Annotated in this window: 51 protein-coding genes (1 of these 51 cut by a window edge); 23 read left to right on the forward strand and 28 right to left on the reverse strand. The window is 63.7% G+C overall.

What is annotated here, in order from left to right; translation table 11 throughout:
• The first annotated feature begins 237 nt into the window (after positions 1 to 237).
• Positions 238 to 1467, forward strand: a complete 1230-nt coding sequence (locus tag QCE88_RS28940; RefSeq protein WP_309908344.1) for a porin — start codon at positions 238 to 240, stop codon at positions 1465 to 1467.
• A gap of 58 nt (positions 1468 to 1525) precedes the next feature.
• Here the strand turns inward: QCE88_RS28940 and QCE88_RS28945 are convergent, their stop codons facing one another.
• From QCE88_RS28945 to QCE88_RS28970, 6 genes are all read right to left on the reverse strand, one after another.
• Positions 1526 to 2308, reverse strand: coding sequence for a FadR/GntR family transcriptional regulator (locus QCE88_RS28945; RefSeq protein ID WP_309908346.1), 783 nt, complete (start codon positions 2306 to 2308; stop codon positions 1526 to 1528).
• A 71-nt stretch (positions 2309 to 2379) separates the two neighbouring features.
• Positions 2380 to 2823: an OB-fold domain-containing protein gene (locus QCE88_RS28950; protein WP_309908347.1), complete on the reverse strand. Its 444-nt coding sequence runs from the start codon at positions 2821 to 2823 to the stop codon at positions 2380 to 2382.
• On the reverse strand, positions 2820 to 4004 hold the full coding sequence (locus QCE88_RS28955) for a thiolase C-terminal domain-containing protein (protein WP_309908349.1): 1185 nt from the start codon (positions 4002 to 4004) through the stop codon (positions 2820 to 2822). The genes QCE88_RS28950 and QCE88_RS28955 overlap by 4 nt, the downstream gene beginning before the upstream one ends.
• On the reverse strand, positions 4001 to 5317 hold the full coding sequence (locus tag QCE88_RS28960; protein WP_309908350.1) for a CoA transferase: 1317 nt from the start codon (positions 5315 to 5317) through the stop codon (positions 4001 to 4003). The genes QCE88_RS28955 and QCE88_RS28960 overlap by 4 nt, the downstream gene beginning before the upstream one ends.
• A 59-nt stretch (positions 5318 to 5376) precedes the next feature.
• Complete coding sequence (locus QCE88_RS28965) at positions 5377 to 6339, reverse strand: PDR/VanB family oxidoreductase (protein WP_309908351.1); 963 nt, start codon at positions 6337 to 6339, stop codon at positions 5377 to 5379.
• Positions 6340 to 6366: 27 nt separating this feature from the next.
• Positions 6367 to 7689: a Rieske 2Fe-2S domain-containing protein gene (locus QCE88_RS28970; protein ID WP_309908352.1), complete on the reverse strand. Its 1323-nt coding sequence runs from the start codon at positions 7687 to 7689 to the stop codon at positions 6367 to 6369.
• A gap of 304 nt (positions 7690 to 7993) precedes the next feature.
• Here QCE88_RS28970 and QCE88_RS28975 point away from each other — a divergent pair, with 304 nt between their 5' ends.
• Positions 7994 to 9349 carry an MFS transporter gene (locus QCE88_RS28975; protein WP_309908353.1) on the forward strand — a complete coding sequence of 452 codons (1356 nt, stop codon included), beginning with the start codon at positions 7994 to 7996 and terminating at the stop codon, positions 9347 to 9349.
• Positions 9346 to 10437: a CaiB/BaiF CoA-transferase family protein gene (locus tag QCE88_RS28980; RefSeq protein ID WP_309908355.1), complete on the forward strand. Its 1092-nt coding sequence runs from the start codon at positions 9346 to 9348 to the stop codon at positions 10435 to 10437. Before QCE88_RS28975 ends, QCE88_RS28980 begins: the two co-directional genes overlap by 4 nt.
• A gap of 8 nt (positions 10438 to 10445) precedes the next feature.
• Here the strand turns inward: QCE88_RS28980 and QCE88_RS28985 are convergent, their stop codons facing one another.
• The 5 genes from QCE88_RS28985 to QCE88_RS29005 all read right to left on the reverse strand — a co-directional run bounded on the left by QCE88_RS28985 (position 10446) and on the right by QCE88_RS29005 (position 17709).
• Positions 10446 to 11576 carry a formylglycine-generating enzyme family protein gene (locus QCE88_RS28985; protein ID WP_309908356.1) on the reverse strand — a complete coding sequence of 377 codons (1131 nt, stop codon included), beginning with the start codon at positions 11574 to 11576 and terminating at the stop codon, positions 10446 to 10448.
• Positions 11577 to 11610: 34 nt separating this feature from the next.
• The gene (locus QCE88_RS28990; RefSeq protein ID WP_309908357.1) at positions 11611 to 13980 is read right to left on the reverse strand and encodes an arylsulfatase; all 2370 of its coding nucleotides are present in this window, start codon (positions 13978 to 13980) and stop codon (positions 11611 to 11613) included.
• A 472-nt stretch (positions 13981 to 14452) separates the two neighbouring features.
• The gene (locus QCE88_RS28995; protein ID WP_309908358.1) at positions 14453 to 15439 is read right to left on the reverse strand and encodes a LacI family DNA-binding transcriptional regulator; all 987 of its coding nucleotides are present in this window, start codon (positions 15437 to 15439) and stop codon (positions 14453 to 14455) included.
• A gap of 91 nt (positions 15440 to 15530) precedes the next feature.
• Positions 15531 to 16694: a hypothetical protein gene (locus QCE88_RS29000; RefSeq protein ID WP_309908360.1), complete on the reverse strand. Its 1164-nt coding sequence runs from the start codon at positions 16692 to 16694 to the stop codon at positions 15531 to 15533.
• Positions 16695 to 16794: 100 nt separating this feature from the next.
• Entirely contained in the window at positions 16795 to 17709 is a 915-nt protein-coding gene (locus tag QCE88_RS29005) for a LysR substrate-binding domain-containing protein (protein WP_309908361.1), read from the reverse strand.
• Between the two features lie 194 nt (positions 17710 to 17903).
• Here QCE88_RS29005 and QCE88_RS29010 point away from each other — a divergent pair, with 194 nt between their 5' ends.
• The 11 genes from QCE88_RS29010 (at position 17904) to QCE88_RS29060 (ending at position 29661) form a co-directional block, all read left to right on the forward strand.
• Positions 17904 to 19274 (forward strand): sugar ABC transporter substrate-binding protein, encoded by a 1371-nt coding sequence (locus QCE88_RS29010; protein ID WP_309908363.1) that lies wholly within the window; start codon positions 17904 to 17906, stop codon positions 19272 to 19274.
• Between the two features lie 21 nt (positions 19275 to 19295).
• A complete protein-coding gene (locus tag QCE88_RS29015; RefSeq protein ID WP_309908364.1) occupies positions 19296 to 20192 on the forward strand; it encodes a sugar ABC transporter permease in 897 nt (298 codons plus the stop codon).
• Between the two features lie 10 nt (positions 20193 to 20202).
• Complete coding sequence (locus QCE88_RS29020) at positions 20203 to 21096, forward strand: carbohydrate ABC transporter permease (protein WP_309908366.1); 894 nt, start codon at positions 20203 to 20205, stop codon at positions 21094 to 21096.
• Between the two features lie 17 nt (positions 21097 to 21113).
• Complete coding sequence (locus QCE88_RS29025) at positions 21114 to 22196, forward strand: ABC transporter ATP-binding protein (RefSeq protein WP_309908368.1); 1083 nt, start codon at positions 21114 to 21116, stop codon at positions 22194 to 22196.
• A 26-nt stretch (positions 22197 to 22222) separates the two neighbouring features.
• Complete coding sequence (locus tag QCE88_RS29030) at positions 22223 to 23008, forward strand: aldolase/citrate lyase family protein (protein WP_309908369.1); 786 nt, start codon at positions 22223 to 22225, stop codon at positions 23006 to 23008.
• 4 nt (positions 23009 to 23012) lie between these two features.
• Positions 23013 to 23708 carry an alpha/beta hydrolase gene (locus QCE88_RS29035; RefSeq protein ID WP_309908371.1) on the forward strand — a complete coding sequence of 232 codons (696 nt, stop codon included), beginning with the start codon at positions 23013 to 23015 and terminating at the stop codon, positions 23706 to 23708.
• A 143-nt stretch (positions 23709 to 23851) separates the two neighbouring features.
• A complete protein-coding gene (locus tag QCE88_RS29040) occupies positions 23852 to 25006 on the forward strand; it encodes a porin (RefSeq protein WP_309908372.1) in 1155 nt (384 codons plus the stop codon).
• A gap of 44 nt (positions 25007 to 25050) precedes the next feature.
• The gene (locus QCE88_RS29045) at positions 25051 to 26034 is read left to right on the forward strand and encodes an ester cyclase (RefSeq protein WP_309908803.1); all 984 of its coding nucleotides are present in this window, start codon (positions 25051 to 25053) and stop codon (positions 26032 to 26034) included.
• Between the two features lie 46 nt (positions 26035 to 26080).
• Positions 26081 to 27094, forward strand: a complete 1014-nt coding sequence (locus QCE88_RS29050) for an asparaginase (RefSeq protein ID WP_309908373.1) — start codon at positions 26081 to 26083, stop codon at positions 27092 to 27094.
• 71 nt (positions 27095 to 27165) lie between these two features.
• Positions 27166 to 28212 carry an ester cyclase gene (locus tag QCE88_RS29055; protein WP_309908374.1) on the forward strand — a complete coding sequence of 349 codons (1047 nt, stop codon included), beginning with the start codon at positions 27166 to 27168 and terminating at the stop codon, positions 28210 to 28212.
• Between the two features lie 36 nt (positions 28213 to 28248).
• A complete protein-coding gene (locus QCE88_RS29060; RefSeq protein ID WP_309908376.1) occupies positions 28249 to 29661 on the forward strand; it encodes an aspartate ammonia-lyase in 1413 nt (470 codons plus the stop codon).
• Positions 29662 to 29755: 94 nt separating this feature from the next.
• Here the strand turns inward: QCE88_RS29060 and QCE88_RS29065 are convergent, their stop codons facing one another.
• Positions 29756 to 30502, reverse strand: coding sequence for an SDR family oxidoreductase (locus QCE88_RS29065; RefSeq protein ID WP_309908378.1), 747 nt, complete (start codon positions 30500 to 30502; stop codon positions 29756 to 29758).
• 17 nt (positions 30503 to 30519) lie between these two features.
• Positions 30520 to 31266 carry a glucose 1-dehydrogenase gene (locus tag QCE88_RS29070; protein ID WP_309908379.1) on the reverse strand — a complete coding sequence of 249 codons (747 nt, stop codon included), beginning with the start codon at positions 31264 to 31266 and terminating at the stop codon, positions 30520 to 30522.
• Positions 31267 to 31424: 158 nt separating this feature from the next.
• Between QCE88_RS29070 and QCE88_RS29075 the strand changes: the two genes are divergently transcribed.
• On the forward strand, positions 31425 to 32324 hold the full coding sequence (locus QCE88_RS29075) for a LysR family transcriptional regulator (RefSeq protein WP_309908380.1): 900 nt from the start codon (positions 31425 to 31427) through the stop codon (positions 32322 to 32324).
• A 36-nt stretch (positions 32325 to 32360) separates the two neighbouring features.
• Here QCE88_RS29075 and QCE88_RS29080 read toward each other — a convergent pair whose 3' ends face one another.
• Entirely contained in the window at positions 32361 to 33275 is a 915-nt protein-coding gene (locus QCE88_RS29080; protein ID WP_309908382.1) for a LysR family transcriptional regulator, read from the reverse strand.
• A 118-nt stretch (positions 33276 to 33393) separates the two neighbouring features.
• Between QCE88_RS29080 and QCE88_RS29085 the strand changes: the two genes are divergently transcribed.
• From QCE88_RS29085 to QCE88_RS29095, 3 genes are read left to right on the forward strand one after another with little or no spacing between them, the layout of a single operon-like run.
• Positions 33394 to 34137, forward strand: coding sequence for an SDR family NAD(P)-dependent oxidoreductase (locus tag QCE88_RS29085; RefSeq protein WP_309908383.1), 744 nt, complete (start codon positions 33394 to 33396; stop codon positions 34135 to 34137).
• A gap of 17 nt (positions 34138 to 34154) precedes the next feature.
• Positions 34155 to 34964 carry a TIM barrel protein gene (locus QCE88_RS29090; protein WP_309908385.1) on the forward strand — a complete coding sequence of 270 codons (810 nt, stop codon included), beginning with the start codon at positions 34155 to 34157 and terminating at the stop codon, positions 34962 to 34964.
• 28 nt (positions 34965 to 34992) lie between these two features.
• The gene (locus QCE88_RS29095; protein WP_309908388.1) at positions 34993 to 36342 is read left to right on the forward strand and encodes an MFS transporter; all 1350 of its coding nucleotides are present in this window, start codon (positions 34993 to 34995) and stop codon (positions 36340 to 36342) included.
• A gap of 85 nt (positions 36343 to 36427) precedes the next feature.
• Here QCE88_RS29095 and QCE88_RS29100 read toward each other — a convergent pair whose 3' ends face one another.
• The 5 genes from QCE88_RS29100 to QCE88_RS29120 all read right to left on the reverse strand — a co-directional run bounded on the left by QCE88_RS29100 (position 36428) and on the right by QCE88_RS29120 (position 40398).
• Positions 36428 to 37714, reverse strand: coding sequence for a hypothetical protein (locus tag QCE88_RS29100; RefSeq protein ID WP_309908390.1), 1287 nt, complete (start codon positions 37712 to 37714; stop codon positions 36428 to 36430).
• A gap of 111 nt (positions 37715 to 37825) precedes the next feature.
• Entirely contained in the window at positions 37826 to 38365 is a 540-nt protein-coding gene (locus QCE88_RS29105; protein ID WP_309908392.1) for a hypothetical protein, read from the reverse strand.
• Positions 38366 to 38387: 22 nt separating this feature from the next.
• Positions 38388 to 39317, reverse strand: a complete 930-nt coding sequence (locus QCE88_RS29110) for a CsgG/HfaB family protein (protein WP_309908393.1) — start codon at positions 39315 to 39317, stop codon at positions 38388 to 38390.
• A 16-nt stretch (positions 39318 to 39333) separates the two neighbouring features.
• Positions 39334 to 39771: a curli assembly protein CsgF gene (locus QCE88_RS29115; protein WP_309908395.1), complete on the reverse strand. Its 438-nt coding sequence runs from the start codon at positions 39769 to 39771 to the stop codon at positions 39334 to 39336.
• Between the two features lie 33 nt (positions 39772 to 39804).
• Complete coding sequence (locus QCE88_RS29120) at positions 39805 to 40398, reverse strand: CsgE family curli-type amyloid fiber assembly protein (protein WP_309908396.1); 594 nt, start codon at positions 40396 to 40398, stop codon at positions 39805 to 39807.
• 357 nt (positions 40399 to 40755) lie between these two features.
• Between QCE88_RS29120 and QCE88_RS29125 the strand changes: the two genes are divergently transcribed.
• Positions 40756 to 40968 (forward strand): hypothetical protein, encoded by a 213-nt coding sequence (locus tag QCE88_RS29125; RefSeq protein WP_309908397.1) that lies wholly within the window; start codon positions 40756 to 40758, stop codon positions 40966 to 40968.
• Between the two features lie 267 nt (positions 40969 to 41235).
• Positions 41236 to 42717, forward strand: a complete 1482-nt coding sequence (locus QCE88_RS29130; protein WP_309908398.1) for a SulP family inorganic anion transporter — start codon at positions 41236 to 41238, stop codon at positions 42715 to 42717.
• Positions 42718 to 42768: 51 nt separating this feature from the next.
• Here the strand turns inward: QCE88_RS29130 and QCE88_RS29135 are convergent, their stop codons facing one another.
• Positions 42769 to 44742, reverse strand: a complete 1974-nt coding sequence (locus QCE88_RS29135; protein WP_309908399.1) for an alkaline phosphatase PhoX — start codon at positions 44740 to 44742, stop codon at positions 42769 to 42771.
• A 354-nt stretch (positions 44743 to 45096) separates the two neighbouring features.
• Here QCE88_RS29135 and QCE88_RS29140 point away from each other — a divergent pair, with 354 nt between their 5' ends.
• Positions 45097 to 45663 carry a cysteine hydrolase family protein gene (locus QCE88_RS29140; protein ID WP_309908401.1) on the forward strand — a complete coding sequence of 189 codons (567 nt, stop codon included), beginning with the start codon at positions 45097 to 45099 and terminating at the stop codon, positions 45661 to 45663.
• A 126-nt stretch (positions 45664 to 45789) separates the two neighbouring features.
• Positions 45790 to 46053, forward strand: a complete 264-nt coding sequence (locus QCE88_RS29145; protein WP_309908402.1) for a DUF4148 domain-containing protein — start codon at positions 45790 to 45792, stop codon at positions 46051 to 46053.
• 6 nt (positions 46054 to 46059) lie between these two features.
• Here the strand turns inward: QCE88_RS29145 and QCE88_RS29150 are convergent, their stop codons facing one another.
• The 7 genes from QCE88_RS29150 to QCE88_RS29180 all read right to left on the reverse strand — a co-directional run bounded on the left by QCE88_RS29150 (position 46060) and on the right by QCE88_RS29180 (position 56786).
• Entirely contained in the window at positions 46060 to 47481 is a 1422-nt protein-coding gene (locus QCE88_RS29150) for a heavy metal sensor histidine kinase (RefSeq protein ID WP_309908404.1), read from the reverse strand.
• Positions 47478 to 48155 (reverse strand): heavy metal response regulator transcription factor IrlR, encoded by a 678-nt coding sequence (gene irlR / locus QCE88_RS29155; RefSeq protein ID WP_309908405.1) that lies wholly within the window; start codon positions 48153 to 48155, stop codon positions 47478 to 47480. The genes QCE88_RS29150 and irlR overlap by 4 nt, the downstream gene beginning before the upstream one ends.
• On the reverse strand, positions 48155 to 51409 hold the full coding sequence (locus QCE88_RS29160) for a CusA/CzcA family heavy metal efflux RND transporter (RefSeq protein ID WP_309908407.1): 3255 nt from the start codon (positions 51407 to 51409) through the stop codon (positions 48155 to 48157). Before QCE88_RS29160 ends, irlR begins: the two co-directional genes overlap by 1 nt.
• 6 nt (positions 51410 to 51415) lie before the next feature.
• The gene (locus QCE88_RS29165) at positions 51416 to 52879 is read right to left on the reverse strand and encodes an efflux RND transporter periplasmic adaptor subunit (protein WP_309908408.1); all 1464 of its coding nucleotides are present in this window, start codon (positions 52877 to 52879) and stop codon (positions 51416 to 51418) included.
• A gap of 10 nt (positions 52880 to 52889) precedes the next feature.
• On the reverse strand, positions 52890 to 54167 hold the full coding sequence (locus QCE88_RS29170) for a TolC family protein (protein ID WP_309908409.1): 1278 nt from the start codon (positions 54165 to 54167) through the stop codon (positions 52890 to 52892).
• A 140-nt stretch (positions 54168 to 54307) separates the two neighbouring features.
• On the reverse strand, positions 54308 to 54568 hold the full coding sequence (locus QCE88_RS29175) for a DUF4148 domain-containing protein (RefSeq protein WP_309908410.1): 261 nt from the start codon (positions 54566 to 54568) through the stop codon (positions 54308 to 54310).
• A 25-nt stretch (positions 54569 to 54593) separates the two neighbouring features.
• Positions 54594 to 56786: a heavy metal translocating P-type ATPase gene (locus tag QCE88_RS29180; RefSeq protein WP_309908411.1), complete on the reverse strand. Its 2193-nt coding sequence runs from the start codon at positions 56784 to 56786 to the stop codon at positions 54594 to 54596.
• A 72-nt stretch (positions 56787 to 56858) separates the two neighbouring features.
• Here QCE88_RS29180 and cadR point away from each other — a divergent pair, with 72 nt between their 5' ends.
• Complete coding sequence (cadR, locus tag QCE88_RS29185) at positions 56859 to 57290, forward strand: Cd(II)/Pb(II)-responsive transcriptional regulator (RefSeq protein ID WP_309908413.1); 432 nt, start codon at positions 56859 to 56861, stop codon at positions 57288 to 57290.
• Between the two features lie 17 nt (positions 57291 to 57307).
• On the opposite strand, the gene QCE88_RS29190 is transcribed toward cadR, so the two are convergent.
• Positions 57308 to 57671, reverse strand: the final stretch of a protein-coding gene (locus QCE88_RS29190; protein WP_309908414.1) for an alpha/beta hydrolase. The gene runs 686 nt beyond the window's last position; only the last 364 of its 1050 coding nucleotides appear in the window; its start codon lies off the right edge, out of view — the gene reads right to left on this strand; its stop codon occupies positions 57308 to 57310.

Here is a 57671-nt window from a genome sequence, read left to right on the forward strand (position 1 = left end):
GAGCGGAAAGAGCTTCGGCAATTGGTAGACCAATTTGGCAAGGCCAGTCTACGCTGTTCCAAACACCACCACAGTCCGTACAAGCCCTCAAGCAAGACTGCTTGTCAGGGTTCTCCGCGATTTGACAGCAGCACACTTGAACTTCTACGATTGGTCCACCAGTTTTGGTGGACCAATTTAAGAGGTCCAGTGTATTCTGCACGCATACCTACATTCAGAAACTCGACGGAGGAGACTTTGAGGAAGTTCACGCTCGCGGTAAGCGCATTAGCCGGCGTCACTGCATTACCGGCACACGCTCAGTCAGCAGTCACGCTCTACGGGCTCATCGACCAGGGCTTCAACTACACCAGCAACGTTCAGACAGGCCGCAGCGGGGGAGCGCTGGTCGGCAAGCATCAGTACGCCATGTCCGACGGAGCAACCGGAATCGGAGGCAGCCGCTGGGGACTGAGAGGAGCCGAGGATATTGGTGGCGGGTACAAAGCCGTCTTCACATTGGAGAACGGCTTCAACATCAATACGGGCGGCCTCGCACAGGGAGGCTTGATGTTCGGACGTCAAGCGTTCGTCGGCATGGACACGCCGCTCGGGCTCGTCACGGTCGGGCGTCAATACACGGTCGTGAGCGACATGCTGGCCTCATTCTCGGAGGCTGGCGAAGTCCCGGGCCATATGGGCGCAAATCCTGACGACTTCGATGATCTCGGCCATTCCATCCGCGTCAACAACACCATCAAGTTCCGGAGCGCCGATTTCGCGGGCGTGACGGTGGGCGGGTTGTATTCGCTCGGGGGCGTAGCCGGGTCGCCGGGCCGGAATCAGGTCTGGTCACTCGCTGCCACGTATAAGGCAGGCGCTTTCGGCGCGGGCGTCGGATATGTGAACGCCCGCGACCCCAATCTGTCCTTCTTTGGAACGAACGGAAACGCAGGCGGCAGCACGGTCAACAATATGGGCGCGGCCGGCTCGGCTACGACGGGACAAACCAACCCTGTCTATGCAGGCTTCGCATCGGCAAGCACGTATCAGGTTCTGATCGCCGGCGCCAAATATTATTTCGGATCGCTGACACTCGGTGGAACCTACACGCACGCAAGCTTCGATGGGCTTGGAAACACGACCGCGGGTCCGAACCCTCAGCGATACACCGGAACCGCCGTGCTCAATAACGGCGAGGTCAATGCCACGTACGCTTTCACGCCTGCTTTTATCGTCAATGCGGCCTATAGCTACACGCGCAAGGCAAGCGCAGGGACGTTCGGTGAGGCAAGCTATCAGCAGGGGACGTTGTCGGCGGCTTATTTGCTCTCCAAGCGCACGCGCCTTTATGCGCTCGCCATCTATCAGAAAGCGTCTGGAACAGACTCGCTGGGTCAGCCTGCCGTCGCTTCGATCACGCAGTTGACCGCATCCTCGAACGACTATCAGCTACTGGTGCGACTGGGGATACTCCACACCTTCTGAGGGGTTCGACACTTCCGAGGGACAAAACAAAAAGACGCGGCAGATCAATCGAACTGATTCAATCGAATTGATTCGCCGCGCGCTTGGAAGATGTTTTCCTGACAGCCTTCACGGGCGCGCTGTCTTCATCGCCGAGGATTTCATTCCACGCATCGACAGCGCTCGAAAAATGTCCTTCCATCAACGCGATGGCCTTCTTCACGTCACGCTTCTTCACGGCTTCGTACAGTTTGGCGTGATGTTCCGCCGACGTCGCGCCTCTCACCGGATCGGCGAACAACGCAAACCGCCGGCTCTCCGAAATGCGATAGAACGAGTTCAGCAGACGGACGAGCACTTCGTTATGCGCGCAGCGTGCAAGCGCCATGTGGAATGCGGTGTCCTGAACGGAGATGTTGCCCTTGTTGGACAGGACCGCCTTCGTCGCATCGATGATGGACAGGAGGCCGTCGAGGTCCGCCTCGGTGCGACGCTCGCAGGCGAGCTGCACCGCGCGAAGTTCCAGCGCCCACCGTACCTCGAGGGTTTCCTTCACCTCCTTCATGGAAGGTTCGGAGCCCATCTCGGTCAGCAGCACGATGGTCTCGAAGCTGCTGTCGGTCGACATCCGGCGCAGATAGATGCCGGAGTTCGGGCGGGATTCGATCACGCGCAACGCGCTCAGCGTGGACAATGCCTCGCGCAGCGCGTTGCGTCCGACACCGAAACGCTCGGCCAGTGCCCGCTCGGACGGTAATCGTTCGCCGCTTTCGTAGCCGCGCTCCTTGAAGAACGCGAGCATCTTCCCGACGAGCTCTGAGCGGGGCGTTGCCTCACGCGTTGCGGCGGACGTAGGTTCCATGTCGCTTACCGAAGGAGTTGCCATGTTGGTCGTGAAATTATACAGGCGGCCTCGTCTGAATCCCGCAGCTTTCAGGTCGCCATGGCCCAGTTGAGAAGGCTGTAAGCAGGCGTCGAATCCGGGTGATGTTCAACTACCCCGTTGACGGACGCACCTATCACGATCTCCTGGTCCGGGTCGCCCAACAGGTTTCCCAACATCCGGATATTGCCGGCTTCCGGAAGCTCGACCAGAACGACCAGATAGGGGCGATGCCCGACGAGCGCGGGATGCGACGGATGCCAGATTCGCTCCCAGCTGAAGATCTTTCCGCGTGGCTCGACTTCCTCCCAGACCGGGTCGAAGCGCCGGCAGACGTGACAGATCCACTCAGGCCCGAACTGCCAGGTGCGGCAGGCGGGACACCGCTGAACGAGGAGTCTTCCATTGCGCAAGCCGTCCCAGAACGGCGCTGAAACACCATCCGGTTCGGGAACCGGTACGGGCAGTCCTTGGGGCAAGTAGAAATCGCTCATAACGTTGCCTCCGAACCCAGAATCAGGCTGCTGGCAGGCGCGACCATCGGGCCGCCGATCACGAGCGCCACGTCCCGGTTCGCCGCCTGGCTGGTGGATTCGCCCCTGATCTGGCGCGCCGCTTCGATGACAAGCTGGAAGCCCTGCAAATAGCATTCGCCCAGGTTGCCTCCGCTCGTATTCAGCGGCAACGCGCCGGACGGCGCGCTGAGATTCTCCAGCGTCAGGAAGTCGTTGATGTCTTCCGGAGCGAAAAAGCCGTGTTCGCAGAGCGACATCGCGACGCCGCCCGTGAAGTTCTCGTAGGCCTGGACCGAGCCGACGTCGGCGGGCCGGACCTGGGCCATCTCGAACAGATCGACGGCCACCGACTGGTAGTTAGCCGAACCATAGGACGGGGCATTGTGCGGACTCGCGCCGGCACGCCACTCCGCACCGCTCGCGGCTCCGAGCAGAACCACCGGCGGCCGCGCGAAATCCCGCGACCTGTCCGCCGCGACAAGAATGATGGCGCCCGCGCCATCGTTCTCCATGCAGCAGTCGAAGAGGCGGAACGGTTCGACGATCCAGCGCGACGCGTCATAGGCGTCCTCCGTCAGCGGCTTGCCATACATGACCGCGCGCGGGTTCGCCTGTGCATGGCGATTCGATGCCAGCGCGATCGCCCGCAGCGCCTCCCGCCCGACGCCATGCTCGTGCATGAAACGCTGGACCCGCAGCGCGAACTTCTGCGGCGGCGCCAGCACGCCGTAGGGCATCTGATAGGCCATGTCTCCGGACACGGTCGTCTTCGGGGCAGCCTGACCGAATCGGCCGAACTGTCCCTGGGCAAGACCGCGATACACCACCACGCACTGCGCCAGCCCCGCATGGATGGCCGCCGCGCCGTTCGCCACCGCGCCAGCGCATCCGCCGCCCCCGCCGCCCCATTGCATGGTCGTCGAGCGCATGCGCTTGACGCCAAGCGCCGTCGCGAGACGAACCGCGTCATTCCGGTCTTCGCCGAATGACGCGAAACCGTCGATGTCGGTCGGATCGATGCCGGCATCGCTGCACGCGGCCAGCACCGCCTGGAGCACGAGCTTGAATTCCGGATGCGGCGACTTGCCGAACCGGAAGTATTCGCTCTCGCCCACGCCGACAACCGCTACGCGCCCACGAAGAGTCCGGTCGTCGCTCACGTCATCACCTCGCTTCCGCTCGGCGCTGCGTTCGCCGCAGGAACATGGGTCGAGCAACTGTAGACGGAACCGCTCCGAATCAAGGCGGCCGCGGTCTCCGCGTCGTAACCCAGCACCTCGGTGAGCACCGCCTGACTGTGCTCGCCGATACCCGGAGCCGGCCGGGGGTCCGCCACCGGCGTTTCGCTGAAGCGGAACGGCAGGCTCACGTTCGGCAGCCAGCCGAGTTCCGGATGCTCCAGACGCGTCACGAGCTTGCGCTCACGCGCTTCCATCGAACGGATGGCCTCGCCTACCGAGCGCACTTCACCGCACGGAATCGAGGCCGCTCGCATACGCTGCTGCCAGTGCGACCAGGGATGCTGCGCGAATGCCTTGTCGAGGATTTCGAACAGCTCCGCACGCCGCGCGATGCGGCCATTGCGGTCAGCAAGCACCGGGTCGTTCGCGAGCTCGGGCATCTCCAGGACCTGATTCGCGAGTCGCTGGAAGATCTTGTTGTTGCCGCAGTTGATATAGAACGCCTTGTCGGACGCCTTGAACACGCCCGACGGACAGGTGTCCGGACTGGTATTGCCGTGCCGCTGCGGCTCCGCGCCTGAAAACAGGTGCTGCAAGGTGGCATAGCCCGTCATCAGCACGGCATTGTCGAACAGCGAGACCTCCACGGCCTGACCCTTGCCCGTGCGTTCGCGCGAGACCAGCGCGGCGAGCATCGCATTGCTCGCCATCATCGCGGTACTGATATCCATCACCGGCGAGAGCGCGCGTACGCCGAGCCGGTCCGGATAGCCATTCATCGAAACGAAGCCGCTTTCCGCCTGCGCGATGGGGTCGAAGCCCAGGCGATCCGCGAACGCCCCTTCCCTGCCATATGCCGAGACCGAGCAATAGATGACCTCGGGATTGGTCTCCCGGATAGTCTTATAGTCGAGCCCCAGCCGCTCCATCACGCCGGTCGAGAAGTTTTCGGCGACCACATCCGCCGATGCAATCAACTCCCGGGCAATCCGGCAACCCTCTTCCGACTTCAGATCCAGCGCGATGCTGCGCTTGTTGCGATTCGACCAGAGATACGGTGCACCGAGACTCGGGTCGTGGGGATGCGCCGGCGGGTAGTAGCGGAACTCGTCGCCCCGGTTCGGCGCTTCGATCTTGATGACTTCGGCGCCGAGATCGGCCAGCATCATCGTGGCGAACGGCCCGGCAATGAAATGCGTGAAGTCAACGACCCGGATACCGGCGAGCGCCGTCGGAGCATTCGCGGGCCGAGCCTCATGCTCGGGAAAATCTTCGACAAACTGGGAAAGCATGCAGTCTCCTCACTTGACGCGCGTCTGGCCGCGCTCATGACGTGCAGTCATTTTTCGATTTACAGGTCGAGAACCAGCGTGGGCGACACGGACCCGGAGCAGCACACCATGATCGCGGTGTTGCTGGCCTTCTCCTGGTCGGTCAGGAAATCGTCGCGATGGTCCGGAACGCCGTCGATGACGACTGTCCGGCAGGTTCCGCACACGCCGGTCGAGCAGGCGTATTGAACGTTCACGCCCTCGTCCAGCAGCGCGTCGAGGATGGACTTGCCGGCGGAGACGGGAATCTTTCGGCCACAACGCTTCAGCACGACTTCGAATCCGCCCTCGGTTGCCGACTCGCTCGCCGCCGCGAAACGCTCGAAGTGCACGCGATCCTTCGGCAGCGCAGCACAGGCGTCGATGAATGCATCGACCATGCCTCGCGGGCCGCAGCAATAGAAATGCGTGCCGTCGGGCGCCTCATCGATGACGCGGCGCAGGTCCATCCGGGCACCGTCGTTTTCGAAGTGCATCGTCACGCGGGCGTCCGCTTCCGGCAGCAGGGCGAGGTCTTCAGCGTAGGCTGCGCGCTCACGATAGCGGGCGCCATAGTGCAATTGCCACGGCGCGCCCAGGCGCTCGAGCCGCCGGATCATCGACACGACCGGCGTGATGCCGATACCGCCGCAGAAGAACACCGAATGCGCCGCGCTTTCGCACAGCGGGAAGTCGTTCAGCGGCGACGAAATCGTAAAGCGGTCGCCGATGCGCGGCGTGCCATGCATCCACACGGACCCGCCGCGTCCGGACGCGTCGAGTTGAACGGCGATCACGTAGCGGTGCCGTTCGTGCGGGTCGTTCAGCAGCGAGTAGCTGCGCACCCGGTTGTCGGGAAGATACAGGTCGATGTGCGCGCCGGCTTCGAATGCGGGAAGCTCGGGCGAGTCGACCGGACGGAACTCGAAAGAGAAGACGTCTTCGGCTTCGAGCCGGATCTGAACGAGACGGACGTCGATTCGTTCGGCGTTGTGCTGTGACATGATGATTGGACGATGAATGAGCGAGTGTTACGGGGTATAGCCGAAGTCGGCGCCGAGACGCGCTTTCATGTGCTCGGCACCGTCGTCCATCCATGTAGAACCGGCCGGCAGCGTCAGCGAGACTGCGCGAACCATCCACAAGTCGGGGTTATCCAGCGGGAATGGTGGCGTGCGCTCGGCGCTCAGCTTGCGGATGTTTTCGAGCAACAGACGCCGGGTCATGGCAATGCCCGTATCGCTGATACCGAGGTTTTCCTTCCGCCGGTCGTAGATGGGCGCCACGCCCGACTGGCAGGCGGCGTCCTGTACCCACAGGCCGGGCAGCCCGGAGAACCAGGTTTTCTTTTGTGCGTCGTAGTTGAACAGGAAGCCCGACTCCAGATTGAACTTGGTCCAGTACTTCGCATAAGGCTGCGACACCGGACGAGGCGCGAACGCGTCCGTGCTCGCGTGGCCGGTTTCGCGACCGGCATAGCCCTCTTCAAAGACCTTGCGTGACTTCTCGTAGAGCGGCGTGGCCGGCGTGTAAGAGAACATCAGGCACAGCGTGTTTTCGTCGTCGAGGGGCACCCATGCGTGACCGCTCAACTCGGGATACTTCGACTGCGGTGGTACGAGGGTGTAGAACGGAAAGAGGAACTGATTCACGCGCCAGTAGTAGTTCGCTTCGTCCAGCATGCGGCGCGATGCAATGCTGATGCCGAAATCGCGGCGCTTGCATTCGAAGACCGGGCGCAGGTCCTTCTTCGCGGTCCAGTCGTTGATGGAGCCTTGCGCATCGATTCGTCCATGCAGGATCGGTGCGTGGGCGGAGTCGATTTCACCTTCCACCGCTTGCAGCCAGTTGCACTCCTGGACTCTGAAACTGAAGTGGACGTTCTCGAGCGGGACCATGTTCCATTCGAGCGCGGGCAGCGGCGGCAGCGCATCACGCGGAGCCTCGCCCATATAGGCCCAGACAATTCCGTTACGCTCCTGACACGGATAGTTCTTGATACGGACCTTCTCTTTCAGGCGGCTCTCTTCCGGCTCGGCAGGCGTATCCATCACGCGGCCGTCGACGCCGAACTGCCAGCCGTGATACACGCAGCGCAGACCACAGTTCTCGTTGCGGCCGAACACCAGCGGTGCGCCGCGATGCGGACACGCGTGATCGATGAGTCCGACGCGCCCTTCGCTGTCGCGGAACGCGAGCAAGTCTTCGCCGAGCAGCCTGACGCGCTGCGGTTCGCCGTCGACCTCCAGGTCGGAAGACGGAAGAAAGGGCAGCCAGAACAAACGCATGAACTGACCGGTGGGGGTGCCGGGACCGACGCGAACCAGCGTCTCGTTGTCTTCGTGGGAAAGCATTGCAGTCTCCGCTATCACTAAATTGGTGGGACCAATTTACGATAGTTTGCTGTGGCGGTCAACGGCCGGATTGACTGGGGGAGACAGATTTTGCTGGGGAGATGAGTGCCATCTCGACGTATCAAGTCTCGCTACATTGCTGTTTAAAAGCGTTATTTTCACGGTTAGCAACTCACATCCTGCATCCTTCGGGGATAACTTGGACCGAAGTAGGGATTTCCCGGACTTGGTCGAAAATTCGCCGCGACTTATATTTGCCCCTACCAATTTGGACCACCCACATACTAGAATATTCGGAGGAGACGTGTCTCTGTCATCACGAACGACCATCCAGGCGCCGGTCGACGACAGCCTGGTTGCCAGCACCACGGAGCGCGACGGCGCCCGCACGGTCGCGAAAATCGGGCGCAGATTGATGTGGTACCTGATCGCGCTGTACGTGGTTTCGGTTCTCGACCGTGGCAACCTGAGCTTCGCCTCGTTCTCGATGAACAAGGAACTGGGCCTGACGCCGCAGATGTACAGCATCGGCCTGGGCATCCTGTTCCTCGGTTACTCGCTGTTCGAAGTGCCGAGCAACCTGGCGCTGGCGCGCTTCGGCGCACGCATTACGCTGACGCGAATTGCCATGCTGTTCGGGATCGTCACCATGTCCATGGCATTCGTGACGGGGCCGGTCAGCTTCTATACCGTCCGCGCCTTGCTGGGCATTGCCGAAGCAGGCCTGACGCCGGGCGTCTTTCTCTTGCTGAGCTACTGGATCCCCGACAGCTATCGCGCCCGATACAACGCGATCTTTTCCTACTCGATTCCCGCTGCGTACGTACTGGCGTCGCTGGTGTCCGGCGCGATCCTGCAACTCGATGGAACGTTCGGCATTCCAGGATGGAAGTGGCTTTTTGTTCTCGAAGGATTGCCCGCCGTGATGCTCGGCATCTTCGGCGCGTTCTACCTGACCGATCGCCCCGATCAGGCCAAGTGGCTGTCGAAGGACGAAAAGATCTGGCTGGCGCGAGAACTCGATAGCGGCGCCACGGCACGGTCCACGACGCACGAATTGAGCACGCTGGCGGTGCTCCGGCAGCCCATGCTCTGGGTTCTCATCCTCGGCTACGTGGGCATCTTCTGCGGCAACGCGACGGTCGGCGCGTGGCTTCCGCAGATTCTTCACCTCCACGGCGTGTCGCTGAAGAGCATCGGGTTGATCGCCGCGCTGCCCCCGCTTGCCGGCATGATCGGCATGACGCTGTTGTCCCGTCGCTCGGACCGGCGCAAGGAACGCATCGGACATACGGTGGCCTGCATGATCATCGCCGCGTTGGGCTATGGCACGGTCGCGATGTCCGACGGCCTGGCGGGCGCACTCATCGGCTTCATGCTCGCAAATATCGGCGTGTATTCGTCGCTCGCCATTTTCTGGTCGATTCCGCAGACCTTCCTGCCCCGTCAATCGAGGCCCGCGATCATTGCGGTCATCAGCTCGATCGGGGCTATCGCGGGCGGCTGGATTGCTCCGCTCCTGATCGGACGCGTGCAACAGGTCACGCATAGCCTGCCGGCGGGCATGATCGTGGCTTCCGTGCTGTTCCTGTTCTCCGCGGTCTGCGTGCTGTTCGCCGGCCGGCACATGGCCGCACAAGCCCGTCAGGAGGCGCGATGAACCCGGCCGGCCCGCTCGCCGGACTCAAGGTCGTGGAGTTCGGCGCTATTGGTCCCGTTCCTTTCTGCGCGATGCTGCTCGCCGATTTGGGCGCGGACATCATTCAGGTCATCCGTCCGGCGGGTGTCGTTCGGGAACAGGATTTCATGCAGAGAGGAAGACGCTTCGTCCCGCTGGACCTCAAGCGAAGCGAGGACCGGGATGCAGCGTTGCAGCTCGTCGCGGTGGCCGACGTGGTGCTGGAAGGCAATCGTCCTGGCGTGATGGAAAAGCTGGGACTGGGACCGGACGTCTGCCTGGAACAGAATCCGAAGCTCGTCTACGGGCGCATGACCGGATGGGGACAAGACGGCCCTCTCGCGCTTCGTGCGGGTCATGACATCAACTACATTGCGCTGACCGGCGCACTCGATGCCATCGGCACGGAGAAAGGCCCGGTCGTACCGCTCAATCTCGTTGGCGACTATGGCGGCGGGTCGATGTTCCTCGCCTTCGGCGTGCTCGCGGCCGTGCATGAAGCCCGCAGCAGCGGCCAGGGTCAGGTGGTCGATGCAGCCATGGTCGATGGCGCGAGCTACCTCATGTCGTTGTTTTACCGGCTGCGCTCGCAGAACCAATGGCAGGACGCACGCGGAACGAACGCGCTGGATGGCGGCGCTCCCTGGTACGGCACCTATCGGACCGCGGATGACCGCTGGGTTGCCGTCGGGGCCATCGAAGAGCCGTTCTGGCAGGAACTGCTTTCCCGACTCGGCATCCTCGCTTCGGACCTGCCGCCACGTTCGGATACAGCGGGTTGGCCTCGGATTCGGGAACGGCTCGCGACGGTGTTTCACAGCCAGTCGCGCGACCATTGGGCTGCGTTGTTCGCTGACTCGGATGCCTGCGTGTGCCCGGTCCTGAGCATGGAAGAAGCGCATGCCCACGCGCATCTGAAAGCCCGGAATACGTTCATCGAGGTGACCGGAACCGTCCGGCCCGCCCCGGCTCCCCGCTTTAGCCGCTCTCCGGCGGCATGCCACGAAACGGAGTTCAGGCCGATCGATATCCAGAATGCCATCGATGCGTGGCGCTACGACAGACGCTAATCAGGCCATCAAACCCGCCTTCTCCGCCCCCAGTCCTCTTCGCTCATGACGATGCGAAAGCCCAGGTGCGACATGCTGTTCATCGGATCGGTGCCACGCCTTGCACTGGTCCGATAGCTTTGACAATACGTCTCGCTGCACAGAAACGAACCGCCCCGCGTCACGCGCTTCGGCGCATTCGACGGCACGCCGGGTTCATCGGGATCGAAGCTGTCGGACGGACCTGACGGATCGACCGCGGCTCTTCCTGGAGCACTGGCCGCAAGCTGCCGGAACGCGTCCGACCGATACCAGTCCGCCGTCCATTGCCACACGTTGCCTGCCATATCGTGAAGGCCATAGCCATTGGCGGCGAAAGTACCCACCGGCATCGTACCCACAGCAATCTTTTCGCTCGCCGTGGTCACGACCGGGAACGGTGTGCGCTCATCCCGCCAGACGTTCGCACGTGGACCGTTACGGGGTGGAGCATCATCGCCCCAGACGAAGTCAGCCTGCTCGATGCCCCCGCGCGCCGCGTACTCCCACTGCGATTCCGTCGGCAGACGGCCACCGGCCCACGCGGCATAGGCCACCGCATCACGATGCGACACCTGCACTACCGGATGCTGCTCTTTCCCCGCGATCGACGAGTCCGGCCCGAGCGGATGACGCCAGTCGGCACCGGGCATGTATTGCCACCATCGGCCGACATCCTGGAGCGGGACAGGCTCATCGGTGCCGACGAACACCAGCGCGCCGGGAACCAGTTCGCTCTCCGGCAGCCGCGGCGTGCCCGGCGGCAATTGCGGCGCAAGATCTTCCCAGCGTGGCGTCTGCTCTGCAGTCGTTTTATATCCGGTGGCCGCGACGAACGCGGCGAATTCGGCGTTCGTCACGTCGTTCTCGCTCATCCAGAAGCCGGTGAGCGTCACGGAGTGCGCAGGTCCCTCGTTGGGCATGGCGCGCCTCGATGCGCTTCCCATCAGGAACGTGCCTGCGGGCACCCACGCCATGCGCAGCGGCCCATGCATGCCGTCGCCGATCCGCACAGTCGCATGGCGCGTCTTCGAGTACGACCACAGCCCTCCGGCGCCGATCAGTGCGCCCGCCGACACCATGCCGAACACGAGACGTCTGCGACCTGCTGCGTGGTCCATCCGGTACCTCCCGAGGTCGACGCGCTCCGTGCGCCTATTCCTTCATCAACATGCGCTGCGCTTCCTTGTTGAGGTCTTCGTACTGCGCCTGCTCGACCGTGACGCCGACGCCGAATATCTTCCCACCCTTGAAGCGTGCGGGCGACGTGTATTGCGCGCTGACGGCGTCGCCGCTGTCATAGCCCACGCACAGCCCGTCTCCGCTCAAGGTGAACTTGCCGAGCTGGGTTCTCATCGGCCCTTGCGCCACCACCTGACCGTCGATGAACACTTTCGCCGATCCCACCGATTCGCCGTGCTCGCCGGTCTTCTCGCGCGTGAACTCCACGCCGATGGTGTGCTTGCCCGGCGTCAGTTCGACGTTCGATACGAAATCCTGCTCTGGCTTGATGCCAAGGAAGTTATAGACGTAGTGCACCTTCTTGTCCTTCACGAACAGCGCGTGTCCTCCAAAGCGCGAGCCGTGCGCGAAGATCACGCCCGATGCGTCCGCGTTCGTGATGTCGACGTTCGCGAGGATCTTGTAGGAGCGATTCCTGACGTTGACGGCTACCGCCTCGGGGACCGGCGCGGTGTCGGGGTAGTAGATGTAGCGATCATGCTTCGGTTCGTCACTGGGGCGTTCGAGGCCGAGGAGTTCGGGCGCCGACCGGTCATCGAGCGGAAGGACGTGATTCTTGTCGGCCTGATCGAACCAGGCTGTGACGAGCGCTCGCACCTTGTCAGGGTATTGCTTCGACAGATCCGTCGATTCAGCGCGATCCACATCCACGTGATAAAGCTCCCACGCATCCTGATCGAACTTGCCCCTGCCGGTCAGCGGCGCGTGAACCGACGCCACTTTCCAGCCATCTTCCCAGAGGCCGCGCGTCCCCAGCATCTCGTAGTACTGGATGTGCTTCTTGGTCGGATCGCCCGGCTTGGCATTGAACGAATACACCATCGATACCCCGCTGAGCGGGTATTGCTTCACCCCGTGATAGACCTGCGGCATCTGCAAGCCCGAGATCTCCAGGATCGTCGGCACGATGTCAGTGGAGTGATGATACTGATTGCGCATCTCTCCACGCGCGGCGATGCCCTTCGGCCAGGAGATGACGAGCGGATCCGCCGTACCGCCTGCGAACTGCGAATAGCGCTTGAACATCTGGAAGGGCGTCGAGAACGCGACGGCCCATCCGGTCGGATAGTGCTCGTAGGTATTCGGGCCGCCCAGCTCACCGATGTAACTCATGTTGTCCGCAATGGAATCCGGGAAGCCATTGAAGAACTTGTTCTCGTTGACGGATCCATTGGGCGTCCCTTCTCCCGACGCCCCGTTGTCCGCGGCATAGAAGATGACAGTGTTGTCGAGCTGACCGGTCTGCTGAAGATAATCGATGAGCCGGCCGATCTCAGCATCGGTGTACTCGGAAAACGCCGCGTAGACTTCGGCGAGCCGCGAGAACAGCTTCTTCTCGTCGGGGCTCAGGGTGTTCCACGGCCGCACGTAATCCGCCGGATTCGCCACGTCAGCCGGAAGCGGATTCAACGGCGTCAACTGCGTTCCTTTCGGCAGGACGCCCTTGGCGATCATGCGTTCAAGCACCCAGGAACGATAGGCTTCGTAACCGTCGTCGAACTTGCCCCGGTACTTGGCGATGTACTCCTGCGGCGCCTGATGTGGCGCATGGTTCGCGCCGGGGTTGAACCACATGAACCACGGGCGGGACGGATTCGTCGCCTTCTGGTCGCGCAGCATTTCAATCGCGTGATCGACCAGGTCCTTCGAAAGATGGTAGCCCTGCTCGGGGCCATAGGGTTGATCGACGAAATGGTTGTCCTCGACAAGGTCCGGATACCATTGATTCGTCTCGCCGCCGATGAACCCGTAATACCGGTCGAAGCCCTTTTGCAGCGGCCACTGCTTGCGCGTTGCGCCTGAGGCCACATCCTGCTCGGCCACGTTGTGATTCTTGCCGACCCAGAAGGTGCTCCAGCCGCCGTCCTGAAGAATCTGTCCGATCGTCGCGGCCTGATCGGGTATGCGTCCCGTCGATCCTGGAAAGCCGCTGGCCGACTCGGTGATCGACGCCATGCCGTTCAAGTGGTGATTGCGCCCGGTCAGGATCGTCGAGCGGGACGGTGAACAGAGTGCCGGCGTATGCCACTGCGTGTAGGTCAGGCCGTTCGCCGCGAGCCGGTCCATCGTCGGCATGTTGATGCGGCCGCCATATGGGGACCACGCGGCAAGGCCCGTGTCGTCGTAGAGAATGAACAGGAAGTTGGGTGCGCCTTGAGGCGCCCTTTTGGGCGTGAAAGGTGTCCAGTCGGATTTCGAATTACGTACGTCGAGGTTGATGACGCCGTGAAAATCCGGCACGTACTGCGGATTGGGATGCGGCCGAGGCGGATTGGGAAGCACGATCCCGACAGAAGACGCAGCGGGCGAAGGCGTGGCCGCGGGGCTCTCTCCTTGTGCTGCAAGTTCGGAAGCAAACCCGAGGCAAAGGGCAGAAAGGACCAACGCCACCGCTGACATCAGGTTCGCCCGCATGTTGCCTCCCGCAGCAGTTGAACGACCGTGCAAGATTACTGAAGCCGACGTCCACGGTGATCATTTTCTGCGTATGCACGGAGCAAATGATCCAGGCCTTGGGTAGCGAATGTTCGTGGCCCTTTGGAACAAAGCAATAAACCTTCGGTTCTGAAAAAGCAATGCTTTGTCGGGCCGGTGCGCGTCGCGTTGCGGAGCAGCCTGCGAATTTTCATGCGCACTAGGACCAGCTTGCCCGCAACGCAGACCAACACGGAGAGTGCGTGATGCGTGCGCTGTGACGAGCGCCATTCGAGCCCGTCACGCACCGTCGGGAAGTACCTGCAAGGCCACGCAATGTTCACGTCACACGATCCTGAGGATCAAGTCGTGCAGACTGCCGCCGAATGAGTTCACCAGGAAGCGTGACGATACGCGCACGCGTACCCGGTTTGAGCCGCCGCGACATCAGCAGGTCGAGCGCCTTTTCCGCCAGACGGGCCGTCTGCTGCCTGACAGTCGTCAAACCATACGTCGGTCGCGATGCCTCTGTCACATCATCGAAACCCACGACCGACATATCCTTCGGTATCTCGAGGGCAAGTTGATAGCGACACGCATCCAGTACGCCGAGTGCGAGTTGATCGTTCGCGCAGAAGATGGCGTCCACGTCCCGCCGTATGTGCGCAGCACGCGCCACCACGGCAGCGCTGCCTTGCTCGTAAGAGAAATCGGTGTGTATCGTGTCGAGCTGTGCCGCACCAAGTTCTCTCACACGCTTCGAGAAACCGCCGAGCCGAGTCTCGCTGACCGGCGCGCCTTGCGGGCCGGCAATGCAAAGATAGCGCCGGTGACCCGCATGGTGAAGCGCGTCGGCCAGGTCCCGGGCGGCGGTGTCGTTGTCGGTGGAAACGCAATCCACCCCGGTCGCCGCGACCTGCCGGTTCAGAAACACCACAGGGACGCCGAAGCGCTTGAATCTTTCGATGTCGTCAAGCGACATCGTCGCGCATGAGATCACGCCGTCCAGCGGAAATTCGAGCGCATTCTGAATGGTGGCGTGGTCGTCGTCATCGTCGGCGACGGTGATCAGCAGCAACGTCAGTTGCTGTTGCGCCAGCGCAGCGGACACCGCATGCAGCAGGTCCGGGTTGTTACGCAGCGTGTAATGGTTGACGATCACACCGATGGCATTCGAGCGGCCCAGGATAAGCGATCGCGCCACGGCATTGGGTCGATAACCGAGTCGTTCCGCCACCGCGATAACATGCGCCCGCGTGTCGGGCGAGATCGCGCTGTCTTCCTGAAAGCACCGCGACACGGTCGACTGCGCGACACCAGCGGCCACCGCCACGTCATACGAGGTCGCGCGGGAAGATTGTCTGTGCTTGGCCATGAACGAAGAATGCCGCTTCGGTAAAGCGGCGATTCTACCGTCTTCAATCGCGTGCTTCCTGGAGCGCAGCCACCTCTTGGCGCGTCTCGTAAGGCAACAGATGAAGCGGCGCGAGATAGCCATTGTGATCGGTCGCGAATCCCGCCGCTGCGGCGGCCGCGACGATCTCGCGCGACCATGCAATACGCTTGCGCTGATCGCCGCTCGTCATGACCGCAACCAACAGCGTCTTCGTGCCGACGCAACGCACCGAGCGCCATGTATCCGCCGGGACGGAATACAACGCCTGCTCGGGCACTTCGACATCGAGTTCGCCATCTGCCAGCGTGAGCGTCAGCCCCGCCACGCCTTCGAAGACGATCAACACCTGCTTGGCGTCGAGCATGTGCTTGCCGACGGCTTGCCCCGGCGCAACTCGCAGCCATTCGATGGAAAAACCATGCGGGTCCACCACCCCGTGCGCCTGGTCACGATCCTGCGACATGCCGAAACCCACCGCGCTCGCCATCTCGGACGCATGTCCCGGCAACACGCTGTCGAGCAGCGCGCGCGATGACCACGCCCGGTCTTCCACCTTCACCATGCGCTTGCGCATTTCATCCGGCGAGTAGTGCCGCAACGAGTCGATGGTCTGCTGATCGACAGGCTCGATCAGTTCCGCTGCCGACGGCTTGGGGGCGTCGCGTGCGGTATCGACGAGAATGTTCTCCTTCGTCAGATACAACCCGTGTCGCGCCGCCTGTTCGAGAATCGCCGGATGCCAGATGATGCCGCCGGTGTTGTCTCCCCCAAGCGCGGAAAAGATCCAGCCGTCGTCGTTGCCTTCGTTGCTGAAGCCTCGGAAGATCCACGTGGGAATGCTCAGCACATCGCCCGGTTCGCCAATCACGGTGCCTTCATCGCCGTTCGCGCCCCAGCGAAAACGCCAGCGTCCGCGGAAGATCATGAAGACTTCCGCCGTGTAGTGCAGATGCAGGTTGTTGACGACACCCGGGAGCATCGCGGCTACCCCCAGACTGAAGCCGTGGGGTTCCTGCAGGTTCACGACCTGATCCGCGCTTTGCGTGACGCCCGCGCCAATCAGCGAATAGTTCTCCTTCTGCTCCGAACCCTTCATCTTGCAGTCGATGAAGGCGATCTTGCACGGCACCATGTCCGAGCGTTTCACGAGTCGTTTCAGTGCGGCGTCCGAGTCCAGCGCGGGCATGTCTTTCTCCGTATTCGTCAGTTCATGCAGGGTTATGCATTCGAATGCATAGAATAGTCCGAGAGCGCTGACCAATGCAAGTCCCGCAAGACCGAATGGACTAGGACGATGAGGAATCGACATATCGCGCGGCTTCCGCCACGGCGATATCAATGAAGTTGTGCAGCGCCGGATTGGTATCGTTCTCGCGCCAGGCCAGTTCGAGAACGGCGAGCGGCACACGCTTGATGTCGAAGTGCCGGAACACCACGCCCGGATAGCGCATGTGCCGCGCCGAGGCAGGAACAATCGCCATGCCAATGCCGCTTGATACGAGCGCGACCACGGTATAAAGCTGAGTGGCTTCCTGCGCGATCGCCGGCGTGATGCCGGCATGATCAAGCATCTGCGCGACGATCCGGTAGAAGTAGGTCGAGTCCTTTCGGTCGAACAGAATGAGCGGCTCCGCTTCGAGTGCCTTGATCGGTACGCGCTCTGCCGAGGCGAGCGGATGCTGTTCCGGCAGCGCGAGCATCATCGGCTCGCTGATGAGCCGCAGCGTGCTCAGATCGCCCGGATCGTGCGCAAGCGGGCGCATGAGACCCACGTCCATTTCGCGCGCGAGCAAGGCTTCGCGCTGCGTGGCGGTCACCCCTTCGCGCAGATTCAGGCGCACTTTGGGATGCGTGGCTCGATACGCACCGATGCATCGCGGCAGCAGTTGCGGCAGCGAACCGCTCACGAAAGAAATGCCCAGACGCCCGCTCTCACCGCGCCCCGCGAGCTTGGCCTGGTCCACGACGGCATCGGCCTGCGCGAGCAGGCGCCGCGCACCGGCGAGCAGTTCGATGCCCGCGTGAGTGAGCTGCAGCGGACGTTTTCCGCGGATGAACAGCGGCGTTTCGAGGTCGGACTCGAGTTGCATGATCTGCTTGCTCAGCGGCGGTTGCGTCATATGAAGCCGGTTTGCCGCACGCAGAAAATTTAGTTCTTCGGCCAGCACCACAAAGTACCGCAGCAAGCGCAAGTCCACCATGCTTCATTCCCTTAAGATATGAAAGACGAACCAATAATATATTAGACAGATTAAATTAAAAGGTTCAAATTTCAGTCACATGAGCAGGGAACACGCATGGCGAACATCGGTCCCGTGCGTGACAGAGCGCCTCGACGCGCCACGCTCCCTGCGTGACGCTCGCTTCGAATCCCTGGTGGCTGGAGACAAGACCCATGTATCGTCGTGCTGTATTTGCTGTGTTGCCGCTTCTGCTTGCGCCGCTTTGCGAGCCGGGCTGGTCCGCGGACCAGACGGCTTCCGCGCCTGATGCCAATGCCGCTCTGTTGTCTGCCTCGCGGCTCAAGCCCGGACAACCGTACAAAGGCCAGACCATCAAGGTGATGGCCGTCAACACGCCGCAGTTCGTGGCATTGCAGAAGCGCACCGACGCATTCACGGCGGCCACTGGCATCAATGTGAAGTGGCTGTTCGTACCATTCAAGCCGCTTCAGGAGAAGGTCACGAGCGTCGGCGTGGCGGCCAACGGCAACGTCGATATCGTCAATTACCTCGACCAGTGGGGCGCAGCCTATGCGCACTGGCTGGTGCCGCTCGACCCGCTGGTGAAGCGCGACGGCTACGACCTGACGGACTTTCCGGCGCCGTTCCTGCAATCCGTCACGCACGACGACAAGCTCTACGGCATGCCCATGCGCAGCAACGTGCAGATGTTCCTGTACCGCAAGGACGTGTTCGCTGCGTTGCATATTGCGCCGCCGAAAAACTGGCAGGACGTGATCAACGCCGGTCCGAAGATTCGCGCAGCCTATCCCGACATGGCGCCGCTCGCGTGCTATTACGGTGCCGACGGCAACCGGCAAAACCTGTTCGCATGGGCCGATTTCGTCCGTGGAGCGGGCGGGAAGATCCTGGATGCGAAGGGCTTCCCCGCGTGGACGTCACCAGTGGCGTTGAAGGCCACGCGGGAATACATTGCGCTGCTCACGAAGCATGATCTGTGCGGACCGGGCGCCACGTCCAACGTTGAACAGGACGCACGCATCTCATTCCAGCAGGGACATGCGGCGATGCTGCCGATCTGGCAGTGGTCTTACGCCGCCGTGACCAACCCGAAGGATTCCACGCTGAAGCCCGAGCAGGTCGGGTTCGCGCCAATGCCTGCCTATCGCCCCGGCGACGCGCCGAGTACCGTCGTCAACACCATGCCGATGTCCATCTCCATGTACTCGAAGCACAAGGAGGCGGCGTGGGAGTATCTCAAGTGGCTGGCCAATGCGGACCTCGACAGGCGTAACGCAATCGAGCGGAGCGTGAACGGCTACGCGGTGCGCAATAACGTGGTGAACCGCTACTCGAGCATGAAGGACCCCGACGTCAACGCGGCGAACGCGGGCATTCCCCGCGCCGAGATCGAGGCGCTGTCGGGCAACGCGCATCCGATGCCGCAAGTGGTCTTCTGGCCGGAGGTCGCGGATATCGCTTCGATCGCTATCAATCAGGCCGTGACCGGACAGGACGTCGATGCGCTGATGATCGACGCCGCCTCCCGCGCGCATCGCGTCGTCGAACGCGAACTTCGCTAAACCCTTTCTGGAGCGTGCGTCATGTCGGAACGTTTCGCCAAGTATGGAATGGTCGCGCCGGGACTGTTGATCGTCCTTGCGACCGCGCTGTATCCGCTCATCACCACTTTTTATCTGAGCTTTCGCAACTGGAACCTGGGCCGGTCGAACGAATCGAGAGCGCTATGGACGCCGTCCGATGGCTGGTCGCAGATCGGCTATCTGTTCGACAACTACACCCGCGCGCTCACCGATCCGGCCATGTGGAACTCCGCTTTGATCACGGCGAAGTTCACCATCTTGTCGGTCGTCCTCACGGTGGCGCTTTCGCTTGCCGTGGCGGTGCTGCTGTTTCGCGGCGGTGCGGTGCGAGCCGTGCTTCGTTCCATGCTGGTGCTTCCGTTTGCCATGAGTCCGGCCTTGATCGGCGCGCTGTGGCGTTTCATGGCGAACGCGGATTTCGGTCTGGCGGGTGCGGTCAATCGCGCGCTGCATCTGCGCAGCATCGACCTGCTCGGCAGTCCGGCCGGTGCGTTCTGGCTCGTCCTGTCGAGCGACGTATGGCACTGGACGCCGTATTTCGCGCTCATCTTCATCGGCGCGCTGGCGTCCGTGCCAAAAGAGAGCCAGGAAGCGGCACAGATCGACGGCGCGAGCGCCACGCAGGTGTTCTTCTCGATCACGCTGCCGCAACTCACGCCCGTGCTCGCGGTGGCGATGGTGCTCAAGGGCATCTTCGCGATGAAAATCTTCGACCAGGTGGTGATGATCACCAATGGCGGCCCCGGACAGGCCACGCAAACGCTCACTCACTTCATCTACTTTCAGGGCTTCAAGTATCTGAACATGGGTTACGCGTCCGCGCTCGGCTGGCTCCTCGTCATTCCGATGATGATCCTGACGGTGCTGTATGTACGCCTGACCCAGCGCGCACGATAAAGGAATAACGATGACGACCAAATCGATCCCCGATGTTCTTCCTGACAACCCATCTTCCGTCACCACGAGAGTCCGTACGCCCGCCGCGTGGCGGGCAGGGCTCGGCACCTTCGGGCGCGGCGTGGCGCTTGCCGTGCTGTTCCTGATCATCGTGCTGCCGCTCTACTGGATTCTGTCCGCGGCGTTCAAGCATTATGTTGATATCTATCGGTTGCGCCTGACCTTCACGCCGACCCTCGGTAATTTCATCGAGATCATGCGCGAACCGTTTCGCGTACAGGACAAGCTGATCAACTCGCTGATTGTCTCGTGCTCCACGGTGCTGATCACGCTGCCTATCGCGACCGCGGCCGCGTATTCCTTCTCACGCTTTCGGCTCTTTGCGCACAAGTCGTTGATGGTCGCCGTGCTGGCCACGCAGTTTCTGCCGCCGGTGGTGATCGTCCTGCCGTTCTTCCTGATGTTTCGCGATCTCGGTCTCTATGACACGCGCACGGCACTCATCGTCGTGCAGACCGCGATGGTGATGCCCTTTGCCATCTGGATGATCAAGGGCTTCATCGACCAGATTCCGGTGGATATCGAAGAGTCGGCGATGATCGACGGCGCCACCCGCTTGCAGGTCCTGGTCCAGATGATCATGCCGATTGCGCTGCCGGGCATCGTCACGGCAGGCATCTTCTGCTTCATTCTCTCGTGGAACGATTTCATCATCGCCGTGATTCTCACGTCCGAGGACGCGGTCACGCTGCCGGTGGCGATTGGCCTCTTCAACCGCGAGGAAGGCGATCTGTGGCAGCTCATCAGCGCCACGGGCCTCTTCATCATGCTGCCGATGTTCCTGTTTGCATCGTTCATGCAGCGCTATCTCGTGCGCGGCACCACGGCCGGCGCCGTCCGCTGATCTCAAAGGGTATCGAAATGACCACTGTCACCTTGAACGGCATCAACAAGACCTGGGGCGGCTTCCAGGCGGTGAAGAACCTGAACATGAAGATTGCCGAGGGCGAATTCCTCGTGCTGCTCGGACCGTCGGGCTGCGGCAAGACCACCACGATGCGGATGATCGCCGGCCTCGAGGATCCCACCGACGGCGACCTCATGTTCGATACCCAGCGCATGAACGGCGTGCCGCCCCGTCAGCGCGATGTTTCGATGGTCTTTCAGAACTACGGCTTGTATCCGCACATGACCGTGTACGACAACATCGCCTATCCGCTCAAACTGCGCCATGTCGCGGCGGCGCAGCGCGACCGCGAGGTCAAGCGCGCCGCGGATCGTGTCGAACTCGGGCATCTGCTCGCACGCCGGCCAGCGGCGCTGTCGGGCGGTCAGCGCCAGCGCGTGGCGCTCGCGCGCTCGATCGTGCGCAGACCGCGCGTGTTCCTGATGGACGAACCGTTGTCCAACCTCGATGCGAAGCTGCGCGGCACCATGCGCGCGGAACTCAAGCACCTCGCGCGCGAACTCGCCGTGACAACCGTGTATGTCACGCACGATCAGGTCGAAGCGATGACCCTGGCGTCACGTGTGGCGATCATGAAGGACGGTGTGCTGCAACAGATCGACGCGCCCGAGCGGATCTATAACGACCCCGCGAATGCGTTCGTCGCCGGTTTCGTCGGCGCCCCGGCGATGAACCTGCTGCATGGCGAAGGACGCGACGGCCGCTTCGTGCTGCCTGATGGCGCCGAACTGGCGATCGCGCCGCCGCGCAATGGCGCCTTGTCATTGGGCGTGAGGCCCGAGGACGTGGCGATCGACGCGAGCGCATCGGCGGGCAGCTTTTCTGCGGATATCTTCGCCTTCGAAATGCTCGGCGACATCACGCTGGTCACGCTGAAGATCGGTGGTCAGTACTTCGTGGTGAAGGGCGAGAAGACCGTCCGTCATGCCGATGGCGAACGCATCCGCCTCAGACCCGACCCGGCCCGGGTCTTCTGGTTCGACGGCGAAACGGGCCAACGGATTACCACGGCAGGCGTCATGCCGCACCAGAACTAATGCCGCATTCAAGGAGAGCAAGCGACATGCGTCCCAATCTTTTGAAACAGAAATTCCGCGCCGGTGAGCCCATCGTCAATGCATGGCTGTCGATTCCGAGCAGCTATGCCGCCGAAGTCGTCGCGTCACAAGGTTTCGACTCGGTGACGGTGGATTTGCAGCACGGCATGATCGGCTTCGACTCTGCGGTCGGCATGTTGCAGGCCATCAGCATTACATCGGCGACGCCGCTCGTGCGCTCGCCGTCGCGCGACACCGCGCAGATCATGCGCTTGCTCGATGCGGGCGCTTACGGCGTGATCTGTCCGTCCATCGACACCCCGGAGATGGCGGCGGAGTTCGTGCGTGCCTGCCGTTATCCAGGCGCGGGCACGCGCTCGTTCGGCCCAGCGCGAGGCGTGCTCTATGGCGGAGCCGACTACTTCTCGCATGCGAACGACGAGATCATGGCCTTCGCGATGATCGAATCGCAACAGGCGCTCGACAACCTCGAAGCGATCCTGGCGACGCCCGGCCTGGACGGCGTGTATATCGGTCCGAATGATCTCGCCCTCAGTCTCGGCGCGATACCGTCCGCGCAGCCCGACGACGTGGTGGAACGCGCCATCAGCGACATTCTCGGGCAGACCCTTCGGCGGGGCCTCCTTGCGGGCATCTTCTGCAGCGATGGCGACATGGCCCGCCGCCGGGTCGAGCAGGGTTTTCATCTCGTCACACCCGGCAATGATGCGAACGCACTGGCGGTAGCCAGTTCATCGCGCGTGCTGGCAGCGCGAGGCGGCAAACTCGCCGTTCAGGGGAATGGTTACTAAGGCCATGAACACGCTCCCGCTCATTCTCCTGCCTGGGACCTTGTGCGATGCGTTCGTCTGGCGCGCGCAGATGGACGCGCTGGCGCCGGAACGCGAAGTGCGGGTGTGTGAACTCGGCACGCGGTCTTCCATGCGTGAAGAAGTCGCGTCGATGCTGACCAGGTTGCCAGCGCGTTTCTATCTCGCTGGTTTTTCGCTCGGTGGCATCGTCGCCTTCGAGGTGCTGCGCCAGGCACGCGAGCGTGTGGCGGGCGTGGCCTTCATCGCAAGCACCGCGCGGCCAGATCCAGCGGACAGTCAGACTCGACGTCGCGCGTTGCTTGCGCGGGCGCAGAGCGGCGATCTGGCGGGGGTCTTACATGATGCGCTGCTGCCGCACTACTTGTCGCCGTCCTGCGCGAGCCGCGAAGCATTGAGCACGCAATTGGTCGAGATGGCTCAACGCAGCGCGCAGCGCTTTGCCAACCAGACGAGCTACGCCAGCGAACGGCCCGATTCCCGCCCGATGCTTCCGTCACTGGATATGCCCGTGACGATCGTGTACGGCAAGGACGATCAGGTGATTCCGTTCGACCGGCAAGCTGAAATGGCACAGGCCATACCTCATGCAGTCAGTTGCGGGATCGAAGCATGCGGGCATTTTGTACCGCTCGAGGCACCGCATGCCTGCAGCCACGCGCTGAAAGAGATGATGACCTAGACGTGGCGCGCTGAGAGACACCGCGCAAAATAGCAACCGAAATCAAACCACCCAATTAGACAGGATGCCTTTTTAACAATCTAGTCTGTTTCAACGGACGAGACCCTGGCTGCTCCATCACCACACATAAACGGAACAGAGACATGAAACCCGCCCACGTAGTGCTCCCTCTGGCATGTTGCTTCATTACGCTTCAGGCGCAGGCGCAAAACAGCGTCACGCTATACGGCATCATCGACGAGGCATTTCAATACACTACGAATCAGGGTGGGGGCCATGCCTATCAGTTGCAAAGCGGCACATTGAGTGCATCGCGATTCGGCTTCAAGGGCCGTGAGGATCTCGGAAACGGCTACGCGGCGATTTTCCAGATCGAGAACGGCTTCAATTCGAACACCGGGAAACTGGGCCAGAATGGCCGCCTGTTCGGCCGGCAATCGTGGGTGGGCATCGCTTCGCCTTACGGTAACTTCATGCTTGGACGCCAGTACGATCTGAACACCGATTTCATCGGGCCATTCGAGTCAGGCTATATGTGGTCCGGTGGTCCCGGCACGCAACCGGGTGATAACAACAATTTCAACGGCAGCTACCGGCTCAACAATGCGGCGAAGTTCGTGAGCGTGCCGTTCAACGGCCTGAAGGTCGGCGCTGCGTATTCCTTCGGCGGCGTGCCCGGCTCGGCCGCCAACAACTCCGCCTATTCCGGCGCCGTTTCCTGGACGATCGGTGGATTCGCGATTGCTGGCTCCTACTCGCACATCGACAGGCCGAACACGTCGGTCTACGATGGCACGCCGACCACCACGGGCGTGGTGGTATCCGGATTAAGCTATTCGGGCTTCGTTTCCGCGCGGTCGTTGCAGATCGCGGCGGTCGGCGCGTCGTATGCGCTCGGCAACGGCGTGCTGGGCGGAACCTTCAGCAATGTAGCGTTCAAAGGACTCGGAAGCGGCGCGGGACCGAATCCTGAAGGGTATTCCGGCACGGGTGTCCTGAACTCGTTCGAAGCGAACTACCTCTACCGGTTCACGCCGGCCTTGCAGGTCGGAACGGCATTCATCTATACCCGGTCAAACTCGGTCAATGGCGCACCCGGCGCCATCTATCGACAGATCGATCTCGGCGCAACGTATAGCCTGTCCAAGCGCACCGACGTCTATCTCTGGGGCTACGGACAGACCGCGAGCGGCACGAATTCCATGGGCTCGCCTGCGCTCGCGCAGTTCGCGTTCACCACGGCTTCCTCGACGAACCGGCAACTGGCGGTCGTCACCGGCATTCGTCACCGCTTCTGAACCTTTCGACCAACGCATCTTCCAACAAGGAAACCGACGTGAGCATGGATCTTGGCCCGTACCGAACCGTTCCCGACTTCATCTACGGCATCACACGCGAGATTTGGGAAGACCGTGGCATCGGCGGAAAATTGCAGAAGTACTATGCCCCGGACATTCTCCTGCGAGCGGCCACCGGCTTCACCGGCAGTAACGAGGGCGTGACGGCGCAGACCCTTCAGACCTTGCATCAGTTCCCGGACAGGCAGCTTGTCGGCGAAGACGTGATCTGGACGCCCTACGAGGACGGCACGTTCCTGTCCTCGCACCGGCTGACCTCGGTGATGCGGCATACGGGAGACGGGATTCTAGGCGCCGCGCAAGGCCGCATGGTGCGTAGCCGCATCATCGCGGATTGCTGGGTGCGTGACCAAATGGTGGTAGAAGAATGGCTGGTGCGCGATCAGGCTGCATTCGCACGTTGCCTCGGATCGGATGCGCGCACGCTTGCACGCCAGATGACCGACCGCGAGTTGCGTCAGGGCGTGCCCATTTCGTTTTTCGTGCCTGCGCATGACAAGCCGAGCCGATATACACCCACCATGCAGGACGACGATGCGGCACAGGCGTATCTGCGCGGCATGAAGCGGCTCTGGCACGACAAGGAGACGGCCGCGATTCGCGACCTGTACTTCCATGGCGCGGCTTTTCATGCGCCAGGCGGCAACGTGCTCTATGGTCACAGCGATATCGACACCTTTGCGCTCGGCTATCTGGCCTCGTTTCCGGATGCGGTGCTGAAGATCGAAAGCGCGCGCGTCAACCGGGATCCCGAGCAGCCCGTGCGCGTGGCGGTGCGCTGGTCGCTGACGGGCACGCATACGGGATTCGGGCACTTCGGCGAGCCGACCGGGGCGCCCGTCTACATCATGGGCATGTCGCACGCGAACATGACCGCCGACAAGGTCATGACGGAATTCTTCGTGACCGACGAAGTCTCGGTCTGGAAGCAGATCTTCGCGCATGTTGAAAGCCGCGCGGGCGCATGATCTGCGCACCGTCCATGGATCACGTCATGAATGCGAGGTACCTCAGATGACAAGCGTCGAGCGTGACGCGGCGCGCAAGCGTCGTATCGTCGTGATGGGACTGGGAGGAACCATTGCGGCCAGTGCACCGGGTGCCGGGCAAACGCGCGGCTATACGCTGACCGGCACGCTGGCGAGCGTGCTCGACCAGGTTCCCCAGTTGGCGACGATCGCCGAGATAGAGAGTGAATCAATCGCCTGCATCTCGAGTCAGGAAGTCGACAATGTGCTGTTGCTGCAAGTCGCCCGCGCGGTTCAGGCGCGACTTGACGATGCGTCCGTGCATGGCGTGGTCATCACGCACGGCACGGATACGCTGGAGGAAACGGCCTTCTTTCTCAGCCTGATCACCCGGAGCGCCAAACCTGTCGTGCTGACCGGCGCGATGCGGCCGGCTTCGGCGCTCAGCGCGGACGGGCCGTTGAATCTCCTTCACGCCGTCAAGGTCGCGAGCGACGAAGGCGCGCAAGACCGTGGCGTGATGGTCGTGATGGACGAACAGATCATTTCCGCGCAGGCCGCAGCGAAGCTCCACACGAGCGCGACCAGCGCATTCAGCCACCCGCCGCTCGGCTGTCTCGGCAGCGTAAGCAGCGCGGAGGTGGTTTTCCGTGCCGTGCCGTCACGGCCCGAGGCGAACACGGTCGACCTGGCGGGCGAACCGCCTCGTGTGCTGCCGCAAGTCGACATCGTTTATGGCCATCAACATGCCGGCGAGCATTTCTACCGGTCGGCGATCGCCGCGGGCGCGCGCGGGATCGTGTTCGCGGGTACGGGTAACGGCACCTTCTCGGCGGCGGCCAAGGCAGGCGCCTCCATGGCGCGTGAACACGGCGTGGCGTTCGTGCGGTCCAGCCGCGTCCCCTTCGGCACGGTCAGTCCTTGCGAGGACGACATTCACTACGGGGCCATCGCGGCACATTCGCTCAATCCGCAGAAAGCGCGCATCTTGCTGATGCTCGGCCTCGCACGCGGCATGGACACCGCATCCCTGCGGCAATGCTTCGAGGTTTACGGTTAGCACCTTGGCTTCGTCCTTGCCGTACGAACCTGCTTCAATACTTCAACAATCCCCTACTCAAGGAGCACGACATGAATGAGCAACTCGACGACATCAATCCGGCTGCTTACGCGCCTTACCGCAACCCGCGCGAATACATTACGAGCTGGACCGACAAGATCTGGATCACGCGTGGCCTCGGGCATCTCAAGGACCATTACGCTCAGGACGTGAAAGTCCATACGTGCTACGGCGAAACGTACGGATTCGATCATGTCATGAAGAACTCGATTCAAAAGATGGTCGCGTTTCCGAATCGCGGCGGCGGCCACGACGACGTGATCTGGGAGCAGCGCGGTGCGAATGGATTCGTGAGTGCGCATCGCGTGTTCAATAATGCGACGCATCTTGGGCACTGGACCTATGGCCCGCCGACCGGCAAGGACTGGGTCAACCGCGGTATGGCGCATTGTGTGGTGGTAGATAACAAGGTGGTCGAGGAGTGGGTGATTCGCGACGAATATGCGGTGCTTCAGCATCTCGGCCTCGATCCCTACAAGATCGCCGCGCAACTCGCGGCCCACTCCCCGGTTCTGGGCAAGGCCATGGATGCCGGCGGTGAAGCTGCGCCTTTCGCAGGACGTATCGCGAATCCGGTCAAGGCCGGGATTTCGGGCGCGCGCCCGAATCGTTACGTGGCCGAATGCGAGATGATCGCGGAGATGTTCGAGAACGTCTGGAACGGCCGATTCTTCGACATGGTGCCCCGCTATTTCAGCGACACGATTGTCTGTCAGACCGTGAGATTGCGGCGGGTAATGGGCATTGCGCCGTATCAAATGGAGTTGATGAGCCTGCTCTCGTTCATTCCCGACGCGCAGGTGGAGATTCGCGATTTCGTCGTGCACGAGTCGCCTGATCTGGGTTTGCGCATCGGCACGGTGTGGCTCTTGCGCGGAACGTATTGCGGATCGCCCGTCTATGGCGAGGCCAACGGCGCGCCGCTCAACATCCTCGGCTCGTCGCACTTCGAAGTGCGCAACGGAAAAGTGATTCGCGAAGTGCGAATCTTCGACGAGATTGCCGTCATGGCACAGATCATCAAGGCGAACGGCGGAGCGATCGAGGCCGGAGCATGACACGGCGCATGCAGGGCAAGCGTGAAAGGACGATTCATGAAAGCGAATACTGAAAGCGACGCTCGCGTCGAGCGTGACTATGTCGGCGAGGTCAGCATCCCGCGTGACAGACTGTACGGCGTGAACACGGTTCGCGGCGTCGATAACCTAACGGTTTCTCCGTTGAGCATCGCTCACTATCCAGCCTTCCGCGATGCCTTCGCGCAGGTCAAATGGGCGGCGGCGCTGGCCAATCGCGACAACGGAGTGCTCACCTGCGAGCAATGCGATGCGATCGTCGCGGCATGCGGAGAAGTGATTGGAGGCAGCTTCGACACGTCGCTCGTCGTGGACCTGATGGAGGGGTCCGGCGGCACGTCGACCAACATGAACTTCAACGAGGTGATCGCCAATCGCGCCCAGCACCTTCTTGGGCATGCGGCCGGCAACTATGAGATCGTCCATCCGAACGATCATGTCAACCGCTCGCAGTCCACCAACGACGTCTATCCCGCAGCATTGAAGATCGCCACACACGCGATGCTCGGCACGCTCGTCGAGCACATCGCGGCACTCGCTGCCCTCTTCCGGCGCAAGGAAACCGAGTTCGCCGATATCCTGCATCTGGGCCGCACCTGCTTGCAGGACGCGCAGCCAATGCGTCTGGGCCAGCTTTTTGGCGGCTATGCATCGCTGACGTCGCGTCTCGCCGATGAACTGGCCGCGGTACGTGACAAGCTGCGCACCTTGCCGCTCGGCGGCACGGCCATCGGCACAGGCTTCGGCGCGCCGGCGGGTTATCGTGCCGCCGTGTACGCGCATCTTCGTCAGGTCACGGGCGTCGACTACCAGGCGCCGGCCAACTCTTTCGATGCGATGCAGAACATGGATGTGTTCTCGCGCGTCTCGGCGGAGTTGCGCACCTGCGCGGTTTCACTCGCGAAGATCGCCTCGGATCTGACGATGCTGTCGTCGGGGCCGGTCGGCGGACTCGGAGAGCTGACATTGCCCGAGGCGCAGGCGGGGTCGTCGATCATGCCAGGCAAGGTCAATCCGGTCCTGCCGATGGCGATGATCCAGTTGAGCTTCGCAGTGGTCGGCAATGACGTGGCGGTGGCGCAGGCGGTCCAGTATGGCGAACTCGAGATCAATCACTTCGAGCCGGTGGTGGCGTCACGGGTATTCGACAGTATCGCCATGCTGTCCCATGGCATCACGCGGTTCAGCGAGAAATGCGTCGCGGGCATCGAAGCGAACGGCATACGCAACGAGCAGCATCTGCTCGAATCGATGGCGGTGGCTACCGCGCTCGTGCCGAAAATCGGCTACGCGCGGGTGAGCAAACTCGCGCGGCAATCGGTGGCTGAAGGCCGGTCGCTGGTCGAGATACTGGAGACGTCCGGATTGCTTTCGCGAGATGAGACGCTGGCCACCATCCGATCGGCTTCTTATCCGGTATTCGATAGCTGATCTGTGGCCGCCCGATGGTTCGTGCACTTCTTGAGAGACGCCCGGGCTACCGGGCGTCGGGCGGCAGGAAGGAGGCTTGGAACCGTTCACTCCGTCAAAGTTTCGATCCCCCATCCACGCGCAAGGTATCGCCGGTGATCCATCGGGCCTCATCGGACGCAAGGAACGCCACCGCCGCGCCGATATCACCGGGTTCGGCCATGCGCTTGAGCGCCTGAATGCCGAGCGCGACATCCCGCCCCGCGTCCGTCTTCGCGAAACTGGACATATCGGTCGGCACGATGCCGGGGGCCACCGCATTGACGCGGATGCCGCGCTCGCCCAGCGCTGCGGCGAAATGTTTGACCAGCGTGTCGATCGCGCCTTTGGTCGCCGCATAGGCCGAAAGCGTACCGAGCGCCGCGTGCGCCACCAGAGATGACAGCAGCACGACGCTGCTGCCCTCGCACAGGACCGGCAGCAACTGCTGGACGATGAAGAACGGCGCACGTACGTTGACCGCATACAGATCGTCGAACTGCTGCACCGTGGTCTCTTCGATCGTAGCCGACCCGGCAATGCCCGCATTGGCCACCAGGATGTCGAGACGATCGCCGACGATGGCACGCGTGCGCTGCGCAAGCAGATGCGGGCCATCGGCGGCGCGCAGGTCCGCGGCGATCTTCTCCGAAGTGCCGCCCGCCCGACGGATCTCGTCGACCACCGCGTCGGCTTCCTGCTCGCCGCGGCCATAATGCACCAGCACCTGCGCGCCCGCCCGCGCCAACGCCAGCGCACTGGCGCGTCCGATGCCGCGCGAAGCGCCCGTCACCAGCGCGGTCTTGCCTTTTAGCGTTTGCATGTCTGCTCCTTGATTGCTCAGCCCGCGGTCTTGCCGCCGTCGACCGTGACGATCTGCCCGGTCACGAACGCGGCGCCGTCCGACGCCAGATACAGCACCGCCGCCGCGATGTCCTCGGGCGTGCCGATCCGCGCGAGCGGCACTCTGCTCGCGAGGGCTGCCTTGCGCTCGGCGGTGCCGGTAAAGCGGTCGAGCATGCCGGTGTCCGTCGGCCCGGGCGCGATCGCATTGACGCGCACACCCGTGCCGGCGACTTCCAGCGCCGCCGATTTCGTGAACCCTTCAACCGCGTGCTTGCTGCCGGCATAAATCACCGCATAGGCGGCGCCTTCATGACCATAGGTCGATGAGATGTTGATCACGCTGCCCGACCGTTGCGCGGCCATGACGCGCAGTTCGTGCTTGAGGCTCAGCAGCACGCCCAGCACGTTGGTGTCGAAGGTCGCCGCGTAGCTTGCCGGCGAGACGTCGGTGATCGGACCCGGCGTGCCTTCCGTGCCGGCGTTGTTGACCGCCACATCCAGCCTGCCGAAGCGGGCGATGGTCTGATCGACGAGATCGCGGACCTCGTCGTCGTGGCGTACGTCGGCCTGAATGAACAAGGCTTCAGCGCCGAGTTCGCGCAATTCGGCTTCGAGCGCGGCACCTTCGGCCGGACGACGGCCAGACACGACAAGCCGCGCGCCGGAGCGAGCGAAGGCGATGGCGGTAGCGCGACCGATGCCGGTCAACGCGCCAGTAATGAGAACAACGGGCTGGTTCATGGTGAAACTCCTGTAAGGTATCGCTGCGATGCATGACTCATGCGTTACGTTCGCAGCGGGGATCGGGTCTGACAGGAGTTAATTTAGGCGCCCGTTGCGTCGATGAGAAAGACTTTCGAGGCGGGTGGGCATGCCTCGCAGGCATGGAGAACCAGGCGATGGAACTACGGCATTTGCGCTACTTCATTGCGGTCGCCGAGACCGGCAGCCTGACCGAGGCAGCCGCGCACCGCTTGCACACTTCACAGCCCTCGTTGAGCCGGCAGATTCGCGATCTCGAGGATCGGGTTGGCACCGCGCTATTGCAGCGCAGTGCGCGCGGCGTCGAGCTGACAGACGCAGGTCGCGCGTTTCTCGATCATGCGCGGCTCGCGATGGCCCAGGTGGACGCCGCCGTTGAAGCGGCGCGACGCGCGGCGCAGCCCGCCAAACCGCGCCTGGCACTGGGCTTTTTGACCGGTCAGGAGATGACCTGGCTGACCGAGGCCATGCATCTGTTGCGCGACGAATTGCCGAACATCGAGGTCACCGTCACGAGCGACTACTCGACGGAACTGGCCAGCGCGCTTGCGCACGGCAAGCTCGACGTCGCGTTCATGCGCGCCGAACCCGGCCACGGCCTCGACTACCGGATCATCGACCAGGAGCCGCTGGTCGTGCTGATGCCGAGCGATCATCCGTTGGCCGCGCGCAAAGCCGTGCGCCCGGAGGACCTGCGGCATCAGCCGTTCATCGCGATGGCGGACAAGGCGAAGGTGCTGGGGCAGGTCATCGACGGCTATCTGACGAAAGCCGGTGTTGAAGTGGAGGTGGCGCAACGGGTCGACAATCCGGCCATGGTGATGTCGCTGATCGCCTCGACGCGGGCCGTCACGTTGATACCGGCGTATGTGCAGAACCTGATGCCCTGGTCCGTGGTCAGCCGTCCGTTGAAAGGCGAAGCACCGACCATCGATCTGGTGGTCGGCACGAGTCCCGGCAACGCGGCGCCTATTGTCGAACTGTTCTTGTCGCGACTGGAGGAGTTGAGAGCGAACAGCGCGCGACGTGCGGAGTGAAACTGGCGTGGCGACAAGCCCATCGCAGCTCGACCGTCATTCGGGCACGAAGGCATCCGGAATCGCACGTTCCAGAAGCGTCGCCTGCCGGTACACGGACTGCATGAACACGCTCGCATTCCGCGACGGCGGCGCAAATCGCGAGTACACGAAGTGCGCGGTCAAGCCGATGGCTTCACGCAGCGGGCGAATGACCAAGGCGCTCCCCGTAGTCGCAAAATTATCGACGATCGTCACGCCCAGTCCGCCTTCCACGAGGGCAAGCGCCTGATCGGCGCGCATCACGTCGATCGTCGACCTGAGTTCGACGCCGGCTTGCTGACAGGCCTGCGCGATCACCGTGCCAAAAGGAATGTCGCGCTTGAACAGCACAACGGGCTCGTTGGCCAGATCCGCGAGCGACACTTCCTGCCGAGCCGCCAGTCTGTGCCCTTCCGGCATCGCGCAGACCATGTTGCCCACCATGAACGGAACGTTTTCCAGGTGCTCGTGCAGGACCGGCATCGCGGCGATGGCAACCTCCGCTTCCTTGCTGAGCAGTTCCATCGGCATGTCGGCCATCAGCGTGGTTTGCCAGCTCACCGTCAGCGCAGGCAGCCTTCGCTTCAATTCAACGAGCGCCGGCGCGACCACGCTCATCGCCAAGGATGCGCTGCACGACACGCGCAGCAGACTCGACGGCCCCAGCGCCAGTGCATGAGCGAACTCGTCCACGCGCACTGCCGCCTGATAAACCTGCTCGACCTCCCTGAACAGCGCATGCGCCTCGGCGGTCGGCACCAGACGGCCTTTCGAGCGCTCGAACAGGCGCAGCCCCAGCGTCGTCTCGACATGCGACACCAGCTTGCTGACGGCGGGCTGTGAGACGAACAGCAGCTTCGACGCCGCATTGATCGATCCGGTCAACATGACCGCGCGAAACACCTCCATATGGCGAAGCTTGAAGCGCATGGCGGCCGTCCGGACGATTAACCAAAAGTTATACGTTAGCTGACTTTCGGCATACGACAAAGCGGGCGTTAGTCCCTAGTATCGGTTCAAACGATGTCGAACTCTTGGAGACAGAAGGATGAACCAGCTGGATTTGCATCATCGCGTGTGTGTCATTACCGGCGGCTCGGGGGCGATCGGTTATGCGATCGCCGAGCGATTCGTCGCTTCCGGCGCCAGGGTCGTGCTGTGGGATATCGACGGCGCAGCCGCTCGGGCGGCGGCCGAAAACGTCCGTGCGGTTTCATCGGCTCAGGTGAACGTGACGGATGCCGCCAGCGTGGCCGTCGCAGCGAAGTCCGTCGCTGAACACTACGGCTCCATCGACGTGTTGATTAACGCGGCGGGCATCAACGGCCCGATCGGCCCTGTCGAAACGTATTCGGTCGATGCCTGGCGACAGGTCATCGACATCAATCTCACGGGCGTGTTCGTCTGCTGCCGCGAAACGCTGCCGTATCTGCGCCGTGCGCGGCATGGGCGCATCGTCAACCTGTCGTCGGTCGGCGGCAAGGAAGGCAATCCGAATCAGGGTGCGTACGGCGCGTCGAAGGCGGGCGTGATTGCATTGACCAAATCGTTGGGCAAGGAACTCGCGGACACGGAGATTCGCGTCAATTGCGTCACGCCGGCTGCCATCGAATCGGAAATGCTCCGCAACATGACGACCGACGCCCGCAATTTCGTGCTCGCCAAGATTCCGCTCGGACGCGCGGGCCGTCCCGACGAAGTCGCGTCGATGGTCGCGTGGCTCGCAACGGAAGAGTGCTCGTTCACGACCGGCGCCGCGTTCGATCTGACCGGCGGACGTGCGACCTACTGAGCCACAGGAACAGTGCAATGAAACGACTCTCCCTGGCTCATCTCACGGTGCTCGACGTCGGGCCGCCGGATCTGATTTCACTGGCGGCGCAAGCGGGATTTCGAGCTGTCGGCATCCGCTTGTGTTCTCCGGTTCCCGGCGGGCTTGCGTATCCGCTGCGCGCGGGATCGCCTGAATTGCGCGACACGCTGCGGCTCATGGAAGCGCACGATGTCACGGTCTCGGACATCGAAGTCATTCGACTCGCCGCCGATACTTGCATCGACGACTATGTCCCGGTGTTCGAAGCAGGCGCGGAACTCGGTGCACGGCGCGTATGCATCAATATCGATGACCCGGAGCGTACGCGCGTGATTGACCGACTGGGCGCGCTATGCGATCTCGCCCGGCCGTTGAACCTCGCGCTCGACATCGAATTCATGATCTGGCGCCCGGTCGCCCGTCTGGAAGACGCGGTCGATATCGTCAAGGCGTTGGACAAAGACAACGCCTTCGTGCTGATCGACGCGCTGCATCTGTTCCGCTCGGGCGGCACGGTCGAAGCGGTGGCGGCGCTCGATCCCGCATGGATCGGCAGCGTGCAGCTGTGCGATGCGCCGCTTGCATCGCCGGCGCGTGACGGGATTGTCGACGAGGCACGCGGCAACCGGCTCTTGCCGGGCGAAGGCGGCCTGCCCTTGCGCGAGCTTCTCGATGCGTTGCCGAAGGACGTGCCACTAGCGGCGGAGGTGCCGCTCGCTCGCGAACCGGATCCGACGAAGCGCGCGGCCCTCGTTCGACAGTCCACCGGCCGGCTGCTTCAAAGCAGCGCGTGGCCGCTGATTTGAAACTTCCAACAAATAAACGGAGACAGACATGACGACAAACACGATACGCACCGGCGACACGACAACGTCCGCACCGGCCGACAGCCGACGCCAGGCGAGAAAAGCCGCCATCGCCGGATGGATCGGCAGTGCGCTCGAATACTACGACTTCTTCATCTACGGCACGGTAGCCGCGCTCGTCTTCCCGCGCATTTTCTTCCCCCCCGGCGACCTGGCCGCCGCAACCCTCGCCTCGATGGCCACGTTCGGCGTCGCGTATGCGGCCCGTCCCCTCGGCTCGTTCCTGATGGGACACTATGGCGACCGTCTGGGCCGGAAAGTCGTGATGGTCGGCACTTTGCTCCTGATGGGCGTTTCGACGTTTCTCGTCGGCTGCCTGCCGAGTTATCAGAACGCAGGGCTGCTCGCGCCCGCGTTGCTCGTCCTGTTGCGCATTCTCCAGGGCATCTCGGCGGCCGGCGAACAGGCCGGGGCAAATTCGATGTCGTTCGAACACGCACCCGCGCATCGTCGCGGCTATTACACCAGCTGGACCTTGAGTGGAACGCAAGGCGGTCAGGTGCTGGCGCCGGCCGTCGTGCTGCCGCTCGCCGCGTTGCTGTCGGAAGATCAATTGCTCTCGTGGGGCTGGCGCGTGCCGTTCTGGCTGAGCGCGGTGGTCGTCATCGTCGGCTTCATCGTGCGTTCGCGGCTCGAAGAAACGCCCGCCTTCCAGAGCGAAGCGTCACATGGCGACGTTCCGCGCGCGCCGCTCAAGACACTCCTCACGACGTATCGCAAGGAACTGCTGCAAGTGTTCTTCGCCGCGCTGATTGCATCCGTCGGGACGACATTTGCCGTGTTCGCGCTGTCGTTCTCGCGCACATTCGACCATCACATCAGCACATCGACGATGCTGTGGACAGCGATCATCGGCAATCTGATCGCGGTGTTCACGATCCCGGTCTATGCGACGCTCTCCGACCGCATCGGGCGGCGTCCGGTGTTCATCGCGGGCAACATCCTGTGTGCGATTGCCGCCGCCCTCTTTCTCTGGTCGATCACGACCGGAAGCGATGCGCTCGTGCTCGCGACGGGCGTATTCCTGGGCGGCATCGTCTACAGCATCACGAACGCCGTCTGGCCGGCGACGTACGCCGAGCGCTTTCCTACGCAAGTGAGACTCTCCGGCATGGCGATCGGCACTCAATTCGGCTTCGCGATCGCCGGCTTTGCACCGCTGATCGAAACGGCGCTGGTGGGCAAGTTCGGCACCGCGCCGTGGGTGATGCCGGCGGTCTTCACGGCGTGCGTGTGTCTGTTGTCCGCGGTGTCGATCTATTCAATGAGGGAAACCTACGACGTTCCGCTGGAGCGTCTCGGGAAGCACACGGGCTGAAAGCACGCCCGTCACGGCCCAAAAAAAAGCGGGCGGGAAGCTCAGCTTCCCGCCCGCACAACCTCATCCAGCCTTCAAACGCCGCTTACTTCTGGACGATCACGGCCTTGTTGAACGAACCACCCTGTGCGATCGACGCCGAGTTGCCCAAGCCGCTCTGCGAGACCACGCCCAGGTTCGCATTGCCGACCTGCGTGATCGACGCGCTGTTATAGCCGCCGTCCTGCGAAGCATACGCGCCGTTGAAGTTACCGACCTGTGCCAGCGCCAGCTCTTCACGCGTACCCGACTGCGATGCCTTCATGTCGTTATGAAAGCCGCCTTGCCCGGCCAGCAGCGTCGACTCGAACGCGCCTTGCTGCGTGAGGTCCATCGTGTTGGTCGAGCCGACCTGCACGGCCAGCGCCGTGTTGCCGCGTCCATCCGTCTGATGCACGGCTGCCGTGTTGCGATCGCCGTCCTGGATCACAAGCGTGTGATCGTTGGCTTCGCGATACTGGTCCACATACGCCGTGTTGTAGGCCGAACCCGTCTGCATGATGGTCGTCGTTTCATTGACGGCGTTGCCCTGCGTGACTTGCGCGTAATGCGGTGCGCCCGCGCCGCTCTGGGTGATGGTGGTCGTGTTGCTGCCGCCGTTCTCCGAATGCACCTGGGCACGCGCGAAGTCACCTTGCTTGATCGACACCGAGTCGCCGATTTCCGAGATCTGCTCGATCTTGCCGTCGGTATGACCGCCCGTCTGCTCGATGCGCGCGCCGTTATAGCCGCCGCCCGTCTGCGTCACCGTCGCGATGCCGTTGTCCTTGCCTTGCAGCACGTCGACGCGATTGCCGATGGTATTCGTCTGCGTCACCGTAGCCTTGGCGCCATCGCTCGTGCCGGCGGTCTTGCCCGTGCCCTGGTCGATGTTCACCGTGTTGAAGCTCGAACCGCTGCGGGTGATCGTGGCCGAATCGTTCTTGCCTTCCTGCTTGACGGTATCGGTATCGAAAGCCGAGGCCGTTTGCGACACGGTCACGCTGTTGTCGTGGCCCGTCTGGCGCACCGTCGTGCGTTCGCCGATCGTCTGCTGTTGCGTCACGTCCGCGCTCAGGTTCGACGCGCCGTTTGTGCCCTGGCCGATCTGCTTGATGTCGGTGACGTTGCCGCCGCCGTTGCTCGACTTGACGTTGGCGCTGGCGCCGTCGGCGTTTTGCAGCACGTTGACCTGGTCATAGCTCGAAGCGGTCTGCTTCACGCCGGCCCAGTTGCCGTTGCCGTATTGCTCGACCACTGCGCTTTCACCGACCGAGCCCACGCTCGCAGCGAATGCCGACGTCGAAACCAGTGCTGCCAGACCCATAGCGATGACGATTGCCTTGACTTTCATTTTTATTGCCTCGTTGGTGTGTGTTTTGATGACTTACGGTCTCACGACTTGTTTTGAATCAACCCCCGACGACGGACAGCCCCTGCCATCCGCCGGTCCCGCTCCTCCTGCCTACTTCATCAGCACCGCCGCTCTTGCTCCGTTGCCGGTCTGCGTGACCGACAAACCCGAGCCATTGCGGTTCTGCAGAATCGAAACTTCGTTGTTGTTGCCGTACTGCGTGACTTGCGATGACATCGCGCTTCCAATCTGCGTCACCGTTGCTTCATTGCCGCTGCCGTTCTGTATCGCGATCGACCGGTTGAGCATGCCGGCCTGATACCCGGCGTACTGGTTGGCCGTGCCGCTCTGCTGCAACACCGTCCAGTTGTCATTGCCTGCCTGCGCGGTGGCGGCGGCATTGGCCACGCCCGCCTGGTTCGCCAGCAGCCCGTTCTGCCCCGTCTGAACGGCGCTCAGCCGGTTGCCCGCGCCGTTCTGCACGACGCGCGCCACTTGCGTCGCGCCGCCGAAGCCCGGCTCGGGCGGACCGAAGTCCGAGACCGGCGAGAGATCGGCCGCAAAGACCGCCAGCGACAGACTCACGATCGCGCTCAGCCCCGCACAGAACGCGATCTTGGATGCGCGCCACGGCGCACGCGGTGGATTCATTCGTGTCTCCTTCATGTTCGCTTCAGCCGCCCAGCGAGCGGGGCGGATCGATCTTCACCGGGTTGTACGGCGTGTTTGCGTCTTCCATCGTCTGCACGTAGCCCTGGTTCTCCTGCAGGTAGCGCTGCACCGTCGGGTCATACCAGTCCTTCATGTCGGCGAGCGACCACGACTGGTTCGCGACGCCCTGCACGATCAGATGCACCAGCGCGGATTCAATCGCCTCGTTCACGCACAGTTGCTGCGGCTCGTTGCGCGTCATGCCGAGTTCGGCCTGCAACAGATCCTTGAAGCCGATGAAGCGGTACACGCCGGTATCCACCTGGATCGAATAGATGGTCTTGGTGGTCGAGACGCTGTTGAGGATCGTGCCGTTGCGGATATCCACGGCGCGCAGGTTCACGGTCACCTGATCCACGCGATACTGCTGCGACGCCGAGATCCCGAGATACGCGACGCCCGCGCCACCGGTGCGGATATTCGTGTCGTACGCGACGATGCCGCCTTCGAGCACGATGCTCGCCGGCGCCAGCGCGCCGATCTGCGGCAGGTTCGAACCGGCGCGGTTCTTGTCGTCGGGCGTTTCCAGCGCACGCATGATCTTGCGTTCGGTGAGCAGGTCCTGCAGGTTCTCGCGCTCGACCGGCGTGAACCAGCCTGAATCGCGCATCGCCTTCACGAGGAAGGAGGCGCCGCCCTGCGTCACCTGCGACGAGAACGAGCTGTCCGGCGAAGGCTTGTACTGTCCCGTCAGATCGCGGAATCCGTACACAGCCGCGACGATCCTGCCCTTCGGCGGCGGCAGGTGCGTGAGGTCGCGCGTGATGCGGGTCGGCGGCGTGAGCGTGGCGTTGCTCGCGGGCGGCATCGGCGCGGTCACGCAGCCGGTCAGCAACATCGTGGCGATAACGGCGGCGCCCAGTGCGGTCTTCTTGATTGCGTTCGTGTTCATTGCTCGTGTGCCCGTCTCACTGTCCATTGCCGACGACGAAGGTCGTCGATGCGCCCGTGGTCTTGTCGGTCGTCGTCACCTGCAGGTTGCCGCCGGTGACCTGCGTGATCGCAATCGAGAAGTTGCCCGTATTGATCGTGCCGGGATGCAGCGTGCCGTCCGCACCGACGATCGAACTCGAGATCGACGACGCCACCCGCGAAAGAATCGCCTGCTGTAACTGGTTGTTGAACTGGTCGAGCGTGGACTGGCTCGAACCGAGATCGCTCAGCGACGGATCCTTGTATTTGTTCTGAGCGTTCGCTTCATTGAGCAGGTTCGTGCCGTTCAGCGGATTGCCGCCGAAGTTCGGATTCACCGGCTCGTAGACGAGTTGCGTGGCATGTGCCGCGACGAGCGGCAGCGTGAGCGCGCAGGCGAGCGCCGCGCTGCGGACAAGCGCATTCGTTTTCATCGTGTGTTCCCCGTATTGGCCTTGGAGCTTTTTTTAGAGTTCGTCGGTCGCCATGTCGGCGTCGCGAAAGAGCAGGCGCGTCAGGTCCGCCTGCATGACGTTTTGGAACGCGATCTGCGCGGCGTTTTCCGCCACCGGCCGCACGTTCGCCCGGGCGATGGGCAGGAATGCCTGGAAGACGCGGCGCTGCCCGAACTCCACCCACACGAGGCTGCCGTAGCGCGCCGAAGGCCGCTCGTGCACCGAGACGATGTAGCGGTCCGACAGCGGAATGCCGCTCCACGCCTGCGCGAACCAGGTGTAGAAGTCCTGGCCGGCGAGCGTGACGGTATCGGTGGTGACGACGCCGCCGAGCGCGTCAGTGAGCGGCTGCTGATTGGTGACGTCGGCGGTGCGCGCCCGGGGCGTGCCGGCAAGCGTCGCGCTCTGTTCGAGCGCGGCGGCGCCGTTGAGCGTGCCACGCGGCGTGAGCGGCGCGCCGTTTGCGGACGACAGCGGCGCGCTCCGGTTGACCGGGCTGGGCGTCGGCGTGCTCGGCAGCGAGATGAGCGGCTGAGCCTGATTTGCCGATTCCGCGTGGGCCGCGGCCGGCGTTTCAGCATCCTGGGCGTAAGCACCCGGAACCATGGTTGAAACTGCGATGCACACTGCGATTGCATGCCCGCTCGCGGGCAGGATCTTCCTTCGCTGCATGACTTCCCCGTATGCCTCGACCGCTTGTTGCGCGGCCTTGTCGGCGTTGTTTTTATTGGTCTGACGGGATGGATTGTGCGTAAAGTCAGCAAACGCTTATGTTGCGCGCGCCACATTCATCACATGAAATACGAAAGAATCGAAATGTCGTCTGAAAGGCACCCGAAACCGCGAACAGAGGTGCATTTAAGCAGAAGCGTAAAGAACCGCCCGCCCCTGCCGATAACGTGAAGCAAAGGGGGCCGGACGACCGTTCGACCCGATCCGCAGCGCTTTCAGGGAGAGAACGAATTGGTCTTCAGCTACAGGGACATGATGGTCACGCCGGCAGCGGTCCGGCACGGCGACATGTTTGCCGCGACGGCACGCATCCAGGATCTCGACGGCACTGAACGTTCCGTGCGGCTGCCGGGCGCTTTCCCGAATGTGGAAGACGCGATTCGTTTCGCGATTGCGGCCGGCTTCGAATATATCGACTGCGCGCCCCGCTGCGCAGCCGCTTGACCCTGATTCAGCCGCGCACACAAATCGGTTAAAATCCCCCCGCGCCGCAGCCCTTGCGGCGCTCTCCTTCCAGCTCCAGCTTTAGCCCCAGTCCAGACACCTATGTAGCGTATCGCGAGCCTCCTTCGTCACATCCATCTGACCGACAGGGGTTCGCGGACCTATGACGTGCGTCGCCGGCCATCGCCCATGCGAGCGCCGCGCAGCCCATGCATCGCTCTACCGCGCCCGCGGTCGTTGCATTCATTTCCCCATCCAGGTTCACCCATGAAGACCCACACATTGCGCGAGGAATGGTTCTCGAACGTGCGCGCCGACGTGCTTGCCGGCATCGTCGTCGCGCTGGCGCTGATTCCCGAAGCGCTGGCTTTTTCCATCATCGCGGGCGTCGATCCAAAAGTCGGGCTGTACGCCGCGTTCAGCATCGCCGTGGTCTCGGCGATCGCGGGCGGCCGGCCCGGCATGATCTCGGCGGCCACGGGCGCCGTCGCGCTGCTGCTTTCGTCGCTCGTGAAGACACACGGCGTCGAATACGTGCTGGCCGCGGGCATCCTCGCTGGCATCCTGCAGATCGGCGCGGGGTTCGCGCGGCTCGGCGCGCTGATGCGCTTCGTCTCGCGCTCCGTCATCACCGGCTTCGTCAACGCGCTGGCCATCCTGATCTTCCTCGCGCAGTTGCCGCAGCTGAACGCGCAGCCCTGGTACGTCTACGCGATGGTCGCAGGCGGTCTGGCCATCATCTATCTGCTGCCGCGACTGACCAAAGTGGTGCCGTCGCCGCTCATCTGCATCATCGTGATGACGGCCATCTCCATGGTTCTGCATCTGCAACTGCGCACCGTCGGCGACATGGGCCAGTTCCCCGACCGCCTGCCGGTGTTCGCACTCCCGCAGGTGCCCTTCTCGTTCGATACGCTGCGCATCGTGTTCCCGTATTCGGTGGCGATCGCCATCGTCGGGCTGCTGGAATCGCTGATGACGGCCGCCATCGTCGACGACTACACCGACACCCCGAGCGACAAGAATCGCGAATGCCGCGGCCAGGGTTGCGCGAACATCGTCGCGGGCTTTCTCGGCGGCATGCCGGGCTGCGCGATGATCGGGCAGACGGTCATCAACATGAAGTCCGGCGGACGCCAGCGTCTGTCCACCTTCGTCGCCGGCGCGTTCCTGCTGGTGCTGGTGGTGTTCCTCGGTCCGTGGGTCAAGCAGATTCCGATGGCCGCGCTCGTCGCGGTCATGATCATGGTGTCGATCAGCACATTCAGCTGGAAGTCGATCGGCAATCTGCGCACGCATCCGAAGAGTTCATCGGCGGTGATGCTCGCCACGGTGATCGTGGTCGTGGCAACGGGCAATCTGGCGATTGGCGTCGGCGTCGGCGTGCTGCTCTCGGCGTTGTTCTTCACGTCGAAGGTGCGACGCGTGCTGGCGGTGGAATCCACGCTCGACGAAGCCTCGAGCGAGCGCCGCTATGTGGTGCGCGGGCAGGTGTTCTTTGCGTCGTCGGAAGCGCTGGTCGCCGAGTTCGACTTCAAGGAAAGGGTGCGCGCGGTGCGGCTCGATCTGTCGCATGCGCACTTCTGGGACATCACGGCCATCGATGCGCTGGACCGCATCGTGAACAAGTTCCGCCGCAACGGGATTGCAGTGGATGTGAGCGGTCTGAATCGCGCGAGTGCGACGATGATCGAGAAGTACGCCACGCACGACAAGACGTCTGCGACGCACTTCGAACCCACGCATTGATGCGCGGGCAATGCAGCGAAGCGTGGCGCTTCGCTGCTTTCACAAGCCCGCTTAGCCGAGCTTGATCGAGGTCGGATCGGCGGTGAGATAACCCACCGCCGCGCCGAAGCGATCCTTGTAGTTCGCGCGGATCAGCGGATCGAGCGTCGCCTGCACCTTCGCATGCAGCGGCAGTTCCCAGTCGCCGGCGTGCTGGAAGTTGCTCATGATGTAGGTCCAGCCGTTGATCTCGTCGACGGCATGCAGGCCCGTCGATTCCGCGCCTGCCGGCGCCGAGAGAATCCGCGTCAGCGACTTCGTATCGACGTTGTACGCCCACAGGAAGTTGTTGACGTGCCGGCCGCTGTCCTCGCCGATAAAGAGCGTGCGCAGCTTCTCCGAGAACTTGAGGTTATCCGGATTCGCCACCTTGTCCGGATTGCCGATATTGCCAAGCACGTCCGCCGAAATGTCCTCGCCAACCAGCGCGGCAGGCGCGGCGATATCCACCGGCACCCATTCGCTGTCGATGGCCGCACCGCTCAGGTCGCGCTGGCCGCCCTTCAGGTTGAACGCATACACGGCGCCGGAATTGATGGCCTTGTCCACGGCGAAGTCGCCCGCGTGCGCATCGCCCTTGACCATCGACTTGACGATCTGCGACATCGCCGAATAGACGATTTTGTCCTTCGCATTGACGGTCGTGCCTTCGAGCTTCGTGAAGGTCATGCTCGCGCCGCGCAGCGCGGCATAACGGTGCGTCTCCAGAAACGCGGCCGCCTTCTCCATGCCCGGCTTCACGCGGATCCAGTTGAACGCGCCGTTGAAGTTGATGCGCGTATAGCTGGCATCCAGCGTCGCGCCGACGGTCGCGTCGCTGACCACGTCCATGATGTCGGCGAGCGTCAGGGTGTTGGCGAGGTTCTCGATTTCATCGCTGGTTGCGTGGCCGAGGTTGAGCCACGTGAGCGTCGCCGCGCCCGCGCCCGCCGTCGAGGTCTGCGTGCATTTCGCCACGTAGAGCGTGCCCGCCGAGAGATCGGCCTTCTTGTCCGCGACGAACATGAACACGCCGCCGTTGGTGGCGTCGTCGCCCATCATCACGGTGCGCTGGTCCGGCAGCACCTGGATCAGCTCGTGCGAGATACGGCCGAGGCAGTAGTGCTTCTTGATCGTGCCGGTGCCGTCCGGATTCACGGTGACTTCCGGCAGATGGCCGTAGTGATACGGACGCGCCTTCGTTTCGTCGCCGTAGAGGTTCTTGCTGTAGGCGAGGAACTGCGCGTCCTTCGTGCCCAGTGCCGCGTCCGGCTCGTACTCTTCGCTCGACAAATGCGTGTTCCACGGCGACAGGCTCGCGCCGCAGGTGATCCACAGGCCGTTCGCCTTCGACGTATCCACATTGGCATAGCTGACCAGCGAAAGCTTGCCGGTGGCCGGATCCTGATCCAGCGTCAGCACCGCGATGGGCGACGGCAGGCGGCCGTACATGCTGGCCGCGTTCTGGTCACGCGTGGTGTATTCGAACTGCACGACCGCAAACACGGCATTGCCCTTCACGCCCTTCACCGTCGGATTGTCGAGCTTCAGCAGCGAGGTGCCGTCCGGACAGTCCGAGAAGAACTGGCGTTCCTTGCCGGCCACCGAGCGGTCGATGATCGGCTGATTATTGATGTCGAAATAGCCGCCCGCGACGATCGTGCCGCCCGCCGTGTTCGGCACCGTGTCGCCCGTGACGAAGAATGGCTGGTAGGCGAGCTTGTAGGCGCGCGTGCTCCCGTCGCTGAAATTCACGGTCATCGACGATGCGACGCTCGTGGTGGCCATCGCGTTCGGTGCGGCCAGCGTGGGCGCGGCCATGCCGGTGAAGGCCGCCGTGGTGAAAGCCGCCGTGGGCTTGGGCGTGGGCGTGGCCGCCGTGCTGTCGCTGCCGCCGCAGGCCGTGGTCAGCAGCGCGGCGGTCGCGGCGCCGCCGAGCGGCAGCATCGGGGCGCCGGCGAGGATCTTGAGGGCTTTGCGGCGGGAAAGGTCAGTGGGCAGCGCCATGTGTGGTTTCGAGTCCTGGTGTGGGGTTGTTGTCATTGCATCGCGGACCGGATGCGGCCTGGCGTGCTGTTCGACGCGCTACTTTAGGAAAAGATTGTGAAATCAATTTGACAGGTTTTAGTAATTTTATTGCCTTGCATTCGAAAGAAAGGCGCGGCAGGCGCCACGGCAGGCCTTCACCATTCTCGAAACGAGAAGGCTGCATTCCGCGTCCGGGTCATTCCGCCGGGCGGCGCCGGCGCACAGAATGATGCGTACTGCGCCAGGGTCGGCGCCGCAACCGTACTGTCCGGCGCGCCGTGCTCGTAGCTCTAACGGCGCGCGGACCTGTTCGCCTTTCGAGGTGGAGGACTTATGAGCAAGCAGGCAATCATCGTGGTCGACATCCAGAACGACTATTTCCCCGGCGGCAAATGGGTGCTGGAAGGCGCCGACGCCGCCGCGGACAACGCGCGCGCCGTCATCGAGGCCGGCCGGGCCAACGGCGACTTCATCGTGCATGTCCAGCACGTGACGCTGGCCGAGGGCGCCGCCTTCTTCGTGCCGGACACGGAAGGCGTGCAGATTCATCCCAAGGCGGCGCCGCTGCCCGGCGAGCAGGTGATCGTCAAGCATCACCTGAATCCCTTCCGCGAAACCGGCCTGGCCGACATGCTCGTGGCGCACGGCATCGAGAAGGTGGTCGTGGTCGGCAACATGAGTCATATGTGCATCGACGCCGTGACGCGTCATGCCGACGATCTCGGCTACGACACGACAGTGGTTCACGACACGTGCGCCACGCATGACCTCGAATTCAACGGCGTGAAGGTGCCGGCCGCGCTGGTTCACGCGGCTTTCATGGCGGCGCTGGACTTCGGCTACGCGAACCTGATCACGGCGAAAGACTTCGTCGGGTCGCGCCAGAAAGAAGCCGCCTGACCGTTGCCATGGGCGGGCGGAGAGTCTCACGCACTTCTCATCTGCCCGTCATCTTCAGGCACCGAGCGCCTCGCATACTGCCTCTCAGGCTCGGCCAGCCGGCCGGCTGCACTCAAGGAGGCTCACATGAAGAAGTCGCTCATCACCGCCATGCTGATTACTTCGTCGATGGCACTGATGCTCGCATCGGGCGTCGCGTCCGCGCAGGGCAAGTCGCGCGATCAGGTCAGGCAGGAGCTCGTGCAGGCTCAGCATGACGGCGATGTGCCGTCGACCAAGACCCAGTACCCGCCCTCCGAGCAAATGGTCGCGCGCAACAAGGAAGTGCATGCATCGGCGGTGCATGCGGGCGAAAAAGCCCCTGCCGTCGATCATCACGACAAGCGCTGATTCGTCTCAGTCACTCGCGCATGCCGCGTCGGCTTGCACAACGGGATGCGCGGCGGGATGCGGGCGGCGCGGAAACGCCATCCAGAAGGTCGTGGATACGTGCGGCATGCTGCGCACGCCGCACGCTCCGCCGTGCCGTTCCATGATCGACTTGACGATGGCCAGTCCCAGACCCGTTCCTGCCGCCGAGTTGGAGCGCGCCGGATCGACGCGATAAAAGCGGTCGAAGATCCGGTCCAGATGCGGCTGCGCAATCCCCTCGCCGGTGTCCGACACACTGACCATCGTCATGTCGACGCCGTCCATCAGGCAGACCTCGCAATCGATCCTGACGACCGATCCCTGCGGCGCATGCGACAGCGCGTTCGAGAGCAGATTGCTCAGGGCCCGCTGGTAGAGCAGCAGGTCCGCATCGAGGGCCGCCGCGCCGCGTACGTCGATGCTCACGCACGCCTCCTCCGCCATCGACTCGTAATAGCCCGCCACGCGCTCGGCTTCGGCAACGGCATCCAGAGCACGCACCGCGAGCAGCGCACCGGCCTGCTCCGAGCGCGCCAGGAACAGCATGTCCTCGATCATCGTCGTGAGCCGGCGATATTCCTCGACGCTCGACTCGATCACCTCGCGATACTCGTTCGCCGCGCGCGGTTGCGACAGCACCACTTGCGCGGCCGCCTGCAGGTTGGTCAGCGGCGTGCGCATGTCATGCGCGAGGTCGGACGAGAACTGGCTCAGCAGCGTGAACGATTCGTTCAGCCGCCGCAGCATGGCGTTGAAGGCGCGTTCCAGTTCCGCCAGTTCGCCCGTCGCGCCGAGCGCCGGCAAAGGCTGCGCGAGCCGGTTCACGGAGATGGCCTCGGCATGCTCGACCATGCGCCGCAACGGGCTGATGCCGAGCATCGTGATGCCGTAGGCGAGCGCGGCGGCCAGCACCACGCCGAGCGCCTGGATCAGCACGATGGTCCGCGCCTGCGCGCGCAGCAGCGCGATATCGCTCGTGCGGTCATAGCGCACCACGACCTCGACGGACCGCGGCCCGGACCCGAGCGGCACCATGGCCGTCAGATAGCGGTAGCGGATCGTGCGGCTGTCCGGTTTCGCATCCTCAGGGCCGCGCCGAAAGCCTGGCGTCGAGACCAGCAGGCGTCCGTCGACACCGAGGATCGCGAGATCCACATTGGCCCGCCCATGGAGCGTTTCGGTCACGGCCGCGATACCGGCTTCGGGTATGCCGTAGGGCACGGCCTCCGCAAGATGCGCGCGCACTTCCTGCACCGTGCCCATCATCTCCGCGGACGACGTCGCTTCGAGCCGTCCCTTCAGCGTTTCATAGACCAGCACGCCGGTGGACGCGAGCACGAGCGAGGTCGAGAGCACGATCAGCACCGTCAGGCGCGCGCGCAGCGTGCGCGGCAGCAAACACGTCACTGGAAGCTCCGCGCTTCCAGCACGTAGCCCATGCCGCGCACGGTGTGGATCAGTTTCGGGTGGTAGTGGTCGTCGACCTTGGAACGCAGCCGGCGAATCGCCGAGTCCACCACGTTCGTGTCGCTGTTGAAGTTCATGTCCCACACTTGCGAGGCGATGGTCGCGCGCGGCAGGATCTCGCCCGTGCGCCGCATCAGCAGCCACAGCAGCGCGAACTCCTTCGCCGTGAGCAGGATCGTGTCGCTCTTGCGCACGGCCTTGCGCCGCACCAGGTCGAGCTCGAGATCGTCGACGCGCAACGTGGTGACCTCGCGCGGCTGGCCCCGGCGCAGAATGGACTTGACCCGCGCCAGCAGTTCGACGAAATCGAATGGCTTGACCAGATAATCATCCGCACCGAGTTCGAGACCCTTGACGCGGTCGTTCACGTCGTCGCGCGCGGTGAGGAACAGCACCGGCAGCGACTTGATGCGGCGCAGGTTGCCGAGCAGCGTCCAGCCGTCCTGGCCCGGCAGCATCACGTCGAGCACCAGCAGGTCGTAGTCCTCGACCTCGGCCTGATGCTGCCCGGCAATGCCGTCGCCGACCCAGTCGACCACATAGCCCGCCTCCGCCAAGCCCTTCTGCAAATACGCGCCGCTTTTCGGCTCGTCTTCCACGATCAAGATACGCATCAATCCACACTCCGTGCAGGCCCGGCGCGGCGCGCCAGCACGCCGGACAGAACACGCGCGAGCGCCGCGCGCAGCGATACCTGATGACTCAGGCGATACAACACCGGCAACACCAGCAGCGTGAGCGCCGTCGAAGAAAGAATGCCGCCGATCACCACCGTCGCGAGCGGCCGCTGCACTTCGGCGCCGGTGCCGGTGGCGAAGGCCATCGGCATGAAGCCGAGCGAGGCGATCAGCGCGGTCATCAGCACCGGCCGCAGCCGGGTGAGCGCGCCTTCGCGAATGGCGTCGTCGAGCGTCGCGCCCGAGTCGAGCAGATTGCGGATGAACGAGATCATCACGAGGCCGTTCAGCACCGCCACGCCGCACAGCGCGATGAAGCCGACCGCCGCCGTGATCGAGAGCGGCATGCCGCGCAGCCACAGCGACACCACGCCGCCGCACAACGCGAACGGAATGCCGGTGAACACCAGCAAGCCGTCCTTCATGTCGCCGAACATCACAAACAGCAGCACGAGCACCAGCAGCAACGCCAGCGGCACGACCAGCTTCAGGCGTCCGACCGCGCTCTGCAACTGTTCGAACTGGCCGCCCCACGCGAGCCAGTAGCCGGCCGGCAGGCGCACGCTGTCGTCGATGCGCGCCTGCGCCTCCGCGACGAACGACCCGACATCGCGGTCGCGCACATTGGCCGTCACCACCACGCGGCGCCTGCCGTTCTCGCGGCTGATCTGGTTCGGCCCCGCGCCGACCTCGACCTTCGCAAGCTCCGCAAGCGGCACATAGAGCGTGCGTGGCAGCGGCGCGTTGCTGCCGAGGCCGATGCCGAGGCCCGAGGCCGCGCTGTCGGCCGTTGCGCGCGCCGTCTGCGGCAACGCAACCGGCAGACGCTTGATCGCCTCGATGTCCGAGCGCAAGTCATCGGGGAGGCGCACGACGATGTCGAAGCGCCGGTCGCCCTGGAACAGCGTGCCGGCCTTCTGTCCGCCGACCGCCGCGAGCACCGTGTCCTGCACGTCGGCGACGCTCAGTCCATAGCGGGCGAGCTTGTCGCGCTCAAGCGTCACGCCGAGCACCGGCAGCCCCGAGGTCTGTTCGACCTTCACTTCGATTGCGCCCGGCACCTTCTGCAACGCGCCCGCCACCTTGTCGGCGTTCTCGCGCAGCACGCTCATGTCCTCGCCGAAGACCTTCACGGCGACGTCGCTGCGCACGCCCGAAATAAGTTCGTTGAAACGCAGCTGGATGGGCTGCGAAAACTCGTAGACATTGCCCGGGAAGTCGGCGAGCACGGTCTCGACGTCCTCGATGATCCGCGCATGCGGCTTGTTCGGATCCGGCCACGCGGAGGGCTGCTTGAGCATCACGTAGGCATCGGAGAGATTGGGGGGCATCGGATCGGCGGCGATCTCGGCCGTGCCGGTGCGCGCGAACACGCGCTCGACTTCGGGCACCCGCGCCTTCAGCGCCTGCTCGATGGCCTTCTGCATCTCCACCGACTGCGAGAGGCTCGTGCCCGGAATGCGCAGCGCCGCCACCGCCAGGTCGCCTTCGTTCAGGCTCGGAATGAATTCGCTGCCAAGCCGCGTGGCCAGCAGGAGCGTCAGCGCGACGATGCCCGCCGCGCCGATCAGCACGCCGCGCGGCCGCGCCATGAAGCGCGTCAGCGTGGGCTCGTAGACGCGCCGCACAGCCCGCAGGATCCGGCTCTCCTGTTCCTCGACGCGCTGGTTCACGAACAGCGCAACCGCCGCCGGAATGAACGTGACGGTCAGCAGCATCGCGGCGGCCAGCGCCATGACGACGGTGATCGCCATCGGATGGAACATCTTCCCTTCGACACCCGTGAGCGCGAAGATCGGCAGATACACCACCATGATGATGAGCTGCCCGAAGATCAGCGCGCGGCGCGCCTCCTGCGAGGCCTCGAACACTTCGGCGAAGCGCTCCTCGCGCGTGAGCGCCCGGTTCGCGACACCCTGTGCGTGCGCGAGCCGCCGCACGCAGTTCTCGACGATCACCACCGCGCCGTCGATGATGATGCCGAAGTCGAGCGCGCCGAGGCTCATCAGGTTCGCGCTGACGTGCGCGTTCACCATGCCGGCGAAGGTCATCAGCATCGACAGCGGAATCACCAGCGCGACGATCAGCGCCGCGCGCAGATTCCCGAGGAACAGGAACAGCACTGCGATCACCAGCACCGCGCCTTCGAGCAGGTTCTTCCTGACCGTGTTCACCGCCTTCTCGACCAGCCCGGTGCGGTCATACACCGGCACGGCGCGCACGCCCGGCGGCAGCATGCGGTTCACGTCGGCGAGCTTCGCGGCCGCGGCCTGCGCCACCGTGCGGCTGTTCTCGCCCATCAGCATGAAGACCGTGCCGAGCACCGTCTCCTCGCCGTTCGACGTGGCCGCGCCGGTACGCAGTTCGCGCCCGAGGTCCACGCGCGCCACATCGCGCACGCGCACCGGCACGCCGCCTGAATTGGCGAGCACGATGTTCTCGAGGTCCTCGACGGAACCCGCCTGACCCGGCACGCGCACCAGATACTGCTCGCCCCGCTTCTCGATATAGCCCGCGCCGACGTTCTCGTTGTTGCGCTCGACGGCGCGCACGATATCGGCGAGGGTCAGGCCGTAGGACATCAGCCGGTTCGGATTCGGCGCAATACGGAATTCCTTTACATAGCCGCCGATCGAGTTCACCTCGGTCACGCCCGGCACGTTGCGCATCTGCGGCCGAACCACCCAGTCCTGGATCTCGCGCAGGTCCGCGAGCGTGTAGCGGTTGCCGTCGGGCTTGCGCGCCGTCCCGCTCGCCTCGACGGTCCACAGGAAGATCTCGCCGAGACCTGTCGAGGTCGGACCCATGGCGGGCACGACGTTCCCCGGCAGCTTGTCGCGCGCTTCCTGAATACGCTCGTTGACCAGTTGACGCGCGAAGTAGATGTCGGTGCCGTCCTTGAAGATCACCGTGACCTGGGAGAGGCCGTAACGCGAAATCGAACGGGTCTGTTGCAGGTTCGGCAAACCGGCCATCGCGGTTTCGACCGGATAGGTGATGCGCTGCTCGGCTTCGAGCGGCGAGTAGCCTGGCGCCGACGTGTTGACCTGCACCTGGACGTTGGTGATGTCCGGCACGGCGTCGATGGGCAGTTGCCGGTAGCTGAACACGCCCCAGCCAGCCGCCGCGAGCGTCGCGAGCAGCACCAGCCAGCGGTGCGCAATGGCAAAACGAATCAGCTTCTCGAACATGCGGCGTCACTCCTCGGCGCTGGCCTTGCCCAGCTCGGCTTTCAGCACGAAGCTGTTCGCGGCGGCGTAGCGTTGGCCCGGCGCAAGCCCGCTCACGACTTCGACCGTGTGCTCGTCCTGGCGGCCCACTGTCACGGGCTGCGCGACGAATCCCTCGTCCGATTGCACGAACACCGACGCCGCGCCTTCCACGTCCTGCAACGCATCCTTCGCCACCGCCACCGAAACGCCGGCGCGGCGCGCTTCCACCGCGACGTTCACGAACATGCCCGGACGCCAGACGCCATCCGGATTCGGCAGCACCACGCGCGCCACCGCCGAGCGCGTTTCTTCGCCGAGCAGTTCGCCGACATAGGACACGCGTCCAGTCGAACTCGAATCGAACGCGGCGGCCCTGACCGTCGCCGCGCGTCCGATCCGCACCGCGTCGAGCTGTTGCGGGTTGACGGCCATTTCGGCCCATACGGTGGACAGATCGGCCAGCGTGAAGACATTGGTGTCGGCGGCGATGGCTTCGCCCGGCGTCACGTGCCGCTCGACGATGGTGCCGTCGAACGGGGCCCGCAATTCATAACGGTTGAGCGCCTGACCGCCCGGCGGCGCGCCGATCGCTTCGAGCTTCTGACGCGCGCCGCGTGCCGCGATCTCCGCCTCGCGCAACAGCACTTGCGCCTGCAGATAATCCTGTTCGGCCGAGATGCGTTCGAGCCACAAGGTCCTTTCGCGCTCGTAGGCGACGCGCGCGGCCGTCAGCCTGCGTTCCGTCGTCAGCAGTTCGCTGCGCCGGTCCGCCAGGTCGGTGCTGACGATCACCGCGAGCAACTGCCCCTTCGTCACCCGCTGGCCCACCGACACCGGCACCCGTTCGACCACGCCGCCGACGCGCGGCCCCACGTGCGCCGTCCGATCCTGGTTGAAACGGATTTCGCCCGGCAATTGCAAAGTGGTCACCACTTCGCCCGGACCCGCGCTCGCCAGTCCGATGCGCGCGGCGTTCACCTGCTGCGGGCTCAGCTTGACGAGGCCGTCCTTGCGCGCATAGACGAACGACGCCGACTGACCTTTCCATGAAGCCTTCAGCGTGGCGTCGAAGACATGCGGCCTGCCAACCGCCTGCGACGAAACCAGTTCCGCGCCGGAAGACCCCGACGCCACGAAGCGCAGGGACTGCGGCGGCGCGAACGGCCGCGCGAGCGAGCCGCTGACGCTCAGGCCCTGCGTGACGGGCTTGCCGTTGGAGAAGGCAGCGACGATCAGGCGCGGATCGCCCGCCTGTTCCGACAACCCGACCTCGATGATCAGACCCATCAGCCGATACTGGTCGAAGCCGGGGCGGGACGCGCTGCTTGAAGTGCTGGCCGTCGCCGGCTGGCCGTTGGAGTGGCCGGAGGAAAACAGCAGCGCATCGAGCACGAAGCCCGCGCCGATCCCGCCGGCCGCCAACGCGACATAGAGAAGTTTGCGCATCATGACCTGACCTTCAGGGAAGAACTGCAATCGGCAACGCGCCGGGCGATGCGGAGGAAGACGGCAGCGGCGTGCCTTCGAGCCGCCCGAGTTCCGCGTACGCCAGATGCGCGGTCGTCAGGGCCTGCACGTAGCGCGACTGCTCCTGGTACAGCGTGCGCTGCGCGTCGAGCACGTCGAGGAAGGCGAACTTGCCGAGCTCGAAGCCGCGCGACATCGCCACCAGCGTGTCGCGCGCGGCGGGCAGTACGTCGGTCCTGAGCCGTTGCGCTTCAGAGGCCGCGTTCTCGAAATTCGTATAAGCCGACGAGAGTTGCAGCCGCAACGTCGCCCTCTCGTTGTCGAACTCGGCTTCGGCCTGCTCCGCGTTATGCGCTGCTTCGAGCAGCGCGCCCTGGTTGGTGTCGAACAGCGGCAGCGGAATGGACACGCCGATCACCGCCTGGTTGAACGGCACGCCGCCCGTGACCACGTGCTTCATGCCCGCGCTCACCGTGATGTCCGGCACGCGCCGTGCGCGTTCCACCTGGATCGCCGCATCCGAGCGCAGCATCTGCGCCTTCGCGGTACGCACCAGTGGCGCGCTGTCCGTTCGCGCGACCAATTCGGCAAGCGAATCGGGCGTCGGCAGGCTTTCGATATCGCCCTCGATGGCCCGCTCGCGCACCGCGGACTCGCCGGTGATGGTCGCGAGCCGGTCGGCCTGCACGACGACTTGCGCTCGCGCCCTCTGCCACTCGATCTGCGCACCCGCTTCGGCCACGCGCGCCTTGCCTGCCTCGACCGGCGAAATCTTGCCGGCCCGCACGCGCTTGTCCGCGGAATCCAGCGTGCGGCGCGCGATGTCGGCGGATTCGGTCGCCACCTGCAACTGGCGTTGCGCCGCGAGCAGACCGTAGAACGCGTCGATGACCTGCGCCCGCAGCGCCGCGTCGCGTGCGTCGAGACGGGCGAGCGCGGCCTCGCGGCCATACGAGGCAACGTCCATGCGCGCCCCGCGCTTGCCGCCCAGTTCGATGCGCTGGCTCACCATGCCGGTGCTGGTCCGCTCGGACGGACCGAAGCCTTCCTGGAGCAACGACACATCCGGATTGGGCCGCATGCCCGCCTGGAGGAACGCGCCTTCGGTGGCATCGGCGCCGGCGCGCGCGGCACGCAGCGACGGATTCGCCGCGGCCGCCGACGACAGCAGCGCATCGAGCGTCAACGGCGCATCCGTTGACAGCGGCTCGGCGCCGGCGCGCGACAGGGCCATCGAGAGAACCACAAAAGAAGCAGTGCGCTTGAGCATGGAGAGCGAGACCGGTGGAAGTCCTGCATTTCAAGGTTTCACACAATGTTAGGGTGACTATGCAATCTGATGATGATCGTCAGATGATGTTTTCGTCATCTGGGTCGCGCTGCTTCGTTGTTTCTCTTGCGCGATGCCTGTCAGTTGCCCGTCTTCTCCGGTTCAATGGCGGCATCCTGGGGATGTTCGCTGGCATGTCGTTGCTTGTTGCGCGCAATGCTTGCCGCGGTAGGCGGATATTCGCGGTCGCGATGCGGCAGATAGCCGTCACGCCAGGCCTGCTCCAGCGGATCGATGGCCTGCGCCGTGGTCCTTCCCGCGTCCGGTCCGTCCTGATGCGCGAGAACCGGCGCGGACGCCGCGCCCAGCAAGCACGCCAGCCCGATGATCATGTGTTTCATGGATGACTCTCCTGGTTTCCGGCTCTTACTGAAGCCGCGTGCGCAGCAGCCGCAGCCCGTTGGCAATGACGATCAGGCTCGCGCCCGTATCGGCGAAGACGGCCAGCCACATCGAACCGTGGCCGCCCAGCGTCAGTCCGATGCTCACCACCTTGATCCCCACCGCCAACGCGATGTTCTGCAGCAGTGTTGCGTGCATCGCCTTCGACAGGCGGATGAACGCGGGCAGCTTGCACAAGTCGTCGTCCATGAGCGCGACGTCGGCGGTGTCGAAGGCGGCGTCGGTGTCCATCGCGTTCATGGCGAAGGCAATGTCCGCGCGCGCGAACGCCGGCGCGTCCTTGGTGCCGTCTCCGACCATGCCGACCGGCGCCCCGCGCCCGAGCGTCTCGATGACCCGCAGCTTGTCTTCCGGCAACAGCCCGCCTTCGGCCCGGTCGATGCCAGCCTGTCTCGCGATCGCGCGGGCGAGGTGCGGGTTGTCGCCCGTCAGCACCGCCGTGCGCACGCCGATGGCGCGCAAGCGGGCGACGGCGTCGCGGCTCATCGGCCTGAGCGTGTCGGCCACGGCGAAGAGCGCCAGCACGCCGCTGTCGCTGGCGAAGATCACGACGGTGCGCGCAGCGCATTCCTGCGCCTCGACGCGCCGCCGCAAGTCGTCTGCGTCGTGGCCGATCTCCGCCATCAGACGCAGGTTGCCGAGCCAGTAACGTCGTCCGCCGATGAAGCCGAACACGCCGCGCCCCCGCACCGAGCCGAAGCGGCTCACCGCGAAGCGCGGAATGTGTTCGTTGCGCGCAGCCTGCGCGATGGCGCGCGACGCGGGATGCGGCGAACGCCCCGCCAGGCTGGCCGCGAACGCACGCACGATGCTTTGCTCGAAGCGGGCGTCGAGCAGTTCGAAAGCAGTCTGCACCGGCGTGCCGTGCGTGAGCGTGCCCGACTTGTCGAGCGCGAGCCAGCGCAAACGCCGGCCGCGTTCCAGAAACGCGCCACCCTTCACCACGATGCCGTGACGCGCGGCGCGGGCCAGTCCGCTGACGATCGTCACGGGCGTGGAAATCACGAGCGCGCAGGGACACGCGATCACCAGCAGCACGAGCGCCTGATGAATCGAGGCGAACCATCCGCCGTCCAGCGCCAGCGGCGGCAGCAACGCGACGACGAGCGCGCCGATCAGCACCGCCGGCAGCCACGTGCGCACCACGCGTTCGAGCAGCATCTGGGTCGGCGCCTGGCACAGTTGCGCTTCCTCGATTGCATGCACGATGCGGGCGAGCGTCGACTCGTTGATGCCGCCGGTCACGAGCATGTCGAGCGTGCCGGTCTCGTTGAGCGTGCCCGCGAACACCGCGTCGCCCTTGCCCTTGGCGACCGGCCGGCTCTCGCCCGTGATCGGCGACTGGTTCACGGTGGAGCGGCCCCTGACCACCTCGCCGTCGAAGGGAATGCACTCGCCCGCCTTGACGCGCACGATCTCGCCCGCCGCGATGTCGTCCACCGCGCAGTCGCGCCACACGCCATCGGCTTGCAGGACGGCGGCTCTCGCCGGCAGCGACTTCAGCAGCGCCGCCGTGGCATTGCGCGCGCGTCGCAGCGAATTTTTCTCGACCCATTCGGCGATGGCGAAGCACACCGAGATCATGGCCGCTTCCGGCCATTCGCCGATCAGCAGCGCACCCGTGACGGCGATGCTGACCAGTGCTTCGATCGTGAAGTGCCCGCGGCAGAGCGCGCGCAGACCCGCGCGATACATCGTCAGGCCCGAGGCGGCGACGGCGCTCAACGCGAGCACGACGATGGTGCTGGTCTGCGCGTCGAACCAGCTCGCCGCCTGCGACGCCATCGCGACGACGCACGCGCCGCCGAGCAGGCAGATGGACACATGATCCGGCGCACCGGGTTCCGGCACGAGCCGCGGATCGAATCCAAGCGAGCGCAGGCCGGCAAGAATCGGCCCGAGTGCTTCGACTTCGTGTTCGACGATCAGCATGCGGCGCAGCAGGTCGAACTTCATCGACACGATGTCGCGCAGGCCGCCCAGCTTCTTGCGGATCAGCGCTTCCTCGGCCACGCACGCCATCTGTTCGATGTGGATCTGGGTGCGTGCCGTGCCGCGGCTCCTGATGCCGGACACGCCTGCTTCAGCCGGCCGGGCGCCCTGCATCGCGCTGCGTGAACCGAGGCGCGTGTTGCCGATATCTTCTGGCCGTAACATACTGACGTCCTTACTCGATCAAGCACCAAGTAGAAACCTTGGAGCCGCTCAAGAGTCAAGAAGGATCAGCACATGAAGATAGGCGAATTGGCGCGCATCGCGAAATGCACACCGGACACGATTCGTTTTTATGAAAGAGAAGGTTTGCTTCAGCAGGCGGAACGCACTGAAGCGAATTACCGCACGTACAACGCAAGCCACATCGAACGCCTGCGCCTCATCCGCAACTGCCGCGAACTGGACATGACGCACGATGAAGTGCGTGCGCTGCTGCGTGCCATCGATGAAACAGGAGATAGTTGCCAGCCAATCAATTCACTTGTCGACGAGCATATTCATCATGTCGCTGAACGCATCGATGAACTGATCGGATTGCAAACGCGCTTGCTCGCCTTGCGCGAGAAGTGTCAGGGCGAACAACTGGTGGATACCTGCGGCATCATGCACGAGCTGACTTCGAAAGAGGCCGCCAGCCGGAAGGCGAAGAAGTCGCATCTCGGCTAGCGGGTTTCATCGGCGGGTCAGGCTTTCATGCGGTCGGCGGCGACGATCGCATCCGCGAAGTCGCGCGGCGCTTCCTGCGGCAGGTTATGTCCGATGCCGCCCGTCACGTTCCGATGCTGGTACGGGCCCGTGAATTTCTTCGCATAGGCCGAAGGATCCGGATGCGGTGCGCCGTTGGCGTCGCCTTCCATCGTGATCGTCGGTACAACGATGGTCGGCGCAGCGGCCAGACGTTGTTCGAGCGCATCGTATTGCGGCTCGCCCTGCGCGAGCCCGAGACGCCAGCGATAGTTGTGAATCACCACCGCCACGTGATCCGGATTCCCGAATGATTGCGCTGAACGCTCGTAGGTGGCGTCGTCGAAATGCCATTGCGGCGAG

Source organism: Caballeronia sp. LZ035 (assembly GCF_031451175.1).
In the GTDB taxonomy this organism is placed as follows: Bacteria; Pseudomonadota; Gammaproteobacteria; order Burkholderiales; family Burkholderiaceae; genus Caballeronia.

Bases quoted from the DNA above. Each gene is read 5' to 3' on its own strand.
- cadR (WP_309908413.1), top strand. From the start codon at position 56,859: ATGAAGATAGGCGAATTGGCGCGCATCGCGAAATGCACACCGGACACG.
- QCE88_RS29160 (WP_309908407.1), bottom strand. From the start codon at position 51,409: ATGTTCGAGAAGCTGATTCGTTTTGCCATTGCGCACCGCTGGCTGGTG.
- QCE88_RS29055 (WP_309908374.1), top strand. From the start codon at position 27,166: ATGAATGAGCAACTCGACGACATCAATCCGGCTGCTTACGCGCCTTAC.
- QCE88_RS29005 (WP_309908361.1), bottom strand. From the start codon at position 17,709: ATGGTGGACTTGCGCTTGCTGCGGTACTTTGTGGTGCTGGCCGAAGAA.
- QCE88_RS29175 (WP_309908410.1), bottom strand. From the start codon at position 54,568: ATGAAACACATGATCATCGGGCTGGCGTGCTTGCTGGGCGCGGCGTCC.
- QCE88_RS29030 (WP_309908369.1), top strand. From the start codon at position 22,223: ATGCGTCCCAATCTTTTGAAACAGAAATTCCGCGCCGGTGAGCCCATC.
- QCE88_RS29115 (WP_309908395.1), bottom strand. From the start codon at position 39,771: ATGAAAACGAATGCGCTTGTCCGCAGCGCGGCGCTCGCCTGCGCGCTC.
- QCE88_RS28980 (WP_309908355.1), top strand. From the start codon at position 9,346: ATGAACCCGGCCGGCCCGCTCGCCGGACTCAAGGTCGTGGAGTTCGGC.
- QCE88_RS28970 (WP_309908352.1), bottom strand. From the start codon at position 7,689: ATGCTTTCCCACGAAGACAACGAGACGCTGGTTCGCGTCGGTCCCGGC.
- QCE88_RS29080 (WP_309908382.1), bottom strand. From the start codon at position 33,275: ATGCGCTTCAAGCTTCGCCATATGGAGGTGTTTCGCGCGGTCATGTTG.
- QCE88_RS29060 (WP_309908376.1), top strand. From the start codon at position 28,249: ATGAAAGCGAATACTGAAAGCGACGCTCGCGTCGAGCGTGACTATGTC.
- QCE88_RS29145 (WP_309908402.1), top strand. From the start codon at position 45,790: ATGAAGAAGTCGCTCATCACCGCCATGCTGATTACTTCGTCGATGGCA.
- QCE88_RS29095 (WP_309908388.1), top strand. From the start codon at position 34,993: ATGACGACAAACACGATACGCACCGGCGACACGACAACGTCCGCACCG.
- irlR (WP_309908405.1), bottom strand. From the start codon at position 48,155: ATGCGTATCTTGATCGTGGAAGACGAGCCGAAAAGCGGCGCGTATTTG.
- QCE88_RS29075 (WP_309908380.1), top strand. From the start codon at position 31,425: ATGGAACTACGGCATTTGCGCTACTTCATTGCGGTCGCCGAGACCGGC.
- QCE88_RS29040 (WP_309908372.1), top strand. From the start codon at position 23,852: ATGAAACCCGCCCACGTAGTGCTCCCTCTGGCATGTTGCTTCATTACG.
- QCE88_RS28965 (WP_309908351.1), bottom strand. From the start codon at position 6,339: ATGTCACAGCACAACGCCGAACGAATCGACGTCCGTCTCGTTCAGATC.
- QCE88_RS29090 (WP_309908385.1), top strand. From the start codon at position 34,155: ATGAAACGACTCTCCCTGGCTCATCTCACGGTGCTCGACGTCGGGCCG.
- QCE88_RS29010 (WP_309908363.1), top strand. From the start codon at position 17,904: ATGTATCGTCGTGCTGTATTTGCTGTGTTGCCGCTTCTGCTTGCGCCG.
- QCE88_RS29025 (WP_309908368.1), top strand. From the start codon at position 21,114: ATGACCACTGTCACCTTGAACGGCATCAACAAGACCTGGGGCGGCTTC.
- QCE88_RS29165 (WP_309908408.1), bottom strand. From the start codon at position 52,879: ATGATGCGCAAACTTCTCTATGTCGCGTTGGCGGCCGGCGGGATCGGC.
- QCE88_RS29105 (WP_309908392.1), bottom strand. From the start codon at position 38,365: ATGAATCCACCGCGTGCGCCGTGGCGCGCATCCAAGATCGCGTTCTGT.
- QCE88_RS29110 (WP_309908393.1), bottom strand. From the start codon at position 39,317: ATGAACACGAACGCAATCAAGAAGACCGCACTGGGCGCCGCCGTTATC.
- QCE88_RS29020 (WP_309908366.1), top strand. From the start codon at position 20,203: ATGACGACCAAATCGATCCCCGATGTTCTTCCTGACAACCCATCTTCC.
- QCE88_RS29045 (WP_309908803.1), top strand. From the start codon at position 25,051: ATGGATCTTGGCCCGTACCGAACCGTTCCCGACTTCATCTACGGCATC.
- QCE88_RS29070 (WP_309908379.1), bottom strand. From the start codon at position 31,266: ATGAACCAGCCCGTTGTTCTCATTACTGGCGCGTTGACCGGCATCGGT.
- QCE88_RS29015 (WP_309908364.1), top strand. From the start codon at position 19,296: ATGTCGGAACGTTTCGCCAAGTATGGAATGGTCGCGCCGGGACTGTTG.
- QCE88_RS29130 (WP_309908398.1), top strand. From the start codon at position 41,236: ATGAAGACCCACACATTGCGCGAGGAATGGTTCTCGAACGTGCGCGCC.
- QCE88_RS29050 (WP_309908373.1), top strand. From the start codon at position 26,081: ATGACAAGCGTCGAGCGTGACGCGGCGCGCAAGCGTCGTATCGTCGTG.
- QCE88_RS29135 (WP_309908399.1), bottom strand. From the start codon at position 44,742: ATGGCGCTGCCCACTGACCTTTCCCGCCGCAAAGCCCTCAAGATCCTC.
- QCE88_RS28985 (WP_309908356.1), bottom strand. From the start codon at position 11,576: ATGGACCACGCAGCAGGTCGCAGACGTCTCGTGTTCGGCATGGTGTCG.
- QCE88_RS29065 (WP_309908378.1), bottom strand. From the start codon at position 30,502: ATGCAAACGCTAAAAGGCAAGACCGCGCTGGTGACGGGCGCTTCGCGC.
- QCE88_RS29000 (WP_309908360.1), bottom strand. From the start codon at position 16,694: ATGCCCGCGCTGGACTCGGACGCCGCACTGAAACGACTCGTGAAACGC.
- QCE88_RS29140 (WP_309908401.1), top strand. From the start codon at position 45,097: ATGAGCAAGCAGGCAATCATCGTGGTCGACATCCAGAACGACTATTTC.
- QCE88_RS29120 (WP_309908396.1), bottom strand. From the start codon at position 40,398: ATGGTTCCGGGTGCTTACGCCCAGGATGCTGAAACGCCGGCCGCGGCC.
- QCE88_RS28945 (WP_309908346.1), bottom strand. From the start codon at position 2,308: ATGGAACCTACGTCCGCCGCAACGCGTGAGGCAACGCCCCGCTCAGAG.
- QCE88_RS29085 (WP_309908383.1), top strand. From the start codon at position 33,394: ATGAACCAGCTGGATTTGCATCATCGCGTGTGTGTCATTACCGGCGGC.
- QCE88_RS29180 (WP_309908411.1), bottom strand. From the start codon at position 56,786: ATGTTACGGCCAGAAGATATCGGCAACACGCGCCTCGGTTCACGCAGC.
- QCE88_RS29170 (WP_309908409.1), bottom strand. From the start codon at position 54,167: ATGCTCAAGCGCACTGCTTCTTTTGTGGTTCTCTCGATGGCCCTGTCG.
- QCE88_RS29100 (WP_309908390.1), bottom strand. From the start codon at position 37,714: ATGAAAGTCAAGGCAATCGTCATCGCTATGGGTCTGGCAGCACTGGTT.
- QCE88_RS29035 (WP_309908371.1), top strand. From the start codon at position 23,013: ATGAACACGCTCCCGCTCATTCTCCTGCCTGGGACCTTGTGCGATGCG.
- QCE88_RS28960 (WP_309908350.1), bottom strand. From the start codon at position 5,317: ATGCTTTCCCAGTTTGTCGAAGATTTTCCCGAGCATGAGGCTCGGCCC.
- QCE88_RS28950 (WP_309908347.1), bottom strand. From the start codon at position 2,823: ATGAGCGATTTCTACTTGCCCCAAGGACTGCCCGTACCGGTTCCCGAA.